This window comes from Caldicellulosiruptor kronotskyensis 2002 (genome assembly GCF_000166775.1).
GTDB classification, from domain to species: Bacteria; Bacillota; Thermoanaerobacteria; order Caldicellulosiruptorales; family Caldicellulosiruptoraceae; genus Caldicellulosiruptor; species Caldicellulosiruptor kronotskyensis.
The window spans coordinates 1806888-1864558 of sequence record NC_014720.1 but is presented as its reverse complement, the minus strand read 5'-3'; the positions used below and the strand labels follow the sequence as shown (position 1 = coordinate 1864558).

The following is a 57671-nucleotide window of genomic DNA, read 5'->3' as shown; positions in this document are numbered from 1 at the left end:
TTTCAGTTTTTCTATAAGAGGTTTATTGAAAAAAAAGAAACCTAAGGATACTCAGCAAGATGTGAAAAGGGAAGAAGAGATTACTGAAGAAGAGAATATAAAACTTGAAACTAATGGTTTTTACAATTTTAATTTTGATACTAAAACTGAAGAAAAAAAAAGTGAAGAAGTTCCTGTAAAATCGTCTAAAAAGGGAAGAAGAAATGACAAAACTGCAGATAAAAAAATTTTTTTACCTTCAAGCGAGCAGTATCTTTATCCTCCCGTTGATTATCTTAAAAAGCCAAATGATAACTTGCAGGTTTCAAGAAAAGATATAAATGAAAACATAAGAAAGCTTGAAGAGACATTAAAAAACTTTGGCATTGAAGCTCAGGTGACAGAAGTAAGTGTTGGACCCACAATTACAAGATATGAGCTGCAGCCTGGCCAGGGTGTAAAGGTCAGCAGAATTGTCAATCTTTCTGATGACATTGCGCTTGCACTTGCAGCACCATCTGTCAGAATTGAGGCACCAATTCCAAACAAGTCTGCAATAGGAATAGAAATTCCAAACAGAGAACCAAAACCTGTTTATATAAGAGAGCTGATTGAAAGTCCAGATTTTTACACACCGCAGTACAAGATACCATTTGCCATAGGAAAAGACGTTGCAGGAACTCCTGTAATAGCAGATATAACAAAAATGCCTCACCTTTTGATTGCAGGTGCAACAGGGTCAGGTAAGAGTGTTTGTATAAATTCGCTTATAATAAGTATTCTTTACAGGTGCATGCCTGATGAGGTAAAACTGATTTTAATTGACCCAAAGGTTGTTGAGCTGAGTCTTTACAATGGTATACCTCATCTTTTGATACCTGTTGTGACAGATGCCAAAAAAGCTGCAAACGCACTTGCCTGGGCAGTTCAAGAGATGACAAACAGGTACAAGCTCTTTGCTGCAGCAGGTGTAAGAGACATTGTGGGTTATAACAAGTGGTGTGAAGAAAATGGACAAGAAAAACTTCCATATATTGTAATTATCATAGATGAGCTTGCCGACCTTATGATGGTATCACCTGCCGAGGTTGAAGACAGCATATGCAGGCTTGCGCAGATGGCACGAGCAGCGGGTATGCATCTTGTTGTTGCAACACAAAGACCTTCTGTAGATGTCATCACTGGTCTTATAAAAGCGAATATTCCGTCGAGGATAGCCTTTGCAGTGTCATCCCAAGTTGACTCACGCACAATTTTAGACCAGGCGGGTGCTGAAAAGCTTTTGGGAAGAGGTGATATGCTATATCTTCCAATAGGTTTGGCAAAACCTATGAGAGTTCAAGGTGCGTATGTTTCTGAAAGTGAAGTTGAGAAGGTTGTGGAGTTTTTAAAACAGAACTTTAACATTGAGTATAATCAGGAAGTGATTGAAGAGATAAACAGCAAGGTTTTAGATGTTAAAGATGATAAGGCTGATGAGCTTTTAATCAAGGCTATCCAGCTTGTGGTGGAAGCACAGAATGTTTCAACCTCATTTTTGCAAAGAAAACTCAGAATAGGTTATTCAAGAGCGGCAAGGCTAATTGATCAGATGGAAGAAAGAGGAATAATTAGCAAGATGGATTCTACCGGCAAGCGCCAGGTTTTAATAACTAAGGAACAGTTTGATGAGATGCTTATGAATATGGAGTGAGAAAGTAGAATGGCTTTTTTACCTATTTGCAAAGAAGACATGAAAAAGCGTGGGTGGGACGAGCTTGACTTTGTATTTGTGTGCGGAGATGCGTATGTTGACCATCCTTCTTTTGGACATGCAATAATATCAAGAATAATTGAGGATTATGGTTTTAAGATTGGAATAATTCCTCAACCGGATTGGAGAGATTCAAAAAGCATAACAGTGCTGGGAAGACCACGAATTGCTTTTTTAGTGTCGGCAGGAAACCTTGACTCCATGGTTGCACATTACACTTCATTTAAAAAGCCACGGAGCGAGGATTATTATTCACCCGGTATGAAAAGAGGAAAAAGACCAAACAGAGCAACAATTGTTTATTGTAATTTGATAAGAAAAGAGTATGGTGACATTCCTATCATAATTGGTGGGATAGAGGCTTCTTTGAGAAGATTTGCTCATTATGATTACTGGTCGGATAAGGTGAGAGCTTCGATATTGATAGACAGCAGTGCTGATCTTTTGATATACGGAATGGGAGAAAAACCATTGTTTGAGATTCTACCAAGGCTCAAAAAGGGAGAGGACATAAAAGAGATAAGAGACGTGCAAGGGACGTGTTATGTTGCAAAGGATATTCAGCATCTTGAGGGAAAAGACTACATCGTCATTGACAGCTATGAAAAAGTAAAAGAAGACAAAGTGGCGTACGCCCGTGCTTTTGCTATCCAGTACAGGGAACAAAACCCGTACACTGGGAAGATAATTGTCCAGCCACATAAAAATTTATATGTGGTTCAAAATCCGCCAGCAAAGCCTTTAACAGTGGAAGAGATGGACTATGTTTATTCTCTGCCGTATGAGCGAAACTATCATCCCATTTATGAAAAAGAAGGCGGTATAAAAGCACTGGAAGAGGTCAAATTCAGCATTGTATCTCACAGAGGGTGCTTTGGAGGCTGTAATTTCTGTGCTCTTCACTTTCATCAGGGAAGAATTATTCAAAAAAGGAGCCAGAAGTCAATCTTAGAGGAAGTTAAAAAGCTAACAAAACTTCCCGATTTTAAGGGATATATTCACGATGTTGGTGGACCTACTGCAAATTTCAGAAATCCTGCGTGTCGTCTTCAGCTTGAAAGAGGTGCTTGCAAAAATAGGCAGTGTCTTTTTCCTCAGCCGTGCAAAAATTTGGAGGTTGACCACAGCGAATATTTTGAACTTTTAGAGAAGATAAGAAAGATAAAAGGTGTAAAGAAGGTATTTATAAGGTCGGGGATAAGGTATGACTACCTTTTACTTGACAAAAACTACAGAAAGTTTTTGGAAAAGCTCTGCATGTACCATATTTCTGGTCAGTTAAAAATAGCACCTGAACATGTCTCTAATAATGTGTTAAAATATATGGGTAAACCTCCGAAAGAGGTATATGAAAAATTTGTAAAAGAATATTTTGAGACAAATAAAAGACTGAATAAAAAACAGTTTATCATTCCTTATCTTATGTCGGGGCATCCTGGGACAAAGCTTGAAGATGCAATTGAACTTGCAGTATTTCTAAAGAGAAATGGATTTGTACCAGAGCAGGTTCAGGACTTTTATCCCACACCTGGAACTGTATCAACTACAATGTATTACACCGAATTGGACCCCTTTACCTTAGAAAAGGTCTATGTTCCAAAGACGTTAAAAGAAAAGATGATGCAAAGAGCCCTTTTGCACTTTAACAATCCCAAAAATTATGATTTGGTTTATGAGGCTTTGAAGATAGCAAAAAGAGAAGATTTGATAGGATATAGCAAAGACTGCTTAATTCCACCAAAACCAAAAGATGGAGGTAATAAAAATGTCAGCGAAGTTAATAGACGGAAAAAAGATAGCGCAAGAAATAAAAAATGAAGTAAAGACTGAGCTTGAAAAACTAAAACAAAGGGGAATAGAGCCAACCTTAGCTGTTGTGATTGTTGGAGATGACCCGGCATCCAGAAGTTATGTAAATTCCAAGAAAAAAGCATGTAGCGAGGTTGGAATAAATTCTGTGGAGTTTGCCCTTAGCAAAGACACAACTCAAGATGAACTTGAGAGCTTGATTGACAGACTGAACAGGGATGAGAAAATAAACGGTATATTGGTTCAACTTCCGCTGCCAAATGGACTTGATGAGAAAAGGATTTGCACAAAAATCCTTCCACACAAGGATGTTGATGGATTTCATCCGCTAAATGTTGGAATGGTTGCAACTGGCATAGAATTTGAAAGAGCAATCAAACCGTGCACGCCATTTGGGATTATTGAGCTTTTGAAAAGAGAAAATATAGAGATAAAAGGAAAACATGCTGTTGTGATAGGAAGAAGCAATATTGTTGGGAAGCCCTTGGCTTTGCTTCTTTTGAGAGAAAATGCAACAGTTACCATTTGTCATTCATATACAAAAGATTTAAAAGAGATTTGCAAACAGGCAGATATACTTGTTGCTGCAGTTGGAAAGCCAAGGTTTGTTACATCTGATATGGTAAAAGAAGGAGCAGTTGTTATTGACGTTGGAATAAATAGAGACGGTGCTACCCAGAAACTTGTTGGTGATGTTGACTTTGAAACTGTAGAAAAAGTGGCATCGTTTATTACACCTGTTCCCGGTGGTGTTGGGCCAATGACAGTTGCTATGCTTATGAAAAATACACTTTTTGCTACCATGCTTCAAAACAATCTGGTGTAAAAAAGGAGTGCCAAGAATTGATAAAGGTTGGATTTGTCTCACTGGGGTGCAACAAAAACCTTGTTGACAGTGAAATAATGATGGGCGCATGTGTCAAAGCTGGGTTTGAGATAACCTCAAATGCAGAAGATGCTGATGTGATTGTTGTAAATACGTGTGGTTTTATAAACGATGCAAAACAGGAATCCATAGATACCATATTAGATATGGCTGAATATAAGAACAAAAAATGCAAATTTTTGATAGTAACAGGCTGTTTGACACAAAGATACAAGGATGAGATATTAGAACAAATGCCAGAAATTGATGCAATACTTGGTGTGAAAGAAATGTTAAAACTGCCTGAGGTAATAAAAGATTTGTACGAAGGTAAGCAGAAGATAAAAGTGTTCGATGATACTTCTTCTTTTGTATACTTAAGTTCAATGCCAAGAATGATCGCTACACCCAGTTACTATGCCTACATAAAGATAGCAGAAGGGTGCAACAACAGATGCTCTTATTGCTCCATACCACTTATTAGAGGCAAATATACAAGCAGACCCATTGAGGATATAGTAAAGGAAGCAAAAGAATTAGCAGAAAAAGGATATAAAGAAATTGTCCTCACAGCTCAGGATACTACAAAGTATGGTTTGGATTTATATGGCAAAAAGATGTTACATGCTTTGCTTGAAGAGCTTGAAAAGATTGAAAAAATCAAGTGGATAAGATTTTTATACTCTTACCCTGAGGATGTGGATGAAAGTCTTATTGAGGTGGTAAAATCTTCTTCTAAAATAGTTAACTATTTTGACATTCCAATTCAGCATATAAATGATAGAATATTAAAACTCATGAACAGAAAAACAACAAAAGAAGGTATAAAAAGGCTGATAGAGAAGATAAGAAGAAGCTTTGATGAGGTTATTATAAGAACAACAGTTTTAGTTGGGTTCCCTACAGAAACTGATGAGGAATTTGAAGAGCTCTGCAGCTTTATAAAATGGGCTGAGTTTGACAGGCTTGGTGCTTTTATGTATTCCCAAGAGGAAGGGACACTTGCTTCGCAGCTTCCTCAGATTGACGATGAGGTAAAACAGAGAAGGTATGAAAATATTTTGAATATTCAGAGAAAAATTTCTAAAAGGCAGAACAAAAAGAGAGTTGGCAGAGAATACGAAGTTGTTATAGAGGCAAAAGATAAAAACAACTTTTATATTGGAAGGAGCCAGTTTGAAGCACCAGAAGTTGACGGAAAAGTTTTGGTGTTCTCTCAAAAGAAACTGACAGCTGGCCAGTTTGTCAATGTGAAGATACTCGATGCATTTGAGTATGATTTAGTAGGAGAGATAATTTGATGAATGTTGCCAATATTTTAACAAGTGTGAGAATATTGTTGATACCTGCATTTATGTTCTTCTTGCTTTACAGTAGTATTCCATATTCAAAGGTTATAGCAGCGGTAATATTTATAATTGCTGCAATTACTGATAGCTTAGATGGATATATTGCAAGGTCAAGAAAAATTGTAACAAATTTTGGTAAATTCTTGGACCCTCTTGCAGACAAGTTGTTGATAACCGCAGCACTTGTGGGTTTAGTGGAGCTGCGAAAAATTTCGTCTTGGGTTGCCATGATTATAATTGGAAGAGAATTTGTGGTAACTGGCCTTAGGATGGTTGCAGCTGCTGAAGGTGTAGTTATTTCTGCAAATTTATGGGGAAAACTGAAAACAATAAGCCAGATTGTGGCAGTTGTGCTTCTTTTGCTTGACAACTATCCTTTTATTCTTCTGGGGTTTCCTTTTGATAAGATAATGTTGTACGTGGCAGTAATACTTACAATTTATTCAGGTTTTGATTATATAAAAGCAAACTGGAAAGTGATAGATTTTACAAAAAAGTGAGGCGAAAATTTATGGTGGCTGAAATAATCTGTGTGGGTACAGAACTGTTGCTTGGTCAGATTTTGAACACAAATAGTCAATACCTTGCTCAAAAATTGGCCGAGCTTGGTATTGACCTTTATTTTCAGACAACTGTTGGGGATAATATGGAAAGGCTCAAAATGGCAATTGATATAGCCACAAAGAGGGCTGATATATTGATTTTTACAGGAGGGCTTGGTCCAACATCTGATGATATTACAAAAGAAGCAGTAGCAGATTATTTTGGTTTGAAGCTTGTGCTGGATGAAGATGTATTAAGAAGAATTGAAAAGTTTTTTGAACGCAGGCAGGTAATGATGCCTCAGATTAATAAAAAACAGGCATATGTTCCTGAAAACGCCAAAATTCTTCATAACAAAAATGGTACAGCACCTGGACTTATCATTGAAAAAGACGGCAAGATTGCAATTTTACTTCCTGGACCTCCTTTTGAGATGCAGCCGATGTTTGAAGAAGAAGTCTTACCTTATTTAGAGAAGTTTTCAAAACAAAAGATTTACTCAAGAGTTTTAAAGTTTGTTGGGATAGGAGAATCTTCTATTGAAGAGGCTCTGAAGGATTTAATTCTCTCTCAGACAGACCCAACGATGGCTCTTTATGCAAAACCGTTTGAAGTTGAGCTGAGAATTACAACAAAAAAAGAAAGTGTAGAGCTTGCAAAGTCACTTCTTCAATCGATGGAATATAGAATAAGAGAACGTTTAGGAGAGTATATTTATGGTGTTGACAGACAGCTTTTGGAAGAAGTTGTGATAGGCTTGCTAAAAGAAAAGAAATTAAAGGTTAGCGTTGCCGAGTCGTGCACGGGAGGGCTTATCTGTAACAAGCTTACCAATGTTCCGGGCGCATCTGAAGTATTTGACAGAGGGTTCATAGTATATTCGAATGAAGCTAAGATGAAACTGCTTGGTGTACCAGAGCAAGTGTTAAAAGAGCACGGGGCAGTAAGTTCTCAGACAGCAAGGTTTATGGCACAGGGAGCACTTTCAAATTCGCTAGCAGATATTGCACTGTCTGTGACAGGAATTGCAGGGCCAGGCGGTGGGAGTGAAACAAAACCTGTAGGGCTTGTATATATTGGTATTGCAACAAAAGAGAATGTTGAAAGTTTTGAATTCAGGTTTTCAGGTGACAGATTAAGGATAAAAGAGATGACTTCAAAGGCTGCCCTCAATATTTTGAGAAAAAAGATAATTGATTATTGAAAAATTAGAGGCAAAAGTATATAATAATTCTAAACATATGTTCGAAAAGATGGGGGTTAAAAATGGAAAACTTAGATAAGAAAAAAGCTTTAGACAAGGTTATTATGGAAATTGAGAAGGCTTACGGGAAAGGCGCTATAATGAAGCTTGGCGAGATGGCAAAAGAAAATATTGATGTTATACCCACAGGTGCGCTTTCTTTAGACATTGCGCTTGGCGTTGGAGGAGTTCCGAGAGGTAGGATTGTGGAGATATATGGTGCAGAGTCATCTGGTAAGACCACTATTGCGCTTCATATTATTGCAGAGGCACAGAAAATGGGTGGTGAGGCAGCATTTATTGACGCTGAGCATGCGCTTGACCCATTTTATGCTAAAAAACTTGGCGTTGACATAAACAATCTTATTGTATCTCAGCCAGACAGTGGCGAGCAGGCTTTGGAAATTGTTGAAGCACTTGTTAGAAGTAATGCAATAGATGTTATTGTAATTGACTCTGTTGCAGCGCTTGTACCTCAGGCAGAGATTGATGGTGAGATGGGAGAAGCGCATGTTGGGCTTCAGGCAAGGCTCATGTCACAGGCGCTCAGAAAGCTTGCCGGTATTACAAGCAAGACAAAGACCACAGTCATATTCATAAACCAGCTTCGCGAAAAGGTTGGGATAATGTTTGGCAATCCTGAGACAACACCAGGTGGTAGAGCGCTTAAGTTCTATGCATCTGTCAGATTAGAAGTTAGAAAAGGTGAGATTATCAAGTCTCAAGGTCAACCAATAGGCAGCAAGGTAAAGGTTAAGGTTGTGAAGAATAAAGTTGCGCCACCGTTTAAAGAGGCTGAGTTTGATTTGATTTATGGAGAAGGAATCTCAAAAGAAGGAAATGTTTTAGATGTTGCAGTTAACATTGATGTAATTCAAAAGAGTGGCGCGTGGTATACTTACAACGGTCAGAAGATTGGGCAGGGTAGAGAAAACGCAAAACAGTTTTTGAAAGAAAATCCTGACATAATGCAGGAGATAATTGAAAAGATAAGGCAGAATGCAAACCTTGCATTTGAGAAAATAAAGACAACAGCAGAGATTTCTGATGAAGATTTGTTGTTGAGTGGTGAAATTAATGAGGATATTGGATAAAAAGATAGTTGGGAACAGAGCTTTGCTTGTTTTTGACGATGGCAAAGAAGTTGAGATAGACAGAGAGGTCTATCTTGAAAAAAGATTGTATGCAAAAGATGAGATAAACCAAAAAGAATTGGAAGAGGTTTTATTTGAGAGCAGTCTCAAAAGTGCTAAAAAGATTCTTGTAGGGTACATTCAAAAATATCCTCTCAAATCTGAATATGGGTATTACAAGTATTTGCTTTCACGTGGATATGACTCAGCTACTGCTTTGAAAGCGGTAGCTTATTTTGTTAATAGCGGATACATTGATGAGCTGGAAGCTGCAAAAAGGCTTGTAAATAAGTATCAGAAGAAAAAGTCAAGCTTTGAGATATTACAGCTTTTACGGAAAAATGGGTTCAAATCATCCACAATTTCAAAGCTAAGTTTAAAATCTGAAAATGATAAAGAAATTCTTGTAAAGCTTTTACAAAAGAAGTTAAGAAGAGTAAATAATAAGGATAGCAAAGAGATTTTAAAGGTTATTAAGTGGTTTGTGGCAAGAGGATATGACTACAATACAGTGGTTGAAAAAATTAGAGAATTCTTAGATTATTGAGAAAACGCCATTGTTGACACTGTATGCAAAAAGTAATAAAATTTAATTGAAGCAGTTTTTATAATTTAATTTTAACTTATTCAACACAAAGGAGGTGCAAAAGATTAGTGAGACATTGAAGTTTGTAATTATTGGAGCAATTGTTTTGGTAGCATCAATGGTTGCCTTTTTCTTGGGCTATTTATATAGAAAGAAGATTGCAGAAAAGACCATAAAAAGTGCTGAACAAGAAGCCCAAAGAATTGTTGAGGAGGCCAAAAAACAGGCTGAGGCATACAAAAAGGAGGCAACACTCCTTGCCAAAGAAGAGATACACAGAGCAAGGAGCGAATTTGACAGAGAGGTAAGAGAACGAAGAGCAGAGCTCCAGAGGTTCGAAAGAAGACTTATCCAAAAAGAAGAGATGCTTGACAAAAAGATGGCTTCTGTAGAAGAAAAAGAAGAGCAGCTCAATCAGAAGCTGAAAGATATTCAAAAACTTCAAGAGGAGATTGAACTTTTAAAACAAAAAGAGCAGGAAGAGCTACAAAGAATTTCTGGGCTCACTCAGGAAGAAGCAAAACAAATTATACTCAAGAGTGTTGAGCAGGATGTCAAACATGATGTTGCACTCATGATAAAAGAGCTTGAACAGCAAGCAAAAGAAGAGGCTGACAAAAAAGCCAGAGAAATTATTGCTACTGCTATCCAGCGCTATTCGTCAGACTATGTTGCAGAAAACACTGTATCTGTTGTTACACTGCCAAATGATGAAATGAAAGGTAGAATCATAGGTAGAGAAGGAAGAAACATAAAGACATTTGAGACTGTTACAGGAATTGACCTTATAATTGACGACACCCCCGAGGCAGTAATATTATCAGGGTTTGACCCGATAAGGCGTGAGATAGCAAAATTGACGCTTGAAAAACTCATTTTAGATGGGCGAATACATCCTGCGCGAATTGAAGAAATGTACGAAAAAGCAAAACGAGAAGTTGAAAATAAGATTCGAGAAGAAGGAGAAAGGGTTGTATTTGAGCTTGGAATTCACAACTTGCATCCAGAACTCATTAAGCTCATAGGAAAACTTAAGTACAGAACAAGCTACGGTCAAAATGTTCTTGCACATTCTATTGAGGTAGCAAATATAGCAGGTATCATGGCAGCAGAGCTCGGTCTTGACCAGAGCATTGCAAAGCGTGCAGGTCTTTTGCATGACATTGGCAAAGCAGTTGACCATGAAATGGAAGGGTCACATGCCCTGATTGGTTATGAGCTTGCTAAAAAATACAAGGAGACAAACCCGGATGTCCTTGAAGCGATTGGTGGGCATCACGGTGAGATGGAAACAAGATCAATTTACAATGTGTTAATTCAGGCTGCTGACTCTGTTTCAGCGGCACGACCAGGAGCTCGAAGAGAATCTCTTGAATCTTATATCAAAAGGCTTCAGAAACTTGAAGAGATTGCGAATTCTTTTGATGGTGTTGAAAAGGCTTATGCAATTCAGGCAGGAAGAGAGATAAGAATAATGGTAAAGCCTGACCATGTAAGTGACGATGATATTGTTATAATGGCAAGAGAGATAGTAAAGAGAATTGAAAGTGAACTTGATTATCCAGGTCAGATAAAGGTAAACGTAATCAGAGAAGTTCGAGCAGTTGAATATGCAAAATGAGAAAAAAAGCGTGTTTTGTTCATGGCTTTTAAAAGCTTTGAACAAGACACGCTTTTTATAAATTTATTTTGGAAAATATCTGGAGGTATGGAATGAGATTTTTGGCTATAGGGGACGTTGTTGGAAGACCAGGAAGAAACATTCTAAAGAGCACCCTATCTAAACTTAAGGAAAACTACAAGATAGACGTTGTGATTGCTAACTGTGAGAATGCTGCTGGCGGCAATGGACTTACTAAAAAGGTTGCTGATGAGCTTTTTTCTATAGGAATTGATGTTATGACAATGGGAAATCATGTGTGGGCAAATAAAGAGATTTTTTCATTCATAGAAAATGAGACTAGGATAATAAGACCTGCAAATTATCCCGAGGGTACTACTCCGGGCAGAGGATATAATGTTTTTGAAAAAAATAATGTAAAATTTGCGGTTATTAACTTGTGTGGCAGAGTATTTATGGAAAATTTGGACTGTCCTTTTAGGAAAATTGATGAGATTTTGAAAAAAATAGAATGTCCAATAATTATTGTTGATTTTCATGCAGAGGCCACATCAGAAAAAATAGCCCTTGGATTTTATGTTGATGGTCGTGTGTCTTGCGTATATGGGACTCACACACATGTGCAAACAGCAGATGAAAAAATACTTCCAAACGGTACTGCTTATATAACAGATATTGGTATGACGGGACCTTATGACTCTGTTTTGGGTGTCGACAAGGATATTGTGATTCAAAAATTCACAACCCTTCTTCCTGTCAGATTTGAGGTTGCCAAAGGTAAAGCTCAATTCAACGGAATTGTGTTTGAAGTGGACAACAACAATGGAAAAGCAGTTTCTATTGAGAGGATAAACTTTACGCTGGAAGAGTAAATAAAGATTTGTACACACTTTTTAAGAGCTGCAAGTAATCAAAATTTGCAGCTCTTATTTTTTTCTCATAATCTTCTGGGTAACATAATAATAATTTAATATAGAACAAATGAGAAAAGAATGTGAGGTCTTAATGGCAGCTTTAAGTATAAATACAGAAGTTGAGAAACTTCTTGACAGACTTCCTGCCGAGATTGTTTACACAATCAAAACAACCTTTGAAGAAAATCTTCATGAAATTTGTGAGATAAAAATAAACTTAAACTGTCCACTAATTGTCATTGGTAAAAGGGAATATGTCTTTGACAGTTTGATAATTACAAAAGATATTTTAAACAAATGTATAAGCAGGCTGACAAACAACTCACTGTTTACATACGAAAAAAATATACTCCAGGGATATTTTACAGTTGACGGTGGGCACAGAATTGGAGTTGCTGGAAAATTCACGTTCGAAAATGGGAACAAACAGGGTTTTGTCAGTTCAATCAGTGGGCTTAATATTAGAGTGGCGAAAACAGTTAGAATAGAATCTGAAAAAATTTTGAAAAGTATAATGAAAGATAGTCTTGATAGTATCTATAACACTCTCATAATTTCCCCCCCTGGCTGTGGGAAAACTACACTTCTCAGGAACATTATAAGAATCTTAAGTTCTGGTGAAGGAATTTTAGCAGGAAAAGGATTTAGAGTGGTGGTAATTGATGAAAGGTCTGAGATTTGTCCAAAGAATAATGACAGAAGGGAGATTGGTATCAGAACCTTTGTATTGGACGGAGTGGATAAGCTGAGAGGGATTTTAATGGCTGTGAGAAGTTTAAATCCTCAGATAATTGCGATGGATGAGCTTGGGTCGCCTTCTGATTATTTGGCAGTTTGTGAAGCATCAAAAATGGGTGTTAGAATAATTGCAACAATGCACGCAGAGTCGATAAAAGACATCTATATGAGAGAGTTTTCAAGAAAGATAATCAATCAGGGCGTGTTTGAAAAGGTGATTGTCTTAAGTTCCAGAAACGGGCCAGGAACCATTGAAAAAATACTGTCGCTGGGTGAAGGGAAAAATGGTGGTTAAGATAATTGGTTCAGTTTTAATTATTTTTTCATCTTGCATGATTGGGTACTATCAAACCTTGAAGCTGTGGCAGCAGGTAAAGATTGTAAACCATATGATAGTATTTTTTACATATACAAAAGCAAATGTAATTGCAGCACGTCTGACGTTTGCCGAGATTTTGGAAAATTTTAAGCTCAAAGAGGAAAGTAAGTTTAATCAGGTAATTGAATACTACTTTTTGTCCATAGGGAAAAATCAAAGTGATGTTAAAAATGTTTATCAACTCGATAGAGAACTTCATAGCCTTCTTGTTAGCCTTTTTAATGTCATAGCTTTTTATTCTATAAGCGAGATAGAAAAGGTTTTGGATGAAGGAATCAGAGAACTTAGAGAATACTACGATGTTTACAAACTCAAGTACAAAAAAAATAGAAAGATGTTTGCACTGCTTGGAATTTTTTGTGGAGTGTCTATCTGTATATTACTTCTATAAATGGGTTGAGGTGTAAGAATTGATGAATGGAATAGATTTGATTTTCAAGATAGCAGTGATAGGTATCATCCTGTACCTTGTAAATCAGGTGCTTATAAAAGCTGAAAAGGAAGAACTTGCGATGATGACAACCCTTGTAGGAGTTATAATTGTACTTTTTCTCATAATTGACCTCATAAGAAGGTTTTTTGATACTGTTAAATCAGTTTTCAATCTCTACTGAGATGCTGAGGGACTTAAAAAATGGAAATATTGAATATCATTGCGCTGGGTATTATTTCAGTTTTTGTTGTAAGTTTATTGAAAAGAACTCAAAAAGAAGTTGGACTTGCTGTGGCGGTCATGGTTGGGATACTCATTTTTTTGATGGTGATTGATAAACTTGTGTATGTTGTGGAAAAGATTGTTGAGATGGGAAACAGAGTGTCATTTGCAAGCGGCTATGTAAAGACGCTGGTAAAAATGACTGGTATTGCACTAATCTCAGAGTATACAGCAAGTGTATGTAAAGACAGTGGTGAAAATGCAATTGCTGAAAAAGTAGAATTTGCAGCAAAAGTTATAATCTTGTTTTTATCACTTCCTTTAATAATGAGCCTATTTGATTTAATTACCAAATTTTTAAGATAAGAGGAATGAATAATGAGACAAAAGAGTTTAGTTTCAGTGTGTATACTTGTATTTTTCATAGTAGCACTTGAATGTTGCCAAGCATCCCAGATTTCACAAGAATACATCAAGAAAACGAAACAAATTATAAATGACTACACTGAAAAAGATATAAGTAGTTATCTGGAAAGCATTGTAAAACAAAAAAGAGCAACCTTAGATATGGTAAATGTTTTAAAAGAGAAAATAATGGGACAGATTTTTTCTACTTTTCGTCAAATAAGTTTGATACTTATTATAGCCCTATTATATATACTCATTGCAAGCGTTCAAACAGGTCTTAAGAATCAATCGGTTGCAAGTGTAACATTTTTAGCTTTTTTCTTTACAGAGGTTTTGATTGTACTTCAAAATTTAAAAGATGTTCTTTTAGATGCTCAGCAGACAGTTCAAAATGCGTGCAATTTTGCTGAAGTATTTTTCCCTCTTTTTGTTTCTCTGATAGCCTCTATGGGATATCCAACATATGCGGCTACAATAAGCCCCAAGATAATGTTTGCCATTGTATTCTCATCTGAATTTTTGAAAAACATCATCTCCCCCTTTGCATATACTTACATACTTATTAGTATTTTATCGAATATTGATAGTGGAAGATTAGGATTGAGAAGGGTTCTGGGGTTCTGTAAAACTGCGTTGATGTGGTGTACAGTAGTTGGGATTGTTGTGTTTGTGGCTATTGTTTCTGTCGAAGGTATTGCAAATGTTACAGTGGACAGCTTAATTACAAAATCAATAAAATACAGCGTTGGTAACTTTGTGCCATTTGTAGGAAAGATATTATCCGATGCGGCTGATACTCTTGCGACAAGCCTTGCGATAGTGAAAAATTCTCTTGGTGTAGTAGGCTTGATAGTTTTGCTGATAGGGATTGGAGTTTCCCTATTAAAAATTTTAGCAGTGTTTGTGGTATTCAGAGTGGCAGCTATTTTTGTAGGTTTAGTTGGGGATACAAAGCTTGCCCAGTTTTTGGATGACTATGCAGATGTGCTTATATTGATTTTTGCAATAGCATTTACAGCTTTGTGTATGTTTGTTGTTACGTTTTCCTCATCCCTCTTTTTGCTTCAGGTTGGAAGGTGAGAACATGCAGGAGGTTCTAAACGAAATTAGCCTCTCTCTGTTTTATATAGTAATAATTGCAATTTTAATTGAAAACTTAGTAAATGAAAGATACAGAAAATACATAAATGTTTTTCTGGGACTGATAGTAAGTATGGTATTAATAGCGCCCATTGTCCAAAAATCAGATTTTTTAAAGTTTGAGTTTCAGAAAAGTCTACAGAGGATAGAGAGCGAATTTAACCAGCAGGGAATTTACTCTCAAGACATCTACAGGGAAGCTCTTGTACAAGAGTATAAAAGTAAATTGCAAGATGAAATTAAAGATGATGTTAGTTCTACCTGTGGAAAAGAGATACAGATTGTTGAAATGAACATCTATGAAAACATGGATTCACCTGATTTTGGTAAGATAAATGAAATAAAAATTGAAGGTGAATATGATGGTAAGGTGGTTGAGATAATTTCAAACAAGTATCATGTGCGCAAAGACAAAATTTATTTTCAAAAGCTGAGGTGAAGAAAAATGGCCGATTTGAGAAAGATAAAAGATTTACTTGAAAATGTTATGAAAAACAAAGATTTGATTATTTTTTTGGGCGTATGTGGAATATTTCTTCTTGTAGTTTCAGCAAACTTTTCGACATCGTCAAAACAAACAAGTGCTACTATAAAACAACAAGAAATTCAAGAGGATGGGCAGCAGTATGAACAGCTAATTGAGAAAAAACTTGAGGGTATATTAAGGGAAATAGACCCAACAAGAGATGTTTCAGTGATGATAACTTTTGACGATTGCTATGAATACGTGCTTGCTACTGAAACAAGAGAGAATAGGCGAAGTGAAAAACAAAACCAAAATACAACCATCTCTGAAGAAGAGATAGATAGCAAAGTAGTAGTGTTGCAGCAGCAAGGTGAATCAAAACCTTTTGTGGTGAAAAAGATATACCCGAAAGTCAGAGGAGTGGCTATAGTCTCCAAAGGAGCAAGGGATAAGAGAGTATATATAGGTCTTGTTAAGGCTGCATCAACTGTGCTTGGTATAACTCCTGATAAAGTGGAGGTGTTTGTTAAGTGAACAAGAAGATATTTGTAAAAGTATACAGCAAAAGACAGCTGATGACAATCTCGCTTGTCATCTTACTAATAGTAGTAGGAATTATAAATTCAAGAGTGGAGCTTGGAAATAAAAAGAAGATTAACCCTTCTGTAATTGAAGTAAGTAATCCGACTGTACACAAAAGTGGAAGCGATGCTGAAGAAGGTACAATTGATGAAATGAAGCTAAAAAGAGAAATAGAACGCTCTAAAGAAATCAACCTTTTAAAGTCTCTTTTAAATGACCAAGCTGATGCAAATGTTCAGAAAAAGGTTGATGAGAAGATAGCTAAAATTATTGATATAAGCAACAAGGAAATGACATGCGAAAATGTTTTAAGTTCTAAAGGTTTGGGAGAGTGTGTAGTGTTTTATACAGATGATACAATATATATTGTGGTAAAAAAGAAGCTTGAAAAGAGAGAGTTAATTCAGGTTCAAAATGTGATAATGAACGTGTTCAAGGTAGATTTTAACAGGATAAGAGTATCTCAAAGTAAAAACATAAATTAGATTAACTGATGTTGTTAAAACAAAAAAGTATAGGGTATAATATATAACATAGAATGAAAATTCTTAAAAGATTGAGGAGGTATTTTAATATGTCAGAAAACACTATTGGCGAAACAATGGGTGGGGTTGTAAAGATTGCAGAAGAAGTTGTGGCTATAATAGCAGCTGTTGCAGCCTCTGAAGTAAAAGGCGTTGCATCAATGGTTGGATCTTGGACAGGCAATATTACAGAAGCTCTGGGTAAAAAGAACTTAGCAAAAGGTGTAAAAGTCCAAGTTGGAGAAAAAGAAGCGGCAATTGACATCTACATAACAGTAGAGTATGGTGTCAGAATTCCAGAGGTCGCATGGGAGATTCAGGAGAGAGTAAAGAGTGCTGTTGAGAGCATGACAGGTTTGAAAGTTGTTGAAGTCAATATACATGTTCAGGGAATAAAGTTTGAAAAAGAAGAGCAAAAAGAAGAGGTGGCAGAGTAAATCTCTGGTCAACAGAGATTTACTCTCATTTTTGTGAGGAGGAAAGGTGCAAATGAAAATCGGTGAGAGAATACTTTTGACCATATTTACGTTAATTGTAATATTTTTTTCGGTAATTGCTATTTTGCTTCCACTCAACATCTTTGACTTAGATACAGTTCAGGCTGCAGTATATAATTATATGAACACACCCATATATGCCATCATACCGCTACTTCTGATAGTAATGGGGTTTTCAGTAATGTTTATTGGTGTTAAGAAGAAAAAAGCAAGGCTTGGGATAATTCACACAAACGAGTTTGGGAATCTTTTAATCTCACCAAAAACATTTGAATCTGCAGGGTACAATGCAGTAAAGGATATAAAGGGAATAAAAGATGCCTCAATTGAGATAGAGTTTGACGAAACTGGCGTTATATATTACATTGATGCTATTGTCACAAATGATATCAATGTGCCTGAGTTGACAAAAGAGGTTCAAAATGCTATAAAGAGTCATGTGGAAGTGGCAATAGGTATCCCAGTTAAAGCTATTAACTTTCACGTGAAAGATATGGTTGCCCCGCAAATACCTATTACGCATTTGAGGTAGGGATGTTAAAATGGATTTGTTAAAGGAATTTTTAGTAAAACATTTAGGAGAAGTAATAGGCGGGCTGATTGGTCTTGTATTTGCAATATTTGTGCTTATTTTTGGTTTTTTTAAAACACTGTTTATCTTCATTTGTATAGCGGTGGGGATATTTATAGGTGGACGATATTTTGAAAAAAAGAGACTAATTGAGTTTTTAGACAAACACTTACCATGGTAAAAAAGGGGTTGAAAATGAAGAAAAATGCACAGAAGAAGGAAGACAAGAGAACTCTGCATGAAAATCTTGTATGCTTACAGATTTGAAGATGATACACAAGACATAATAGAGTTTTACAAAAGGTTTAGGGAATTAAATCAAGATGAAGATTTCAAGGACATAGATGAGAAGTATCTTGAAAAATTATTAAAAGGAGTTATTCAAAACCAGCAGAGAATAGATAACCTTATTGAAAAGTACTCAAAAGATTGGCCACTTAGCAGACTTCCAATGGTTGAGCTTGAACTTATGAGAATTGCTGTGTATGAGCTTTTATTTGAAGAGGAAGTGCCTGTTTCTGTTGCAATTGACGAGGCTGTTGACATGGCAAGTATATTTGGGATAGAAAAGGCGCCGAGCTTTGTGAACGGTATACTTGGCAGGATTGCTGCAAATGAGGTGAAAAGAGGCCAGAAATCATGATGATAAACAATATAGTTTCCAAGAAAGAATGGAGTGTTTATGAACTTACAAGCTATTTAAAAAAGAAAGTTGAAATGGATGTTCTTTTGAAGAACATATACCTAAAAGGTGAAGTTATAAGACCTTCAGTTTCAGGTGACCATCTTTATTTTGAACTGAAAGATTTAGAATATGATGCAAAAATAAAGTGTGTATTTTTTTGGTTTGACAAAAATGTTGAGATAAAGCATGGCTCAAAAGTGCTTGTAAAGGGGAATGTCATTTTTTATGAAAAAGAAGGGATAATTGAGCTAAAGGTAAGCGAAATTACTGATATAGGTCTTGGAGAGCTGTTTGTAAAATTAAAGCAATTAGAAGAAAAGCTAAGACAGGAAGGGCTCTTTGATTCAAAATACAAAAAAGAAATTCCACGTTATCCTAAAAAAGTGGGAATAGTTACTTCAAAAAATGGCGCAGCAATAAGAGACATTCTTAATACAATTTATACCCGATTTGAAAACATTCAGGTATATATTTACAGCTGTTCAGTTCAGGGACAGAACGCTCCATATGAGATTTGCGAAGGAATAGAATATTTTAACACCGAGGAGCCTGTGGAGGTTATTATTGTTGGACGTGGTGGTGGTGCATTTGAAGATTTAATGGCGTTCAACAGTGAGATGGTAGTAAGAAAGATATTTGAATCTAAAATTCCTATTATATCAGCGGTAGGGCATGAGAGGGACTATGTTTTAAGTGACTTTGTTGCAGATATGAGGGCTATAACTCCTACAAATGCCGGCGAAATGGTGGTGAGTTTTCAGAAACAAGCACTGGAGAAACTGATTGAATATCAAAAGAGAATTAAAAGTGCAATTGAAAAGAAATTTAATAATGTCAAAGAGAAAGTAGGAATACTTCAATACAAATTATACCAAAATTCGCCATCAAATACCATTGCAAAATGTGCACAAGATATTGATTTGTATAGCCACAAACTTTCTTTTGCAATCAGTAAAAAGCTTCATGAAGCTCATAAGAATTTGAAGAATTTTGAAAAAAGATTGGCTGATTTGAATCCTGAATCAAGGCTTTCGATTGCGAGAACAAATTTTGATATATGTAGGAAAAGGCTTGGGGAAGCTTTCAAGAAAATTTTTCAGCAAAAAGAGTTTGTATATAAGGTAAATCTGGAAAAATTAATTGCTCTAAATCCTCTTAATGTTTTAAAGAGGGGGTATTCTATAACATTACATAATTCTAAGATTTTGACTTCCATTTCGCAGGTAAGTAATGGAGATGAGATAGTTACTCAGCTTTCAGATGGTATAATAAAATCTAAGGTGTTTTTCAAGCAAAAAGGAGCTGAAAGTGATGTGTGAAGTGCAAAAAGATATAAAATTTGAAGATGCGATGAAAAGATTAGAGGAGATTGTAAAGAGTTTGGAAGATGGTAATCTTTCTCTTGAAGAGGCTATAGAGCTTTACGAAGAGGGGATTAGGCTTACAAAAATTTGTAATGATATACTTCGTAGCGTTGAAAAGAGAGTAGTGTTAATTGAAAAACTAAATGGAGAATACATTCAAGATGACATTACCAATGATATTTATGGAGGCTTAGGGCAGAAAGAATGATAAGCAGGGAATTAGAAGAATATATAAACCTTTCACAGAAGAAAATAGAAGAGCATTTAGAAAAAATTTTAAAAGAAAGGTCTCCAGAAATAATATATCAGGCTATGCGATACAGCGTTTTTGCAGGGGGAAAAAGGCTAAGACCTTTGCTGTGTTTGCTTTCATATCAAATGCTTTCAAAGGACCAGGAAATAAATCAAAAGGTTCTGGATATTGCATCTGCAATAGAACTTATTCACACTTATTCTCTTATTCACGACGACTTGCCGGCGATGGACAATGATATTTTGCGCAGAGGAAAACCGACAAATCATGTTGTGTTTGGAGAAGCAATAGCTATTTTAGCAGGAGATGCACTTTTAAATTTAGCAGCAGAAGTTTGCATGGACTGGATATTGCGTTATGGCTGTGATAAAAATTTAGTAAAAGCAGCTAAATACCTTTTCTGGGCATCTGGTGTGGAAGGTATGATAGGTGGTCAGGTTATTGATATAACAAACTCTGGACAGGATATTAAAAGTGAAGAACTTTTGTTTGAGATGCACTTGAAGAAAACCTCAAGATTGATTCAAGCCTCCTGTGTGTGCGGAGCTCTTGTAGCAGGCGCAGAAGATGATGTTGTATTTGATTTGGAGGAATACGGGAAAAATCTTGGTCTTGCCTTTCAAATAAGAGATGATGTTTTGGATGTTATTGGTGACAGTAAAAAAGTGGGCAAGAGCATAGGAAAGGATATAAAAGAAAAGAAGAATACCTTTGTAACCTTTTATGGTTTGGAAAAAGCACAACAGCTTGTTGAACATTATTCTCAGAAAGCCATAGATGTGATAAAAAAGTATGACAATTCAGAACTTCTTATAGAGCTTACCAATTATTTGATAAACAGAGAAAAGTAGCAGTTGACATAATTTAAATAAAATTTATAATAGAATATGCGAGCAGGTCGAACGGCTGCGCAAGGGTAGTTTCCCTTGTGAGGAAAGTCCGAGCTCCACAGGGCAGGGTGCTGGGTAACACCCAGTGGAGGCGACTCCAAGGAAAGTGCAACAGAAAAGAACCGCCATCCATTTTTTCATGGATGGTAAGGGTGAAAAGGTGAGGTAAGAGCTCACCAGCAGTCAGGCGACTGACTGGCTGTGCAAACCCCACCCGGAGCAAGACCAAATAGGGGAACAATGCAGTGGCCCGCTGCGTTCCCGGGTTGGTCGCAAGAGGTCTGATGGCAACATCAGACCCAAAGAGAAATAGCCGTTCTCGACAGAACTCGGCTTACAGACCTGGTCGCACATCAAAAATAGATAATTCAAAAAATGCCCAAAGCTTCATTTTGCTTTGGGCATTTATGCATTTTGTACGTTTTATGATTTTTTTATTTTACTCTTAATAACATTTTTGAGACTCTTTGCACCAGGTTCCTTTACGTTCTTTTTAAGATAAATCACAGATAAAAATCTCAAAAAGCCTGATACAAAGAATGCAACATGATATGTAGCTATATCCAAATGCATATAATTTTTAAAAAAGGTAACAACATAAGGTGCGATATCTTCTATAAGATAGCCTCCAAGTATAATTGGAATAGCCGATCCAAATATTGCATTGAACATGTTTATAACACCAACATACATAGATGTTTGGGTTTGATCAGATAGTTTTAGGATTAAATTATTGTTACTCATATCAATTATAGGCCACAACAGTCCTGCAAAAATACTTATTATAGCTACTAAATACTTGTAATTGTTTTCATTAGTAAAGCACCATACAATAGGCAAGAACGACAAAATACTTGCTGCAAAAAGGAGCATGGGTCTGTTACCTATTTTATCTACCACTTTTCCTATGTATGGTAATGTGAGTATGGTTACAATGTTGCTTACAATCTGGGTCAGGAGAATTATATCAAAATAACTCATTTTGAGGTTTTTTATCATATACATATTAAAGTACGGACCTGCAATGCTAAGTCCAAAATTCCAAATGATAAAAAAGACCATAAATTTTTTAAAATGATTATTTTTAAGTGTTGAAACAAACATATTTTTCAGATCGGTTTGTTGATTTTGGACCTTCATAGGAATATCTTTTACAAAGAAAAAACAAGCAATATCAAGCATTCCCATTATAGCAGCAAACACAAAAACTATAGAAAATCCTAAAAGGTTATTATAAATGTCCAGAAATTTACCAATAGCAAGTCCGCTGATCATTCCAACTATGGTAGAGATTGTTGCTCTTCTGGAAAAGAACCTACCTCTTATGTGCATTGGAACCAAGTCATTAATCCATGACCAGAAAGAAACATTTGTAAACGAATTAGATATTGAAGATATTGTCATCAATAGTACCAGAAAGAATAACAAAATATACGAGCCTTTTCCTAAAATCAGTGGCAAAATGGCAATTAATGCCCATGGTAGTCTGTGAATAAATCCGCTTATTAAAAATATAAACTTTCTTTTTTTTGACTTTTCAAGAAAATAAGATGCAAAAACTTGCGCTACACCACCAAGCACTGGCAGTGCAAGCATCACACCATACATCAGATCGCCAAATCCTATAGCCTTTGCAAATCCTGCAACTGGAGACCCTGTTGTTACATTGAAAAAAACTATGCCAAATGTGATGCCAAGTATTACAAAATTGAGACTTTTGCGCAGTGAATTGTCTGATGTCAAGTCTGCGTTTAATTTGAACATCTAATGACCCCCAACATGTTGCATTGTTTACGTTGTAGTAAATTAATTTTTTTTACACAGATTATTATACTTGAATATTTCATTAAAAAAAACTGTAGGTTTAAAAACCTACAGTTTAACCTTAAAATTTTGTTAAAAACAACTACTGTTCAAGCTGTTTTCCGAAAAAAGATGTTGCAGCTTGAACAAGCTTGTACTCTGAGTCACCCATAACAACATTGGATTGTGTTGAACACATAATCACGCTACCGATTACACTTCCTTCGGAAAGTATAGGACTTACTATCTGAGCAGTATATCTTGTTGTGTCACCTTCGACAATCGGTATGCTGCTCATGTCATTTTCAGATTTCACAACAACAATAGAATTTTCTTCCATAACCCTTTCCAGTTCTTGGCTCAAAGGCTTATCCATATAATCCTTTTTAGAAGCACCTGCAACAGCAATTACTCTATCTCTATCAGTGATAATTATGATATGTCCACTTACCTGATAAAGAGTTTCAGCATATTCTTTGGCAAATGCTCCCATTTCGCCTATCGGTGAATATTTCCTTAAGATTACCTCACCTTCGTTATCGGTATATATTTCAAGCGGGTCACCTTCTCTGATTTTAAGAGTCCTTCTTATTTCTTTCGGGATTACAACTCTTCCCAAATCATCAATTCTTCTTACAATCCCTGTTGCCTTCATTTTATTTCAGCTCCTTTTTTAAATATTTCTATAATTAGTTTTGATAATTTTTTGCAGCCTTATTCTTTACTTTTCATCATCAACCTTTTTTATTAAATTTTCCAGTTGAATTTTTCTAAATGTCTGCTTTCTAAGCATGTTATTCACAATTTGTTTTGGTAACTTATCTTTATAATGTTTCAAATATCCTTCTGTATAGAGATAGTTTTTAACTAAATTTCTGACTTCATCTTCCCTATCGTGTTCGTTTAATATGGCTTTCTGTATATTTTCTATTTGTTCTTCTCTTCGCCTTTGCTTTTGAATAACCTGTTGAATCTTTTCATATGGCAAAATCTCACCATACTCTTCAAGATGACGTTTTGTTCTGGTATAATTTTCAACAAGGTTTTTAAAATGATCAAATCTGCGTTTGTTTATATGAAGGTCATCTTTCATCGTTTTCACCTTTGAATAAAATATTCTACTTAGTATTTTTTACAAATGAATATAGTTTTAATCTTAAAAATGATTTTAAATCAAACAAAATTACTGTATAATAAACTACAAGTCAGCTTTATGTAGTAGAAAGGGTGAGGAGTAAAACTATGAAAAAAGTCTTAATGGGCAACGAAGCTGTAGCATATTCTCTTTTTATCAATGGCGTAAATGTTGCTGTTGGATATCCAGGTACGCCTTCAACAGAGGTCATAGAGACGTTGAAAGACTTTCAAGATGATGATTTTTATGTAGAATGGTCGACAAACGAAAAAGTAGCACTTGAGGTAGCAGCAGGTGCAAGCCTTGCAGGTGCAAGAACTGTGGCTGCGATGAAACAAGTTGGTTTGAACGTTGCAGCAGACCCTCTTTTATCACTTTCGGTTGTAGGTGTAGAAGGCGGACTTATAGTGTTTGTGGCGGATGACCCTGGACCTCATTCCTCTCAGACAGAGCAAGACACTCGAAACTTTGCAAGGTTTTGCAACCTGCCAGTTTTTGACCCTTCTTCTCCAAAAGAGGCATTTGAACTCATAAAACCTGCTTTTGAGATTTCAGAAAAATACAAGCTGCCTGTGCTTTTTCGAATGACAACAAGAGTTTGTCATTCCAATCAGTCAGTTGAGTTTGAATTAAAAAGAGAAAAGAGGAAGATTAAAGGATTCAGAAAAAAGCCGGAGTGGGTTATTTTACCAGCTCTTTCGTACAAAAAACATATGGAACTTGAACAAAAGCTTCAGGACATGAAAAAAGAACTTTCTGTTTACAACAAAGTTGAAGGTAAAGGGAAAATAGGAATTGTAACGGGTGGAGTATCATATTTTTACGTGAAAGAAGCTATAAAGGGTTTTGAGGATTTGTTTTCAATCTTAAAGATTACAGTTGCCCATCCTTTAGATGAAGAACTTATATTGGAATTTGTAAAGGATAAAGAAATACTAATATTCATCGAAGAGCTTGACCCTGTTTTGGAAGAAGAAGTTAAACTATTACTTTTTGAGAATGGTAGAATCATCTCAACATATGGAAAACGAAATGGTTATGTTCCATTTGCGGGTGAACTTGATGTTGACAAAGTAAAGGGCATTTTTTACAAGGTACTTTCTGACAAGCGATTCTTAATGAAAAATACATTTACGGATGTTCTGCAAATTCCAAAAAGACAAGCACAACTTTGTGCTGGATGTCCTCACAGAAATTCTTTTTTGATTGTCAAATATGCAACTAAAGGGCAGGATGTAATCTTTACAGGAGATATTGGTTGTTACACTCTTGGATTTGCTAAACCCATTTCAACAACAGACACTTGTCTTTGTATGGGTGCAAGTATTACTATGGCACAAGGTCTTAAAATTACAGATGGTTCAAAAAAGGTTATTGCCTTTATAGGGGATTCAACCTTTTTTCACAGCGGCATTACAGGACTTGTAAATAGCTACTACAATAGACACAACATAACCATATGCATTTTAGACAATCTGACAACTGGTATGACAGGATTTCAGCCTCATCCCGGAACAGGAAAGAAGATTTATGGGGAAGAAGGAAGAAAGGTGAGTATTGAAAGTATTGTAAAAGGAATAGGTGTTGAAAAAGTTTTAGTGATTGACCCTTATTCAGATTTTACACAAAATGTAGACAAAGTAAGAGAATTTTTAAATAACGACCAACTTGGGGTAATAGTTTTTCGAAGAGAATGTGCCAACTTAAAATCAAGAGAAGGCTACTTTAAAATAAATCAAAACTGTTTAAAATGTAAGGTATGCTTGAATGTGACAGGCTGCCCTGCAATAGATGAAGATGAAAATGGGAATATTTTCATAGATTCAGTTTTGTGTAAAGGCTGTGGGCTTTGCAAAAATTTTTGTCCTTATTATGCGATTGAAAAGGTGATGGAAAATGAATGATATTATAATAGCGGGAATAGGTGGACAGGGAAATATTCTTCTTTCAAGGGTGATCTGTCAACTTTTCATGAACAGAGGTTTTGATGTAAAGTCAGCTGAGAATATTGGAATGAGCCAAAGAGGCGGTTCTGTTGTAAGTTATATCAGAGTAGGAGATGAAGTTGGACCAATTGTGCCAGATGGTAAAGCTGACATTCTAATAGGACTTGAGATGTCTGAAGCAGCAAGAAATGTTAATAAAATTAATAAAGATTCTGTAGTTGTTCTAAATAATAAGTTTGTAAGACCTAAAAACTCAGATTTAAAAAAACAAGAAATACTCAACCTCATTGAGTCAAATATTTCAAAATTTTATATATTAAATGCATATGACATTGCTTTAGAATTGGATATGCCAAAAGCAGAAAATATTACAATGTTAACTTTGATATGTAAAAAAGAAATTTTCCCTTTTTCAAAAGAAGAAATTATGACAGCTTTAAAGCTGGTTTTGAGTCCCCAGATGTACGAAATGAATAAAATTCTTGTTGAAAAAATTTATGAGAAATATTAAAATTTCATATATTAGCAATCAAATTAAGAAGAGAAAAGAAGAGAGGAGAAGAGATTATGGAAAGTGTTGAGATGAGAGAAAATGTAAGTGAACTTTTTTTGAGCCAGCTCGAAAATGTCTTTAAAAACAGTCCTTTTTATCAAAAAAAATTCAAAGAAACAGGGGTAAAACTTAGTGAGATACAGGACTTAGATGATATCAAAAAACTTCCATTTACAACAAAAGAAGAGTTAAGAGATGCTTATCCCTTAGGGCTTATGGCTGTTGATGAGAAAAAGGTTGTGAGGATTCACTCTTCGTCAGGAACAACTGGAATGCCAGTAATTATTCCTTACACTCAAAAAGATGTTGATGACTGGAAAGAAATGATGAAAAGGAGTTATCAGTTAGCAGGTGTAACAGAGCTGGATAGAGTCCAGATAACTCCTGGATATGGCCTTTGGACAGCAGGTATTGGATTTCAGCTTGGTGCTGAGTTTTTGGGTGCGATGACAATTCCTATGGGGCCCGGAAATACAGAAAAACAGCTTCAGATGATGGTGGATTTAAAGTCAACAGTCATTATTGCGACTTCATCTTACGGGCTTTTGCTTGCTGAAGAGGTAGTTAAAAGAGGGTTAAAAGACAAGATACATTTAAGAATTGGGATATTTGGTTCAGAAAGATGGGGAGAAAAACAGCGAAAAACTATTGAGGCGTATCTGGGCATAGAAAGTTTTGATATTTATGGGTTAACAGAGATTTATGGACCGGGAATTGCAATAGATTGCAAAAAACATACAGGCCTTCATTATTTTGATGATTTTCTGTATTTTGAAATAATTGACCCTCAAACAGGAGAGAATGTGCCTGATGGAGAGTTTGGTGAACTTGTTATTACCACTTTGAGAAAAGAAGGTGCTCCTCTTATAAGATACAGAACAAGAGACATCACACGAAAAATTCCAGGTGAGTGCAGTTGTGGTTCTAAGTATCCACGTATTGATAGGATTGTTGGTAGAACTGACGACATGATAAAGGTCAAAGGTGTTAATATCTTTCCTGCTCAGATAGACACATTTTTGAATGATGTAGATGGTGTTGGAAGTGAATATCAAGTGATTATAGAGAGGATTGATTACAGGGATAAACTTACATTAAAGGTTGAGGTTAAAGATGAATATTTTACTTCTGAGATGAAAGAGTTAATCTCTCATGAGTTTAAAAATAAGATAGGAGTATCGCCTGAGGTCATTTTGTGCAGGGTAGGTGAACTTCCTCGAAGCGAAAAAAAGACAAAACGCATATTTGATTTGAGAGGCTGAAAGAAAAATGGTAAAAAAGATTAAGTCAGATAGAGGGAAGCAGATGCTTTCCTCTATTTTGCTTGTTGTAATAATTTACATCTTGTCTCCAACTTCAGTTTCTTACGACAAACTAAGTGCAAATAGAATACTTACGTGGCTTTTTGCGTTGCAACTATTTATATTCTTTAGTGTGGCAATTACTATTTCATTTATACTACGATTACTGAGAATAAAATATTCTCAAAAGGTTTGTTCATTTATCTTTTCTCTTTGTTTAAATGATATGCTTATTCTGACGATGCTATTAACAACTACACATATTATATTTATGCTAACAATTGTGAATGTCATAGGAAGCTCATACAGGTGGGTGGTAAAAGGTATAAACTTTGATATTATGCTTTCTGTAGCAAACATAGCTGTAGTTGTTGTTTATTTTTGGGGGTTATATAAAAATAGTTATCCTGTCAATTTTCTTAATGCCCTGTTAAAAGCTTTAAAAATGGCTGCCAAGGAGAATAATAAAGAAGAAATCAACGAAAAGCTTTTAATTTTGAAACAGTTTCTCCAAAGTTACTCTAATCGTTTTAATCAAGATTTTTTAGAACCTATTCTTGTAAGTAACGAAACCATAAAGATTTTAGCAGAGATGAAGAATGACAAAATCTTTTTAGGAGAAATTATTGATCTTCTTATTTATTTGTATTTTCATCTTTTGAATTTCCGTGAACTAAAAAGTGCGTATAAGGTATTTGAAATAATCCTTGAATATGGTAATATAAACCAGTTAAAAAGAAAGATAAAGTTTTTGACATATGAAGGAATAGAAAAAAGAAAATTATACTATCTTGTTCAGATAATAGAAAGAAGTAAAGAAAATTGTTTTTATTCTAAGCCCAAAGTTTTCAAGAAATATTTGATTACAATTAGATTTTGCAGGCCTAATAAAGAACAGTTTAAAAAAGTGAGGTATAAACAACGTACGAAAAAAGAATATTAAGAATAAAACCCCTTATCTTTGGAAAAGATAGCAAATAGAAATACCAAAGAAAGGGGTATTTTTATGGTTATAACCATTTTTATTAGAACGTTAATCTTGTATATATTGGTTGTGTTGGTTATGAGACTTATGGGGAAAAGACAGATGGGCGAACTTCAGCCGTTTGAACTTGTCATAACAATAATGATTTCTGAGCTTGCGGCTGTCCCAATGCAAAACACAGGGGTACCTCTCATAAACGGTATCATTCCTATTTTGACTCTTTTATTTCTACAAACATTAATCACATTTGGAAGCTTGAAATCTGATTTTATAAAAAGACTTGTGTGTGGAAGTCCCACAATCTTGATAGCAAAAGGTAGAATTTTAGAAGATGCACTGAGGAAAACGCAGTATAGCTTGAATGACCTTATGGAACAGCTGAGAATAAAAGGATTTTTCAATATTCATGATATAGAATACGCTATACTGGAGACTGATGGAGATATCTCTGTGATTCCGAAGTCTCAAAAGAGATATGTCACGCCTGCCGATTTAGGGATACCAACAAAGTATGAAGGAATTCCAGTAAGTGTAATTGTTGATGGCAAGATAAAAGAAGAGTCTTTAAAGTATGCTAATTTAACATTGGAGCAAGTGCTCGCAGAGATTAAAAAAAGAGGAATAGATAACGTACAGGATGTTTTTTTTGCCTGCATTGATCCTGAGGGCAACTGGTTTGTTCAAAAAAAGGAGGGAAAAAACAAGTGAAGGTATGGGCGACAGTTACAGGTTTTCTCATTTTAATAATTGTACTTGTAATGATTTCCATGCATATAATATTAGGTGCTACTGAGAAGATTGAAAATGATCTGTCTGACTTATATGAAAATGTTGTTAAAAACAACTACAATCTTGCAAAGTCAAACTACTTTGATATTGTGAAGAAATGGAGTGAATATAAAAAAAGCTGGGCTATGCTTATTGAGCATCAAGAAATAGACAAGATAGATGAAGAGCTCACAAAAATAAAGGAATATCTTTTTGAGCAAAACCGTGTTCTTTTAGTAAGTGAAATTGGTCTACTTAAATTTTATATTCGTCATGTTAGGGAAATGACTTTACTCAGGATTGAAAATATTTTTTAAAAATTTTTTAATACAAATGTGCGTTTGAGTGGTATATAATATATAAGAAATGTTTTTTAAATGGAGGGGAGAGCCATGAAAAGGTACGCTTTAGTTATGGGCTACTCCTTTGAGGAATACGACATTGAAAACGGCAACGCAGGTTTTGCTTACTTTTTCGTAGAAGACTTGAAAGAACTTGAAAAAGACAAATTCACTAATATTCCCTACAAAGATTATAATGAGTTTGCAGTAAAATTTAAAGAGGCAGCTTTAGCAGAAAAGTTGGATACTTATTTGATAGATAATATTATTGAAGCCTGCGTCGATATTTCCCGGATAATATATCCGTCGGATAGATTCTTCTCTGTCATTACCTATAATGTTTCAGAAGGATTTAAAGAATTGATGTACGAAACAAAAGCTAACGAGTTTAAGATTATATATGACAGAAAATCAAACTCTGTCGAAATAAGAGGAGAAGGAGTATTGCGTGACCCGGTGATTATAAAAGAATACGATATTGTTGATGCTGTTGATGAGTTTTTGTTTGAGTACAGAAAAGAAAATGTGAAACAGTTCATGCTTAGTCTAAAGAAAATGTATAAAGACAAATATGGTGAAGATTTGAGGATGAATGTTGTGGGGAACAAGCTTTTGATTTCGATTGGGAAAGACACGTTTGAATTTGATGATAGCAGGCTGGATGTGGTTTATAACTTTATTATGAGCAGAAAATGAGGTGGAAAGATGTGAATTCAGAAGTTATTGCGTCAGCGTTGAGTTTTAAAAACTGGGCTGTGGTAGGTGCAACACCAAACAAACAAAAATATGGATACATGGTCTACAAAAAGCTCAAAGAGAAAGGCTACAATGTGTTTGCTATAAATCCTTTGTATGATGAGATTGAGGATGACAAGGTATACAAGACATTGTTGGATTTAAATCAGAGAATAGATTGCGTGAGCATGGTTGTTTCACCAAAAAGAGGAAAATTATATATCGAACAGGCAACAAAAATAGGAGTAAAGTATGTTTGGTTTCAGCCAGGAGCCGAAAGCAGTGAGCTTGTTGAGCTATGTGAAAAGAATAGTATAGTTCCAATTTATAACGCATGTGTTTTGGTTGCATTAAACCACAAAAATAATTTTTAGAAGATTTACCGCCATCTGTATTGTAAATTCAACAAAGATGGCGGTTTTTGTTTTTAAAGTATTTTTAGCAGGTGAAGATAAAGACAGACTTTTTACAATATGATAGAATATCTTAAGTATGTAATTTCATTATGGAAAGTAGAGCTGATAAATGTAAATCTTATGAACAAAAATCTGAGAAAAAGGTGATTTAAATGGAAGCAAGGATATCTAAGGTTTATACTTATGCAGATTATCTTGAACTGCCACAAGACGCAAGAGTAGAGCTTATAGAAGGTGTCATCTATGATTTGAGCCCTGCACCGTCAAGGGTACACCAAGAGATTATTTTCGAACTTACACTAATCATTGGAAATTATATTAAGCAAAACAACAAGCCCTGCAAAGTTTACACAGCTCCATTTGATGTAGTCTTAATTGAGGAAGGGCAGGACGAAAAACAGGCAATCAACGTTGTACAGCCTGATATTTCAATTATTTGCGACAAGAAAAAGCTTACTGATAAAGGCTGTGTTGGATCTCCTGAAATGATAATTGAAGTTGTATCTGAGAGCAATTTTTCGCATGACTATATCCGAAAACTAAATCTTTATACACAATTTAAGATTAAAGAATATTGGATTGTCAATCCTAATAATCAAACAATCTTGGTGTACAGACTCAAAAACAATGAAGATTATCTGCCACCAGAAGTTTACACCTTCAATTACAAGGTCAAGGTTAGGATTTTTGAAGACCTTATAATTGACTTTACCCAAATCAAAGAGGTGTTATAATATGTCTGCAAAGCCCAAAAAGAGAGAGAATAATGAGGGTAGCATTTACCATAAGGAAAGCTGGGTTTTGGTGCGGATAAATCACAATGGGAAGAGATGAAAACGGCCCAGAAAAAAGCGACAGCATCTCTATGATAAGATTAAGAAAAAAGTTGCACAGAAGATAGCAAAGGCACTAAAATAGATAGAGTAGTTACCCCGAAATTTTACAGAGTCTCTGGTAGCTGTTCTCTGGTAGCTGTAAGGTAGCTGTAAAAAACGCACTTGTTATATTTTACCTATCCTCAAATCCCTTGATTTTCTTGGAGCTCCATGGGGGATTCGAACCCCCGACCGGTCGATTACGAATCGACTGCTCTGCCACTGAGCTAATGGAGCGCGTATGACATATATGTCATATACAATTATAATATTCTTCTTGACAACAAATCAAGAGTTATTAATACTTTATTTTGTATCTTGGCTAAAGAATTTAACTTCAAAGGGAGTGAGCTTTAAATTGAAGAGCCTTGTTGATTGCATTCACTGCTACCTAAAACAGGCAGTTTCGTGTATGGAGATGATAAAAGTTCCCGATGAAAAAAAGATAGAAGTGCTCTATAATCTCATGGATTTCATAAAAACTTTGGAGCCTTCTGACTCACCGGCGTATAACTCTTCACTTGTATTGCTAAAAACATATGAGTATATAAATAATCCAGACCCATATTATGAAGCGAAAAAATTCTCAAACAAATTGGCACTTGAACTGTATCCAAGAGTGAAAGAAAAGGTACAAACAGCTGATGATACTCTTTATGAAGCGTTGAAAGTTTCTGTTGCAGGCAATGTTATTGACTTAGGGATTCAGAGAGATTTTGATATTGATAAGGAATTAGAACACGCGTTTGATTTTGGATTTTGGATTGATGACTATCCTCTATTAAAGGAAAAGATTGAGAAGGCAAAAGATGTAGTGATTGTCGGTGATAATGCAGGTGAGATTGTGTTTGATAAGGTATTGGTGGAAATTTTAAATAAAATGGGGAAAAATGTTTATTACATTGTGAAGTCTAAGCCCGTACTTAACGATGCTACGTTAGAAGATGCAGAGGAAGTTTCTATGAGCAGAATAGCAAATGTTGTTGAGAGCGGAGCAGGGCTTTTGGGAGTTCCAAAAGACTTTATTTCTGAGCAACTCAAAAATCTTATATCTACTGCTGATGTGATTATTTCAAAAGGGCAGGCAAACTTTGAGACTGTGGATGACTTTGAAGATGTTCAACCCAATGTTTTTTATCTTTTGAAAATAAAATGCGAATACTTAGCCAAAAAACTAAAATTCAAGCAGGGCAGCTTGGTGCTCATAAATGGTGAGAAATTAAAAGAGAGAAAAGAGAAATATCTTTTAAAGTAAGACAAACAATATAAGTTTTATGAGGTTCTTCTAAAAAACTCAAAACTCTTTTTATCTTGCAAAAGTATATGAGAATAGTCTCCAACCTCAGTATTTTCAAAGAGCTTGTGACCTTCATTTTCGCAATCATTACATGCATCGTGTGGAATTATTATGGCTAAAACCCTATATCCCAAACAAAGGGAGTCTATTAATATTAGACCTGAGCATTTTTTGCAGATTTTTATTCTTTCAAGCTGATTTTCTCTAAATCCCATTGTGTCGTAATAAATGGATTTTTTTCTGACATAGTAATCTTGTTTTTCCATTTTTATTTTGTATTCTCTTTCTTCTTTTGATTTCCATATACTGTATACATGTTCACAAAGCCGTTTGATGTAATCAGTTGTTCTTTGAGACTGTTTAAGTCTTTCAGGATTATAATCAGGTTCTTTTATGTTTGAATAATCAATACCCGCAAGTGCAAATATTATACCTAAATTGACGTAAGGAAGAGCACTTTCAATAGAATACCCGCCTTCTAAAACAGAAATATTTGGACTTAACTTTTCTGTGAGTTTTGCGTATCCTTGTGCTGAAAAGTTCATGTTTGTTAGTGGGTCAGAATAATGGTTGTCCTGCCCTGCTGAGTTTATTATGATATCAGGCTTAAATTCTTCTAAAACAGGGATGATAAGATTGTCTAAGCAATATAAAAAGCCATCATCAGATGTATACGGTGGCAAGGGCAGATTCAAAGTATAACCAATTGCTGATGGTCCCCCCATTTCGTCAGTAAAACCAGTGCCGGGATATAGGGTTGTGCCATCTTGGTGCAGAGAAATAAACAAGACATCTTTGTCGTTCCAAAAGATATCCTGTGTTCCATCACCATGATGACAGTCAGTGTCTATTATTGCTATCTTTTTAATTTTATATTCTTTTCTTAAATATTCCACCATTATCGCCTCATTGTTTATAATACAAAATCCTCTGTCGCCATATGTTATTCTGTGTGCATGATGGCCGGGTGGTCGGATAAGAGCAAAGCCTTTCTCTACTTCCTTTGACAGAACCTTTTTAGCAATAGTTATTGCTGAGCCTGCAGCTATCTTGTGAGATACGGTAACAATTGAAGAAATAGTAGGAATGCAAAAATGGGTCATCTCTATATATTTTGAGTCAATCATTTCGGGATTGTAAATTTTTATATTTTCATAGTCAAAAAGTCCCTCTTCTTCTATCTGGTCAATTGTATACAAAAGTCTTTCTTCTCTTTCAGGATGCGTTGGAGAAATTCTCCAGTCAAAGGCAGGAAAAAGTATGAGCCCTAAACTATTTTTTGCTTTTAACATCTTGTCTCACTTCCTAAAAAATCAATCTCTCAAATTTAAAAGCTTGGGTTTTAACTGAGCTTTAATTCTAATCATTCTTCCACAGAATCTAAAATTTCTTATCATATTAAATGAACTTTCATCTACAATCTCTATATCGTCTTGATTTTTAGCTTCTCTGCACTCTAATACCTTTTCTATTAAAACATTCTTTGCCTGGTCAATAGTGAAGTCTGCAGGAATATTATGATATATATTTAGCTCTGGGATTACCATTTTACCTTGGATAGTGTCTGCAACTAAGTTGTACTCTTTTGAGATTGAGCCGATCGCACAACCAATTGCGTTTGCAACCATGTAATGTTTCGGAACTTCAACTTTTATTTTAAACTTGTTCTCTAAATAAGGTTTTAAAAGCTGAGCTGGTCCACCAATTAGAATTATCTTCTGAGGTGCGAATTTTTCTCCATACAATAGCTTATTTATGGTATAAACTGGAAGATTATTGATGTATTCAATTCCCTCTTTCAATTTTTCTTCTATCATTGCTACTGCCCTGCTTATCACAAATTTACAAAAGTCTTCTTGGCTCATATTCAGCTGAGAAGATAAAGACTTTAATCGAACATTTACAGGACTTTCAGAGTGTGAACTTGAAAATTGAAGAACATCATGCAAAGTAGCAAACTCATTTTTGTCCTGTTCATACCATCTTTTTGTTTCTGGTCCTATCTTAATTGTATTATCTACTATTTTAACAATACTTTCAGCCCCCAGCCCCACAGAACGTGAATATATTGATCTTACCAAAGTAGGATACTTTCCAATTTTTGCTCCATATGGTTCAAGAACAAGATTGCCGTTTGACAAGAACGCAATGTCAGTTGTTGTTCCACCAATGTCAATTATGACTGCATTTTTTGCAAAATTAGATAAGACAAATCCGCCTTGAGCAGATGCAGCTGGACCTGAGAGAATAGAGAATATCGGAAAGTTTTCAATATCTTGTAAATTTACAATTCCCCCATCTGGCTTTTGAATAAATATCTTCTCAAGAGGAATTTTTCTTTCTTGTGAAAATGTTAAAATACTTTTATAAAACATGTTAAATGTACTGTGGACTGCACAGTTCAAGTATGTGGAAAAAACTCTTCGGGGAAAGTTGAGTTTGCCAGAAAGTTTGTAGCCAACTGACATAAATTTAAAGTTGTATTCTTTAGCTGCCTCATACACAGCAAGTTCATGCTGCGGATTTCGAACAGAGAACTTGCCAACAATGCCCAAGTTTTCTATACCTTCTTGTTTAAAGCTATGCAAAGCGTTCTTTACGCTTTCAATATTTACTGGTTTTACCTCTATACCTCTGTTATTTATATATCCATCTGCCAAAAAATTCATATCGCCACACATCAAAAATTCAGGATTTGATCCAATACCGTTTTCTATTATCATTCCAACCTTATCTAAATTATTTTGAACTATTGCGTTTGTAGTAACGGTTGTACTGAGTGTTATTCTTTCAAGGTTTGAAATCATCTCTTTAGATATAAACTGATTTAAACTTTCTAATACAGAGTCTATTAAACTTCTACCACGTTCGAATTTTTTAAATGCAACAACTTTTCCATTTTCTATTGCTACTGTGTCGATGGTTGTACCACCAACATCAAGGCCTATTATCATTTTTAACTTCACCTTGCTTTTCAAAAGTATATATTATTTCAACTAATATTATAACCCTTTCTTGATTTTATGGGTAAAAATACTTTAAAATAGATAGTAGTCAAGTAGGAGTTTTTATTTTTCTTCTAATAAGGATTTTTTTACAATAACATTGAAAGGATTGATTATATTATCATGATTAAAAGTATGACGGGTTACGGTGGATGTAAAAGAATAATAAATGAGAGGGAATACAGCGTTGACATAAGAAGTGTAAACCACAGATACTTAGAAATAAACTTGAAGATGCCTAAAGAGTTTATCAAATTTGAAAATGAGATAAAAAATGTTGTTTCGCAATATATTTGCCGTGGAAAGGTTGATATATATATTAATTTTAAAAGCTTCAGCGAAAAAGACTACAGGATTATTCCTAACATAGGGATAATGAAGCAGTACTTGGAAGCAATAAATAGGGTTAGGGAAAACTTTTCGGAAATTCAGGACGATTTTAGCCTTTCGACTTTTATAAAACTTCCAGATGCCCTTGTGATTGAGACTGAAGAACTTGACATCAGTACTGTAAAGTCTGAGCTTTTGGATTGTATTGAAGAGGCACTTCAAAATTTAGATAAAATGAAAAAGATAGAAGGTGAAAATCTTAAAAAGGATATTCTGATGAGATTAGAAACCATTAAAGCTTTGGTGAGTAGAATAGAAGAGTATTCAAAGGATTTGGTTGAAAATTACAGAGAAAAACTTTACAAACGGGTAAGCGAATATTTCGATTTAAAAAACATTGATGAAAACAGACTTATGCTGGAGATAACTCTGTTTGCTGACAAAAGTGATATAACAGAAGAGCTTGTGAGGCTTAAAAGTCATATAAGTCAGTTTGCTGAGTGTTTAGAAGCTGGAGGAAGTATTGGCAAAAAACTTGACTTTATAGTTCAAGAGATGAACAGAGAAACAAACACAATTGGTGCTAAATCTACTATTTTTGAAATCTCCCAATGTGTTGTAAATCTTAAAGATGAGCTTGAAAAAATCCGTGAACAAGTTCAAAATATTGAATAGAGGTGAGTTTGTTTTGAGCAATAGCGGTAATATAAAACTGATAAACATTGGGTTTGGTAACATAGTTTCAGCGAATAGGCTGATAGCAATAGTCAGTCCTGATTCAGCACCTATAAAGAGAATAATCCAGGAAGCAAGAGAAAGAGGTATGTTAATTGATGCCACATATGGCAGAAGAACGAGAGCGGTAATAATAACTGACGCTGACTATGTAATACTTTCTTCTGTTCAGCCAGAGACTGTAGCACACAGAATTATAGAACCTGAAGAAGAGTTTGAAGAAGAAGACATTGAAGTTGAGGATGAGGATGACAAAAAATGAAAGAAGGACTTTTGATTGTGATTTCAGGGCCAGCAGGGACTGGAAAGGGTACAGTTGTTGGAAGGCTTCTTGAAAAAAATCCCAATATTAAACTTTCAATTTCCAAAACAACAAGAAAGCCAAGACCAGGAGAAAAAGAGGGTGTGAATTATTTTTTTGTCTCGCGCGAGCAATTTGAAGAAGAGATTAAAAATGAAAGATTTTTAGAATATGCTGAGTATAACAATAACTATTATGGTACGCCCAAAGACTTTGTCTTTGAAGCATTGGGAAAAGGCTATGATGTAATTTTGGAGATTGAGACAAAAGGAGCACTTCAGATTAAAAAAGTATTTTCGGATGCAGTACTGATATTTTTACTGCCACCATCCATAGAAGAGCTTTACAAAAGACTTATAAAAAGAGGCACTGAGTCGGAAGATGAAATAAGAGCAAGGCTTGAGATTGCGAAAAGTGAGATAAAACTTGTGCCAGAGTATGACTATTGTGTTATAAATGACAATGTGGATGATGCTGCTGAAAAGATACAAAAGATTATTGAAGTTGAAAAACTGAAGAGTAGGAGATTTGATATACAAAGTTTTTTGAAGGAGTGAATGAAGGATGCTTTTGCGACCAGGGCTTGACGAACTTTTAAAATTTGTAGACAATAAATACACACTTTCTGTACTTGTTGCAAAAAGAGCAAGACAACTTCTTCAGCAGGCACAAAAAAAAGTTGACATTACCAATTTTAACTCTGACAAGTATGTTACAATGGCGGTAAATGAAGTTGCTTCTGGGAAGATTTCTTACAAGTACGTAAAGCCGGTGAAAAAGTATGAGATTAAAAAATAAAAACGTATTAATAGGAATATGCGGTGGGATAGCAGCATACAAGGTATGCGAGCTTATAAGACTTTTAAAGAAGAGTGAAGCAAATGTAAAGGTAATAATGACAAAAAATGCTCAAAAATTTATAACTCCTTTGACGCTGCAGACTCTATCCCAAAACAGGGTCTATACAGATACTTTTGAAAGCGAATATTTCTACGATATAGAACATGTCTCTCTTACAACGTGGGCAGATATTCTTGTAGTGGCTCCTGCTACTGCAAACATAATTGGAAAGTTTGCAAGTGGTATTGCTGATGATTTGCTGACCACAACGTTTTTGGCATTTGACAAACCTGTGCTAATAGTGCCTGCAATGAATTCAAACATGCTCGAAAATGCTATTGTGAAGCAAAATATTCACAAGCTAAAATCGATTGGGATAAATTTTGTCGAGCCTGAATCAGGGTTTTTGGCTTGTGGTGTGTATGGAAAGGGAAGATATCCAGAAAATCAAAAGATATTGATTGAGATAGAAAAGCTTCTTTGCAGTCAAGACTTGGCAGGAAAGAAAGTTCTCATTACTGCAGGACCTACAAGGGAATATTTAGACCCCATCAGGTTTATTTCAAACAGATCATCTGGTAAAATGGGGTATGCTTTAGCTGAAGAGGCATACAAAAGAGGATCTCAAGTTACAGTTGTTTCAGGTCCAGTGAGTATAAACACCTATGCTGACATAGAAATTATACACGTGCAAACTGCTTCTCAGATGTATCATAAGGTGAAAGAGATTTACGATCAGTATGATATACTAATCTTTTCTGCAGCTGTGGCAGATTATAGACCTAAAACTACAAACCAAAACAAGATTAAAAAGGAAAACAAGAATGAACTTACTATTGAACTTATTAAAAATCCAGATATTTTAAAATTTGTGGGAGAGAATAAAAAACCGAGTCAAGTAATTGTGGGCTTTTCAGCAGAGACAGAGAATGTTTTAGTAAACTCCCAAAAGAAATTAGAAGAGAAAAATGCTGATTTGATTGTTGCAAACAATGTGCTTGAAGAAGGAGCAGGTTTTGATGTTGATACAAACATTGTAACACTCATATCAAAAGAAAAGATAGAAAATCTTCCCAAAATGAGCAAAAGTGAAGTTGCTAAAAGGATTTTTGATCATGTAGTGACATACCTCTGCAAAATGTAGCAGAGGTAATAATTTTTAATGGATGGAGTTTGGGTTTTAAGATGATAGCTCAGATTTGTATCAACTACCAGGACGCCAATGTTGATAAGGTATTTGATTATTTGGTACCAACACATCTTGAAAACAGCATTGAGATAGGTAAAAGAGTGTATGTTAGCTTTGGAGTTTCAAATAGAATTGTGGAGGGGCTTGTTGTTGGGATAAAGCAAACAACTGATATAGAGATAAATAAGTTAAAGTGTGTGCTTGCCGTAATTGATAAATTTTCTATTGTTTCAAAAGAACAGATAGAACTTGCTTTTTCAATGAAAAATTACTATGCGCTAAATCTGGGCGAGGCTTTGTCACTTGTTATACCTCCTTTTGTGAGCAGCAAACAGATATATAATATCTGTGCAAAAAAGCATGAAGAAAATAGAAACTTAGATGATGATTTAAAAAAGTTGTATGAAAGTATTTTGAAAAAACCGGTGAGCGTAAATTCAAAGCTTGTGAAAGAGAACAAAGAAAAAATAACTAAGCTCTTTTTGGAAGGGCTTTTAGAGTTTGATTTAAAGAATTTTGATACAAGAGAAAATGCTGAGAAAAATCTGCCGCGGGTAGAACCAGAGTTTAATTTAACTGACGAACAGCACAAAGCCCTAAATAGTATAATCTCTGCATTTGATGAAGGAGGTTACAAAAATATTCTCTTATTTGGAGTCACAGGGAGTGGGAAAACAGAGGTTTATATAAGATCAATACAATATGCAATTGTAAAAGGCAAGAGCGTAATTTTCATGGTACCAGAAATCTCACTCACACCACAGATGATAGAAAATGTTCAAAGTAGAATAGGTAATAAAGTTTTAGTATATCACAGCAAAATGAAAAGTATAGATAGGCTAAACAGTTGGCTTGCTGCTAGAAACAGAGAAGCAGTTGTGGTAATTGGTCCCCGTTCAGCAGTTTTTGCACCTGTCAAGAACCTTGGTCTTATAATTGTCGATGAAGAGCATGAACCAAGCTATAAATCTGAAAAATCGCCGCGGATAAATGCTGTTGAGGTTGCCCAGATGAGAGCTAAAATAAATAACATACCCATTATACTTGGCTCTGCAACTCCATCTATTGAGCATTATTATTATGCTAAAAAAGGAAAGTATTCTCTTTGTATATTGAAAAATAGAGTAAACAAGACCCTGCCAGAAGTTTTAATTGTTGATATGAAAAAAGAAATCTTAGAAGGTAACAAATCCATTTTCAGCAGGCTTTTACTTAGTGAGATAGAAAACAACTTGAAAAAAGGGGATCAGGTTCTCCTTTTTTTAAACAGGAGAGGTTATTCTCCAATTGTTATATGCCGTGAGTGTGGCTACGTTTATATGTGTAAAAACTGCAGTATTTCACTTACATACCACAAAGAGGGGTATTTGAAATGTCACTACTGCGGGTATAAAGAGGAATATAAAGGTGCGTGTGCTAAATGTAACAGCAGGTATGTCAGACAATATGGTAGTGGCACCCAGAAGATAGAGGAAGAGATAAAAGCGTACTTTAAAGATGCAAGGGTTTTGCGTATGGACAGTGATGCAACTTCAAAAAAAGATGCGACACAGCAGCTTCTAAAAAAATTCAGGGAAAAAGAGGCTGATATTCTTGTTGGTACGCAGATGATTGCAAAAGGTTTGCACTTTCCTGACTTGACCTTGGTGGGTGTGATAGATGCAGATATTCTTTTGAACATGCCAGATTTCAGAAGCAGAGAAAGAACGTTTCAACTACTTACACAGGTTGCAGGAAGGTCTGGCAGGGAAAAGCCAGGAAAAGTTATAATTCAAACTTTTAACCCTGAGGATTACAGCATTGTATTTGCTTCAAAGCACGACTATGAAAGCTTTTATGCCCAGGAAATGAAACTCAGAAAAATGATGGAATATCCACCGTATTCTTATGTAGTTAACTTTGTTACAGTAGCAAGGGAACAGAATATGGCAAAAAGAGGAATAGAGCATGTATATGCTTTGCTCAAGGAGTATGAAATGGAGAATGACATGAAAATTTATGGTCCAAGTGAAAATCCCATCTTTAAAATAGAAAACCAGTACAGGTATCACATACTGGTAAAGTTCAAAAGAGCTGGGCAGATGATTAGTATAGCAAATCTGATTAAAGAAAGATATAATTATAGTAACGCGTCGCTTATCATCGACGTAAATCCTTTAGATACACTTTAACAAAACAGGAGGGTTTAAACTTAGACAAATGGCACTGAGAAAAATAAGAACATATGAAGATGAGATACTGCGCAAAAAATCTAAGGTTGTTGAGAAATTTGACCAGCGACTTTGCCAGCTTCTTGACGATATGAAAGACACTATGTATGAAGCAAACGGCATTGGTCTTGCAGCGCCGCAGGTGGGAGTACTCAAAAGAGCGGTTGTAATTGATATAGGAGAAGGAGCAATTGAACTTGTCAATCCCGAAATAGAACAAGTAGAAGGAAATGCTGTAGATGTAGAAGGTTGTCTTTCTGTCCCAAACGTGTGGGGTGAGGTGGAAAGACCACAGAAAGTAATAGTAAAAGCTCAGGATAGGTTTGGAAATGAGTTTAGACTTGAAGCAGAGGGACTTTTAGCAAGGGCTGTGTGTCATGAGATAGACCATCTTGACGGGATTTTGTTTGTTGACAAGGTTATAAGATTTGTATCTGAAGAGGAGATTGAACAAAGGCGAGCAAGAGGCGATAAAATGGACTTAGAGTAAATTGTTGGGGTTTTAGAAAGGGGAAGATAAATTTGGATATTGTATTTATGGGAACACCGGATTTTGCAGTTGATATTTTGCAAAAACTGATACAAGAGCCTTTTGTAAATTTAAAACTTGTTGTTACACAACCTGATAAACCTGTTGGAAGAAAGCAAATATTGACAGCACCGGCTGTCAAAGAGTTTGCTCAAAAGGTTGGAATAGAAGTTGTTCAACCCGAAAAGTTAAAAAATAATGAGGATTTTTTAGACCTTTTAAAAAAGATAGAACCTGATACAATCGTAGTTGTTGCATATGGAAAAATTCTTCCCAAAGAAGTGCTTGAGATACCTAAGCATGGCTGTATAAATGTTCATGCTTCACTTTTACCAGAATACAGGGGAGCTGCACCAATTCAAAGGGTGCTTATGGATGGCAAGGAATATACAGGCATTACTATTATGAAAATGGACGAGGGGTTAGACACAGGAGATATTCTTCTTCAGAAAGAAGTTAAAATTGAAAATAATGATGACATTTTGACACTTTCAAAAAAGCTTGCAGAAGTGGGTAGCCAGCTTTTAATTGAAACTTTGAGGAATATCGAAAGTATAACTCCTGTAAAACAGGACCACAGCAGAGCAACATATGCACCGCCTATCAAAAAGGAAGAAGGAAAGATTGACTGGAATATGAGTGCGAAGGAAATTTATAATAGATTTAGAGCTCTTAAAATATGGCCAGGAATTTTCACAACTTTCAAAGGAAAACTTTTAAAAATTCACGATATTGAAATTGCTCAGGATAATAAAGACAATATTAATAGTAATGTACTAAATGGTACTGTGGTTGAGATAGATGACAGCAGCATTATAATAAAAGTTAGAGATGGTCTGATAAGACTTAGACTTCTTCAGCTTGAAGGTGGAAAAAAGATTAGTGCAAGAGACTTTGTCAATGGGTATAAAATAAAAAAAGGAGATGTTTTAGCCTAAAATCAGGGGAGAGGATGAAAAGTGTTTTACTATTTTGACCCTTTGTATCTTGTGTTTGCTATTCCTGCATTTTTGATATCCATCATAGCTCAAATGAGGGTCCAGATGGTATTTTCAAAGTATTCCAGAGTCAGAACATTTTCAGGACTGACAGGTGCCGAGGTTGCCAAAAATATACTATGGTCCAACGGTATTTATGATGTCAGAGTAGAATATGTACCGGGACTTTTGACAGACCATTACGACCCGCGATTTAGAGTGCTCAGACTATCACAGGGTGTTTTTGATTCAAATTCTGTTGCTGCAGTTGGAGTTGCTGCACATGAAGCAGGTCATGCAATTCAGCACTACCAAAAATATCCTTGGCTTGTCCTTAGAACTGCCATGGTACCTGTTGTGAATATAGGGTCGAATTTGGCTTTTCCGCTTATTTTGATAGGTCTTTTACTGAAGAATGGAGATATATTTATAAATCTTGGAATTTTGCTTTTCAGTTTAGCAGTTGTGTTTACCTTGATTACACTGCCTGTTGAATTAAATGCCAGCAAAAGAGCTGTAGAGGCGTTAAAAGTATCAGGTGTTATACTTCCTGATGAGGAGATAGCAGTAAAGAAAGTGCTTGGTGCGGCTGCTATGACATATGTTGCAGCGGTATCTGTTGCAATACTTCAGTTATTATATTATCTTAGTTTAGTTCAACGAAGAAGGGATGATTAAAGATTAATACGAGGCAAGCAGCTTTTTTCTTACTATTTGAGATTGAAAAGAAAAAGTTTTCTGGCGTGGACTCTTTGTTAGAGAAATTTCATCAAAAATTAAAAAATGAAAAGGATAGGGCTTTGTTTGTTGAGCTGGTTCATGGTGTGTTGAGATACAAAAACCTTATTGACTACTATATTAATTTTGTTGCAAAAAAAGGAGTAAAGGATAAAAGGATATTAAACATTTTAAGAGTTGCAACATATGAACTTCTTTTTCTTGAAAAGATTCCAGAGTATGCAACAGTTAACGAGGCATGTGAGATTGCAAGCAAAATAAATCCACATTTAAAGGCTTTTGTTAATGCAATTTTGAGAAATATAATAAGAAACAAAAATCAAATAGAAGAGTCATTGGAAAGAATTAAGGACGTGAACTATAAAAGTTATTTATCAATAAAGCTTTCTTATCCCAGATTTTTAATAGATTATTTAGAAGAGAGTTATGGACTTGAAAAAACTATAAAGATTTTAGAATTTTTAAATACAAAACCTCCTCAGAGTATAAAGATAAATACCAAAAAAACCAATGTAAATACATTAACACAAGAGCTTGAGAAAAACGGATTTAAGTATGAGATTAATTCTCGTAACAATGAAATAGTCCTTATTTTGAAGGGCAACATAAAGGAAACAGAACTTTATAAAAAAGGCTATTTTTATTTTCAGGATTTGGCATCTTCTCTTGTTGTAAAGTCAAATCAAGAAGATTTTGAAAGAGCAAAGAAAGTATTAGACCTGTGTGCCGCTCCAGGTGGAAAGACTTTTAACTGTGCAGAGGTTATAGATGGATTTGTTGTTGCATGTGATATAAACGAACATAAACTTGATATTTTGCGAGAAAACATTTTGCGTCTTGGTTTTGATAATATCATAGTTGCAAAGAATGACGCTGAGGTTTTTAACCCTGATTTTGCCGAAAAATTTGATATTGTGATTGCCGACCTTCCATGTACTGGCTTTGGCGCAATCAGGAAAAAGCCTGATATAAAATGGAATAAAAGTTATCAGGATATTGAGAATCTTCATGAATTGCAGGTAAGAATACTTGATAATTCAGCAGGTTACTTAAAAAGAGGAGGAATACTTTTTTATTCTACATGCACGCTTGGGAAAAAAGAAAATGAAGAAACAGTTATAGAGTTTTTAGACAAGCACAAAGATTTTTCGTTGGTATCCCAAACAACTATTTTTCCCGACGAGTTTGAATGTGATGGATTTTTTATAGCTAAACTTAGAAAAGAGGGCGAAAGATAAGGAATATGAAAAGGTTTATAAAGGACTTAACAATAGATGAGCTTAAGATATGGCTTGAAAGTGTTGGCGAAAAGCCTTTTAGGGCTACTCAGATTTTTGAGTGGCTTTACAAGAAAAATGCTACTGATGTAATGCAATTTACAAATCTTCCCCTTGAACTTCGCAAGAAGATTTATGATGAATTTTTGATGAACTCTTTACAAATTTTACAGCATCAAAGTGATGGAGAGAGTATAAAATTTCTGTTTGAACTTTGTGATAAAAATGGGATTGAAAGTGTGTTTTTGCCTTATCGATATGGAAATGCAGTATGTGTCTCAACACAAGTTGGATGCAAAATGAACTGTGGGTTTTGTGCTTCTGCCATAGGCGGATTTGTCAGAAACCTTACGCCAGGTGAGATGGTTGACCAGATTATCAGTGCAGAAAACTTTACAGGCAAAAGAATAACAAATGTTGTTCTGATGGGAAGTGGCGAGCCATTTGACAACATCGAAAATGTGTTTAAGTTTATAGAGATAATAAACTCAAAAGATGGAAAGAACATAGGGGCAAGGCATATCACAATTTCAACAGTTGGCATAGTTGAAGGGATTTATAGACTATGTGATTTTCCAAAACAAGTAAACCTTGCAATATCTTTGCATGCCCCAAATAATAGTTTGAGAGACAAACTTGTTCCGATAAACAAGAAATATCCTATTGAAGATATCATGAAAGCAGTTGACTACTATATTCAAAAGACCAACAGAAGAGTTACATTTGAGTACGCTCTGATAGATGGGGTAAATGATTCTATTGACTGTGCTCAAGAGCTTGGCAGGATATTAAAAGGTAAGCTTGTACATGTAAATTTGATACCTGTTAACCCAGTTGAAGAAAAAGGGTTTAGAAGACCTTCAAAAGAAAAAATAAAAGTATTTTTTGAAACCTTAAAATCATATCAAATTAATGTTACAATTAGAAGAGAGCTTGGCAGCAGTATATCTGCAGCGTGTGGACAGCTGAGAAAACGGTATTTTAACATATAAGGGAATTAGGGGATGAAGTATGTGAAATACGTTGCTCTCACAGAAAAAGGAAATATAAGGACAAACAATGAGGATTATTATATTGTTTACAAGGGAGAAGAAGGATTGAATGTTTTTTTGATAGCTGATGGGATGGGTGGACACAGTGCAGGTGAGGTGGCAAGCAGCCTTGCCTGTCAGTATGTAATTGACTATATATTACTAAATCAGAAAATGTTAAAATATTCTATGAAAGAAACCATAAAAGAAGCTTACAGGTATGCAAATCAAAAGATTATAAGCCATCAGATAAAAAATCCCCTTTTGTATGGAATGGGGACCACTTTAACGGGATTATTTTGCTACAAGGATAAGATACTTGTGAGCAACATTGGAGATTCAAGAGTCTACATTATAGATAACAATGAAATTAGACAAATTACAGAGGACCATTCTCTGGTTTATAAGATGTTTAAAGATGGAAAAATTACAAAAGAGGAAATTTATACTCATCCCAAGAAAAACATCATAACAAGAGCAATTGGAATAGAAGAAGAATTAGAAGTTGACCTTTACGAAATTGAACGTGAGCAAAATAAGGATTATTGCTTTTTGATGTGTACAGATGGACTGACCAACATGGTTTTTGATGCTCAAATTTACGAAATATTTAAGAAAAATGATTTTTATGATGTAGGTAAGAAATTAATTGAAAAAGCTCTTGAGGCAGGTGGTATTGACAATATAACAATTGTCTATCTCTTGGTATAAGAAAAAAGAGATTTTGTGAGGGTGATGATTGTTCATGGATGAGTTTATAATAGGAAACAGATACAAAGTTGAAGAGAAATTAGGAAGCGGTGGAATGTCGGTTGTGTATAAAGCCAAAGACGCAATTTTGAATAGATATGTTGCCATAAAAGTTTTAAGGTCGGAGTTTGCAACAGACGAGGAATTTTTGCAACGGTTCAGAACAGAAGCGCTGGCAGCAGCATCTCTTTCGCATCCTAACATTGTATCTATCTATGATGTTGGTGAGCAGGACGGGATGTACTACATAGTTATGGAATATGTAAATGGCAAAACTCTAAAAGAGTTTATGAAAGAAACTGGCAGGCTCAGTCCAAAAGATGCAACAACCATTGCTATACAGGTTTTAAGAGCTTTGGACCATGCCCATAAAAAAGGTATTGTGCACAGGGATATAAAACCTCAAAATATCTTGATTGATGAAAATGGGATTGTCAAAGTAACAGACTTTGGTATTGCACGAGCAGTTTCAACAGGCACTATTATAAATACAAATCTCACCATTGGCTCTGTTCACTATTTTTCTCCAGAACAGGCAAGAGGAGGATATATAGACAATAGGTCGGACTTGTATTCTCTTGGAGTTGTACTTTATGAGATGGTAACTGGAGTTTTGCCGTTTGATGGGGATACTCCAATTTCTATTGCTTTAAAACACCTGCAAGAACAGCCAATAAAACCTACACTTTATAATCCCAATATACCAAAAAGTTTAGAAGCAATAATTTTGAAGGCAATGCAAAAGGATATTTTGCTGAGGTATCAATCAGCCAGTGAGATGATTCAAGATTTGAAAAATTCGCTCATTGAACCAGAGGGTGATTTTGTCAAGATAGAGTCGCATGAAAATGCTGCTACCAAACAGTTTCAGCTTGAAAAGATAAAATCGGATAATACCTCAGTAGACCAAAAAAAGGAGTCAAAAGAAAAGAGAAAAGATTGGATTTATGTGGTGGCTGGAATACTAACTGCCCTTATTATTGTTGCAATAGGCTGGCTAATATTTTATAATGCTATTGGGAAAAGCTTGACTTATCAAGAAAATGACATTACAATGCCAGACCTTGTAGGTTTTTCAATTGATGATGCAAAGGCAAAACTTGATGAGCTGGGACTAAAATATTCGGTTGAAGAGCAAAACGACCCGGCTGAAAAAGGAATGGTTATCAATCAAGACCCTGCTGCAGGTATTAAAGTAAAAAAAGATACTACTGTCAAGCTAATAGTTAGCAAAGGACCGGAAATGGTCAAAGTTCCTGATGTGGTTGGGCTCAATATCAAAGATGCTCAGATAGAGCTTGATAACAATGGTTTGAGTGTTGAGATAAAGAAAGATTATTCTGACAAGCCGGTGGATACAGTTATTGATCAACAGCCTTCTGCAAACCAGCTCATAGAGAAAAATGGTACTGTAATTTTGACTGTAAGTTTGGGTCCCAAAATAGAAAAAGTATTAGTTCCAGATGTAACAGGAATGAATATAGTTGATGCCAAGGATGTTTTACTAAAAAACGGACTTAACGCCGGTAACGTTACTTATAAAGAGGTCACAGATAGAGAGTCTGATATTGTTATCAGTCAATCACCATCTTACGGGCAGCAGGTTGTAAAAGGAAGTACTGTTGATTTAATAGTGACCAAAAAGGTTGAGACAAAAACTACAACAAAGATTATTATAAAAACAGTAATTTTACCTTCTGATTTAAATGAAGCAAATGTTAAAATAGTGGTAAGTTCAAACGGAAATGAGAGCATTGTATTTGATAGAATAGTAAAAAAAGAAGAGACTCCTTTACAGGTTAAAATTCCTATCACTGGACAATCTACAATTAGGATGTATATAAACGACCAATTATCAACAGAGGAGACGGTGGAATAGCTATGCATATAAATGGAGTAATTGGAAAACTAATTGCTGGTTTTTATTATGTATATGACCATGATGGAAATATATATGAATGTAGGGCACGAGGAGTTTTTAGAAAGGATGATATCACTCCGCTTGTGGGCGACAACGTTGTTATCGTAGAGAAAAGCAAAGGTTCATATATTATTGATAAGATTCTACCAAGAAAAAATCAGCTAATCCGTCCACCAATTGCAAATGTGGATATTGCCATAGTAGTGGTAGCATCAGTGTCGCCAGAGGTATCTTTAATCGCACTGGATAAACTTTTAGTGAATGTATTAAAGGAAAAGGTAAAGCCTGTAATTTGCGTAAATAAAATTGATTTAGATGATGGAAAGACATTTGAGATGATAAAGCAACAGTACAGTGTATTTGATGTAATAGGTGTGTCTGCAAAGACTGGAGAAGGTATTGATAAACTCAAAAATTATATTCAAGGAAGGATTTCAGTTTTTGCTGGGCAGTCTGGTGTAGGGAAAAGTTCTATACTAAACTGTTTGATTCCGGGAGCAAACTTAAAAGTTGGCGAAATTTCTAAAAAGATTGAGAGAGGTAGACATACAACAAGGGTAGTAGAACTTTTACGTGCAGGGGAGGATACCTACATTGCAGACACACCAGGTTTTAGTTCAATTGAAATAATGGGACTTTTAAGAAATGATCTAAAATATTATTATCCGGAATTTTATGATTTTGAAGGGTGCAGATTTCCGGGGTGCAACCACATATTTGAACCTGACTGTATGGTAAAAGCTGCAGTGACTGAAAAAAAGATAAATTTTGAAAGGTATGAAAGGTACAAGCAGATATTTATGCAACTTCCTGCACAAAAAGAGTATGATTAAAGGAGAGGATTAAAAGTTGCAGATAAAGATTGCACCATCTATTTTATCTTCTAATTTTGCAGATTTGAAAAATGAACTTAAAAAACTTGAGTTAGCTAAAGCTGATTTGGTCCATATAGATGTTATGGATGGAAACTTTGTAGACAATATCACAATTGGTGCTCCCGTGGTAAGCAGTCTTAGAAAAAATTCAACACTTTTTTTTGATGTACATCTAATGGTTTTACATCCTGAAAAGCATATTGAAAAATTTGTCCAAAGCGGTGCTGATAATATTACAGTTCACGCAGAGGTAACCTACCACTTGGATGCCCTCATCAGTAAAATAAAAAGTTTTGGCAAAAAAGCAAGTGTTGCGCTAAATCCTGCAACGCCTGTATACATGATAGAAAATGTTCTTGAAATTGTTGATATGGTTTTAGTTATGACTGTAAATCCTGGATATGGAGGACAAAAATTTATACCATATACCCTAAAAAAGATTGAAATGTTGGCAAACCTCAGAGAAAAGGAAGGACTTTCGTTTGAGATAGAAGTTGACGGTGGTATTAATGAAGAGACCATTGTTGATTGTGTAAACGCAGGTGCAAACGTGATAGTTGCAGGTTCATATGTATTTGACAGTGGTGATGTTTCAAAATCTATTCAAGTTTTGAGAAGTAAGGTCCAGAGTTTGAGGTAATAATTTTTGCGCTTCTTGTTAAAATAAAATTAAGGTGGTATAATATTTATAATCAGAGGTGCTGACATAAAGTGAATTAGCATGAGAGTGGGTATCCCCCACTCTTTAATATTGTTTATGGAGTTTTAGGTAGTAAAAAGTTTTAATAGAAGGGAGAAGAGTATTTCTCATGTCAAAGATAACAAAGAAAGTGGAAGAGCTTGTAAAGCCTATATTAGAAAGGTATGGCTTTGACCTGGTGGATATTGAATTTAAAAAGGAAGGAAAAAGTCATTTTTTGAGAGTGTATATAGATAAACCCGGCGGGATTACAATAGATGACTGTCAGCTTGTCAGTGAAGAACTTTCTGAAAAGCTTGACATTGTTGACCCTATTCCATTTAGCTATTATTTAGAGGTTTCATCACCGGGTGTTGACAGGCCACTTGTCACTGACAGGGATTTTATAAGAAACAAGGGAAAAGTTGTTGATGTATTTTTGAATCAGCCTTTTTTGAACCGTACAAGGATTACAGGAGAGCTTGTGGAGAAGAATGAAAAATCTTTAATTTTGATTGTGGATAAAGAGAAGATAGTTATACCTGTTGAAAATATAAAAAAGGTAAAGCTTGCAATAAGATTCTAACTAAAGAATGAAAAGGGGGAATTTAGAAAGATGCCCAAAAAAGAGCAAACTCTTGATTTTCAGGAGCTGTTTTCGGCAATTGATGAGCTTGAAAGAGAGTATAAGATTGAAAAGGATTATGTATACTCAGTTTTAGAATCAGCTCTTTTGACAGCTTATAAGCAGGTAAAAGGAATAAAAGACAAAAATCTTTCTAACGTTAAAGTTTCCATTGATCCAGAAAAGGGAAGTGTAAAAATTTATGAATACAGAAAAGTTGTCGAAAATGTAAAAGATAGAAAAAATGAAATTTCACTTGAGGATGCACAAAAAATTGATAAGAGATATAAAATTGGTGATATTGTAGCAATAGAGGTTCCCATTTCCCAGTTTAGCAGAAAGGCGGCAATGACAGTCAGGCAGACAGTTATAGGGAAGATAAGAGAAAAAAAGAGGAGCATCATATTTGAAGATTATTCTTCAAAGATTGATAATATAGTTACAGGTATTATACAGAGGATTGATAAAAAGAATGTTATTGTAGAAATTGAAGGCGGGAAGGTTGAAGCAATACTTCCAATGGAGGAGCAAATACCCGGTGAAGAGTACAAACCAGGGACATTGATGAAATTTTATCTTGTTGATGTTAAAATTCCTCCCAAAGAAAAAGAACCTATTGTTTATCTTTCAAGAACTCATCCAAATTTAATAAAAAGGCTTATGGAGAATGAAGTGCCTGAGATACAAGAGGGTATAATTGAAATAAAAGCAATTGCAAGAGAGGCAGGGTCAAGGTCAAAGGTAGCAGTTTATTCTAACAGCTTAAAAGTTGATCCTGTTGGAGCTTGTATAGGTGAAAAGGGGATACGAATTCAGAATGTGCTAAAGCACTTGAATGGTGAGAAAATTGACATTGTAAAATGGAGTAGTGACATTGGGGAATTTATAAAGAATGCTCTCAGCCCTGCGGAGGTCGTCCATATTGATTTAAATTTAATTGAAAAAAAGGCATTTGTCCTTGTTCCAAACAGCCAATTGTCTCTTGCGATTGGCAAGGGTGGACAAAACGCTCGGCTTGCAGCAAAACTTACTGGTTGGAAAATAGATATAAAGGGTAAAGATTGATTGGGGTGAAAATGTGCAAGAGTTTATTCCTCATAGAAAATGTGTTGGCTGTATGAGTATAAAACCTAAAAAAGAGCTTTTGAGAATTGTCAGAACAGATAAAGGAATTTTTATTGACTCAAAACAGAAAATGCCAGGAAGAGGAGCATATATTTGTAAAGATTTAGAATGTTTAAAACTTGCTATGAAGAAAAAAGGATTAGAAAAATCGCTAAAAGTGAATATTTCAAAAGATTTTTATGAAAAGCTTGAAGAATTTTTAAAAAAATTGGCAGTAAAAAGCTTTGATGCGGAGGTGTGGGAATGACTAATAAGCTTAGGATATATGAATTTGCAAAGCTTCTTGACATGAAAAATAAAGATTTAATGGATGTACTTAATAAGTTAAACATTGAACACAAAAATCATATGAGTGCTCTTGAAGAGAATGATATAAATCTTGTACTTGAATATATTTTGCAAGAGAAGGACAAACAACAAGCTGAAAGAAGAGCAGAAAGAAGAAATGTTTCAAAGGATCAACAGGTTCAAGAAAAGAGGCAAAAAATAGAAGACAGAAAACTTCGAAAGTTTGATGAAAAGCCTCGTCATGAAAGAAAGGTAGAAGAAAAAGAAAAAAGTAGACAGCTACGAGATGAAAGACAGAAAGAAGAGAGATATAAAAAAGAAGATAAACCAGCAAAGTCTGGGGCAAGAGACAAAACAACAGTGCAAGAGAGTAGAAAAACTATAGAGATTGAACTCAAGCAGGAAGTAGAAAAAAAACAGGTTTCTAAACCAAAATACGAGGTCGCGAAGGAACAGAAAATAGAGAAGAAATTTCAGGATAAGGCTCAAGCAAAACAGAAGCAGGAAAAGGCTCCAAAACACAAAAAACAAACTTTTGCTATTGAGGAAGAACATCATGAAGAAGTGATATTAGGCAGAGAAGAACTTGAAAAGGTTGACAGAGAAGTTGAAGATACTCTTTTAGAAGAAGAATACTTGCAAGAAAAGCATGTCAGACGCGGTAGAAAAGAAAAACTTAAGAAGAAGTCGAAAGAGCAAAAAGAGGTTTTGAAATTACAGACAAAGCCAGCTCAGGAGGAGAAAAAAGAAGAGGTAATAAAGATACCAGAAAAGATTGTGGTTGGCGAGTTTGCAAACTTGATAGGAAAACCTGCGGCAGAGATTATCAAAAAGCTAATAATGCTTGGTGTGATGGCAAATATCAATCAAGAGATAGACTTTGATATTGCATCTTTAATAGCAGAAGACTATGGATTTAAAGTAGAAAAAGAGATTATAAAATCTGAAGAAGAGATTCTTTTAGAGGACCAGGAAGACCCGCCAGAAAGCCTTGTTCCACGGCCGCCTGTTGTGGTTGTAATGGGTCACGTTGACCATGGAAAGACATCATTACTTGATGCTATAAGAAAAACTAATGTGACAGAAAAAGAAGCTGGTGGAATTACACAGCACATTGGTGCATCTGTTGTAGAGGTAAATGGTAGAAAGATAACATTTTTAGACACGCCTGGACATGAAGCGTTTACTGCGATGAGAGCAAGAGGTGCACAAGTTACTGATATAGCAGTGCTTGTAGTTGCAGCTGATGATGGTGTTATGCCGCAGACAGTAGAAGCTATCAACCACGCGAAAGCAGCAAATGTTACTATCATAGTTGCAATAAACAAAATTGATAAGCCAGAAGCAAACCCTGAAAGAGTAAAGCAACAGTTATCTGAATATGGACTTATTCCAGAAGAGTGGGGTGGAGATACAGTCTTTGTAAATGTCTCTGCAAAGAAAAAAATAGGTATTGACCATCTGCTTGAAATGATTTTACTTGTTGCTGACCTTATGGAGCTCAAAGCAAATCCAAACAGACCTGCACGTGGTAGGGTAATTGAAGCAAAACTCGATAAAGGTAGAGGACCTGTTGCAACAGTCTTGATTCAGAAAGGAACATTAAAAGTAGGAGATTATGTTGTTGTTGGAAACACATGGGGAAGAATTCGTGCAATGATGGACGACAAAGGTCAGAGAATAAAGGAAGCAGGTCCTTCCATGCCTGTTGAGATTTTAGGGCTTGAAGATGTACCCATTGCAGGTGATGAGCTTGTATGTGTGAAGGATGAAAAGACAGCGAAGATGGTTGCACAGATAAGGCAAGAAAAACTCAAAGAAGAAAAAATGCAAAGCACAAAGATATCCCTTGATGAGCTTTTTGAAAGAATTCAAAAAGGCCAGTTGAAAGAGCTAAGGGTTATTATAAAAGCTGACGTTCAAGGGTCGGTGGAAGCACTAAAATCTGCTGTTGAAAGACTTTCAAACGACAAGGTTACTGTCAAGGTCATACATGCCGCGGTTGGTGCTATCACTGAATCGGATGTTACTTTGGCTTCTGCATCGGACGCTATTATAATAGGATTTAATGTCAGACCAGAGGTTGGTGCAATGTCACTTGCTGAAAAAGAAAAGGTTGATGTGAGGATGTATAGGATAATCTATGATGTAATAAATGACATTGAAGCTGCTATGAAAGGGCTGCTTGAGCCTGTCTACAAAGAAGTAGTAATAGGACATGCAGAAGTCAGACAGATATTCAAATCATCTGCAGTTGGCACAATTGCAGGATGTTATGTTCTGGACGGCAAGATAACAAGGACAGCAAACGCGCGAATTATTCGTGACGGTGTTGTTGTTTATGAAGGGAAACTTGCATCGCTCAAGCGTTTTAAAGATGATGTCAGAGAAGTTGCAGCTGGGTATGAATGTGGTATGACCTTTGAGAAGTTTAACGATATAAAAGAAGGGGATATTGTGGAAGCATATGAAATGCAGAAAGTGGAAAACTAAATTATAAAAAGGTGAGGGGAGCAGAATATGCAATTTGAAAGGTCAGATAGGGTCTCTGAAGAAATAAAAAAGGAACTGAGCGATATAATTCAACATGATCTCAAAGATCCTCGCCTTTGTGCAGAGCTTATAAGCATTGTAAAGGTGAATATGAGCAAGGATTTGAGGCATGCAAAGGTTTATGTTAGCATATTTGACAAGGACAAAGAAAAGGTTGAAAGTACAATGAAAGCGTTAGAAAATGCAAAACCATATATTAGAAGGGAAATATCAAAAAGGATAAGTTTAAGGTTTACCCCAGAGATAACATTTGAACTTGACAATTCCATTGAGTATGGAGCGCGAATTTCCCAGATTTTGAATCAACTAAATATTTCAAAAGAAGATGAAAACATTGAGGAAAGTGAAGGTGAAGAAGAAAATTGATAGAGAGTAAGATTATTCAGCAGCTTTTAGAATCAAATTCGATTGCTATTGTATCGCACGAGAATCCTGATGGGGATTGTATCGGCTCAATGCTTGCGCTTTATATGGCACTTAAAAGAAAAGGTAAAGATGCAAGAATGTTTCTAAAGAATAATGTTCCAAAAAATTTAAGGTTTTTACCTGCAGCAGAAAAAATAGAGGTGGTAGACAGAATTGACGAAAATTTTGATGTTCTTGTCCTGCTTGACACAGGTGAGCTTGAGAGGACGGGAATTGAAAACATTGAAAATTGTTATTCAAAGCTAATAAATATAGACCACCATGTGACAAGCGAAGGGATAGGAGATCTGTTTTATATAAATTCTTCCTCTGCTGCAACAGGTGAAATTATATACCAGATTGTCAAACTTATGGGGATTGATAATGATAAAGAAATTGCAACCTGTCTTTACACAAGTATTTTTACCGACACAGGAGGATTTAAATATTCAAACACTACTTCAATAACCCATCAGATTGCAGGTGATTTAATAAACACTGGGATTGACTTTGTGTATATTATCAACAAGGTATTTGATGAGATGAGCCTTTCAAAGTTTAATCTTTTGAAAGATGTTTTGCAAACATTAGAACTTTTTGAGGGAAACAAGATTGCTTTTTTGACAGTGACAAAAGAGATGCTGAAGAAAAATGGTGCCTCACGAGATGAGACAGAAAACATTATAAATTTTGCAAGAAACATTGAAGATGTTGAAATAGCTGCAATATTTATTGAAGAAGAAGACAAAATAAAGGTGAGTCTGAGGTCGAAATACTATATTGACTGTGCCCAGATTGCTAAGGAATTTGGTGGAGGAGGGCATTTGAGGGCAGCTGGTTTTTCAAGTAGAAACGCTTCTTTAGCTGCTGTAAAGGAAAACCTACTAAGGAGATTAAAAAGTGATCTAAGATGAATGGAGTTTTACTTGTTGACAAACCAGTAGGTATTACCTCACATGATGTTGTTGAATTTGTCAGGAAAGTTTTCAGTGTGAAAGCTGGGCATGCAGGAACACTTGACCCTTTTGCAACTGGGCTTTTGGTCATTTTGCTGGGGGAGGCTACAAAGCTTTCTTCTTACTTTACAAGTCAAGAAAAGACATATATAGCAACAATGCAATTTGGTATAAGGACCGATACACTTGATATAACTGGTAAAATCAAAGAAAAGAATAATATGATTGTTGAAGAAAAAGAGATAGAAGAATGTTTTAAAAATTTAAAAGGAGAAATTGAGCTTGATGTTCCAATTTTTTCTGCAAAAAAGTTGAGAGGTAAAAAACTCTATGAGTATGCACGAAAAGGAATAAATATTGAAATTCCAAAGGTGAAGAGTATCATATATAATATAGAGATAATCAACTTTTCATATCCGTATCTTGAATTTAAAGTTCAGTGCAGCCACGGAACGTATATTAGAAGTTTGGCAGAAAAGATTGCAGAAAGTCTTTCGACTGTAGGTCTGCTTTCTGAGCTAAGAAGGATAAAAAGCGGTTTTTTTGATTTGAAAGATGCAGTTGCTTTGACCGATATCAGGGAAAAAAGTATAATTCCTGTGTACAGGCTATTTAAAAATGAGATAAAAGTAGGCAGAAAAGCATATAAGAAGATTTTAAATGGAAATCTACTTGTGCCCCAGGACATAGAAGATATTATAGAGATTGACACTGCATTTGCAGACTTTTATAAAATTTGGGATGATAAGGTTGTCTTTATATACAAAAGAGAAAGGGATGTATTCAAATATATTTTAAAGGTGGAAACTGCAGATGAATGTTTATGAGATTGTAGAAAAAAGATACGATAACCCAGCTGTTGCGCTTGGATTTTTTGACGGCTTTCATATAGGTCATAAAAAGTTGTTTGAGGTTTTAAATGCAAATGCCAGCGGTATAAAAAAAGTTGTTTTTACTTTTAAAAATCATCCTGACAACCTTCTTGGTTTTGATACAAAGTATATACTTACAAATGAGGAAAGATTAGAATTTTTCAGAAATTATGGCATAGATGATGTGTATTTTATAGAATTTAATAAAAAGATAATGCAGATGGATAAAGATAGGTTTATTGAGGAAATTCTAATTGATAAGTTAAATGTATCAGTGGTAGTTGTAGGGTATGACTTTACGTTCGGATACATGGCAGAGGGAGATAGCAAGTATCTATGTGAAAAACTTTACCAGTTT

General features: G+C 35.2%; 63 protein-coding genes, 1 tRNA gene and 1 other RNA gene (2 of these 65 cut by a window edge). 59 read left to right on the top strand and 6 right to left on the bottom strand.

Annotated elements, in window-relative coordinates; genetic code table 11:
* The 26 genes from CALKRO_RS08595 to rnpB form a co-directional block, all read left to right on the top strand.
* Window positions 1-1672: the 3' portion of an FtsK/SpoIIIE family DNA translocase gene (locus CALKRO_RS08595; RefSeq protein ID WP_013430644.1), read on the top strand. 515 nt of this gene lie to the left of the window's left edge; the window shows 1672 of its 2187 coding nt (coding positions 516-2187); the start codon falls outside the window, past its left edge; its stop codon occupies window positions 1670-1672.
* Between the two features lie 9 nt (window positions 1673-1681).
* Window positions 1682-3550, top strand: a complete 1869-nt coding sequence (locus CALKRO_RS08590) for a YgiQ family radical SAM protein (RefSeq protein ID WP_013430643.1) — start codon at window positions 1682-1684, stop codon at window positions 3548-3550.
* Window positions 3498-4367, top strand: coding sequence for a bifunctional methylenetetrahydrofolate dehydrogenase/methenyltetrahydrofolate cyclohydrolase FolD (gene folD / locus CALKRO_RS08585; RefSeq protein WP_013430642.1), 870 nt, complete (start codon window positions 3498-3500; stop codon window positions 4365-4367). Before CALKRO_RS08590 ends, folD begins: the two co-directional genes overlap by 53 nt.
* Window positions 4368-4384: 17 nt before the next feature.
* Complete coding sequence (rimO, locus tag CALKRO_RS08580; protein ID WP_013430641.1) at window positions 4385-5707, top strand: 30S ribosomal protein S12 methylthiotransferase RimO; 1323 nt, start codon at window positions 4385-4387, stop codon at window positions 5705-5707.
* Window positions 5707-6255: a CDP-diacylglycerol--glycerol-3-phosphate 3-phosphatidyltransferase gene (pgsA, locus tag CALKRO_RS08575; RefSeq protein WP_013430640.1), complete on the top strand. Its 549-nt coding sequence runs from the start codon at window positions 5707-5709 to the stop codon at window positions 6253-6255. The genes rimO and pgsA overlap by 1 nt, the downstream gene beginning before the upstream one ends.
* 11 nt (window positions 6256-6266) lie before the next feature.
* A complete protein-coding gene (locus CALKRO_RS08570; protein WP_013430639.1) occupies window positions 6267-7502 on the top strand; it encodes a competence/damage-inducible protein A in 1236 nt (411 codons plus the stop codon).
* Window positions 7503-7564: 62 nt separating this feature from the next.
* Window positions 7565-8635 (top strand): recombinase RecA, encoded by a 1071-nt coding sequence (gene recA, locus CALKRO_RS08565; RefSeq protein WP_013430638.1) that lies wholly within the window; start codon window positions 7565-7567, stop codon window positions 8633-8635.
* A complete protein-coding gene (locus tag CALKRO_RS08560) occupies window positions 8619-9221 on the top strand; it encodes a regulatory protein RecX (protein WP_013430637.1) in 603 nt (200 codons plus the stop codon). The genes recA and CALKRO_RS08560 overlap by 17 nt, the downstream gene beginning before the upstream one ends.
* Window positions 9222-9315: 94 nt before the next feature.
* Entirely contained in the window at window positions 9316-10881 is a 1566-nt protein-coding gene (rny, locus tag CALKRO_RS08555) for a ribonuclease Y (protein WP_013430636.1), read from the top strand.
* Window positions 10882-10973: 92 nt separating this feature from the next.
* A complete protein-coding gene (locus CALKRO_RS08550) occupies window positions 10974-11753 on the top strand; it encodes a TIGR00282 family metallophosphoesterase (protein ID WP_013430635.1) in 780 nt (259 codons plus the stop codon).
* Window positions 11754-11886: 133 nt separating this feature from the next.
* The gene (locus CALKRO_RS08545; RefSeq protein ID WP_013430634.1) at window positions 11887-12828 is read left to right on the top strand and encodes an AAA family ATPase; all 942 of its coding nucleotides are present in this window, start codon (window positions 11887-11889) and stop codon (window positions 12826-12828) included.
* A complete protein-coding gene (locus tag CALKRO_RS08540; protein ID WP_014042003.1) occupies window positions 12821-13303 on the top strand; it encodes a stage III sporulation protein AB in 483 nt (160 codons plus the stop codon). Before CALKRO_RS08545 ends, CALKRO_RS08540 begins: the two co-directional genes overlap by 8 nt.
* Window positions 13304-13325: 22 nt before the next feature.
* Entirely contained in the window at window positions 13326-13526 is a 201-nt protein-coding gene (spoIIIAC, locus tag CALKRO_RS08535; protein WP_013403612.1) for a stage III sporulation protein AC, read from the top strand.
* A 20-nt stretch (window positions 13527-13546) separates the two neighbouring features.
* A complete protein-coding gene (gene spoIIIAD / locus CALKRO_RS08530; protein ID WP_013430632.1) occupies window positions 13547-13933 on the top strand; it encodes a stage III sporulation protein AD in 387 nt (128 codons plus the stop codon).
* A 12-nt stretch (window positions 13934-13945) separates the two neighbouring features.
* The gene (locus CALKRO_RS08525) at window positions 13946-15055 is read left to right on the top strand and encodes a stage III sporulation protein AE (RefSeq protein WP_013430631.1); all 1110 of its coding nucleotides are present in this window, start codon (window positions 13946-13948) and stop codon (window positions 15053-15055) included.
* Window positions 15056-15059: 4 nt separating this feature from the next.
* Entirely contained in the window at window positions 15060-15554 is a 495-nt protein-coding gene (locus CALKRO_RS08520) for a stage III sporulation protein AF (RefSeq protein ID WP_013430630.1), read from the top strand.
* A gap of 6 nt (window positions 15555-15560) precedes the next feature.
* On the top strand, window positions 15561-16115 hold the full coding sequence (locus CALKRO_RS08515) for a hypothetical protein (protein WP_013430629.1): 555 nt from the start codon (window positions 15561-15563) through the stop codon (window positions 16113-16115).
* Window positions 16112-16648, top strand: a complete 537-nt coding sequence (locus CALKRO_RS08510) for a SpoIIIAH-like family protein (protein WP_013430628.1) — start codon at window positions 16112-16114, stop codon at window positions 16646-16648. Before CALKRO_RS08515 ends, CALKRO_RS08510 begins: the two co-directional genes overlap by 4 nt.
* A gap of 89 nt (window positions 16649-16737) precedes the next feature.
* Complete coding sequence (locus CALKRO_RS08505; protein ID WP_013411746.1) at window positions 16738-17124, top strand: Asp23/Gls24 family envelope stress response protein; 387 nt, start codon at window positions 16738-16740, stop codon at window positions 17122-17124.
* 52 nt (window positions 17125-17176) lie between these two features.
* Window positions 17177-17716: an alkaline shock response membrane anchor protein AmaP gene (gene amaP / locus CALKRO_RS08500; protein ID WP_013430627.1), complete on the top strand. Its 540-nt coding sequence runs from the start codon at window positions 17177-17179 to the stop codon at window positions 17714-17716.
* 10 nt (window positions 17717-17726) lie between these two features.
* The gene (locus tag CALKRO_RS08495; protein WP_013430626.1) at window positions 17727-17936 is read left to right on the top strand and encodes a DUF2273 domain-containing protein; all 210 of its coding nucleotides are present in this window, start codon (window positions 17727-17729) and stop codon (window positions 17934-17936) included.
* Between the two features lie 24 nt (window positions 17937-17960).
* Window positions 17961-18398, top strand: a complete 438-nt coding sequence (nusB, locus tag CALKRO_RS08490; RefSeq protein WP_083789250.1) for a transcription antitermination factor NusB — start codon at window positions 17961-17963, stop codon at window positions 18396-18398.
* Window positions 18395-19759 (top strand): exodeoxyribonuclease VII large subunit, encoded by a 1365-nt coding sequence (gene xseA, locus CALKRO_RS08485; RefSeq protein ID WP_013430624.1) that lies wholly within the window; start codon window positions 18395-18397, stop codon window positions 19757-19759. The genes nusB and xseA overlap by 4 nt, the downstream gene beginning before the upstream one ends.
* Window positions 19752-20012 carry an exodeoxyribonuclease VII small subunit gene (locus CALKRO_RS08480; protein ID WP_013430623.1) on the top strand — a complete coding sequence of 87 codons (261 nt, stop codon included), beginning with the start codon at window positions 19752-19754 and terminating at the stop codon, window positions 20010-20012. The genes xseA and CALKRO_RS08480 overlap by 8 nt, the downstream gene beginning before the upstream one ends.
* The gene (locus CALKRO_RS08475) at window positions 20009-20908 is read left to right on the top strand and encodes a polyprenyl synthetase family protein (protein WP_013430622.1); all 900 of its coding nucleotides are present in this window, start codon (window positions 20009-20011) and stop codon (window positions 20906-20908) included. The genes CALKRO_RS08480 and CALKRO_RS08475 overlap by 4 nt, the downstream gene beginning before the upstream one ends.
* Before the next feature lie 39 nt (window positions 20909-20947).
* Window positions 20948-21300: RNase P RNA component class A (rnpB, locus tag CALKRO_RS13155), an RNA gene on the top strand.
* Window positions 21301-21370: 70 nt separating this feature from the next.
* Here the strand turns inward: rnpB and CALKRO_RS08470 are convergent.
* From CALKRO_RS08470 to CALKRO_RS08460, 3 genes are all read right to left on the bottom strand, one after another.
* The gene (locus tag CALKRO_RS08470; protein WP_013430621.1) at window positions 21371-22711 is read right to left on the bottom strand and encodes an MFS transporter; all 1341 of its coding nucleotides are present in this window, start codon (window positions 22709-22711) and stop codon (window positions 21371-21373) included.
* A gap of 142 nt (window positions 22712-22853) precedes the next feature.
* Complete coding sequence (spoVT, locus tag CALKRO_RS08465; protein WP_013430620.1) at window positions 22854-23405, bottom strand: stage V sporulation protein T; 552 nt, start codon at window positions 23403-23405, stop codon at window positions 22854-22856.
* 66 nt (window positions 23406-23471) lie between these two features.
* Entirely contained in the window at window positions 23472-23843 is a 372-nt protein-coding gene (locus CALKRO_RS08460; protein WP_013430619.1) for a hypothetical protein, read from the bottom strand.
* 149 nt (window positions 23844-23992) lie between these two features.
* On the opposite strand from CALKRO_RS08460, the gene iorA reads away from it, so the two are divergent.
* The 9 genes from iorA (at window position 23993) to CALKRO_RS08415 (ending at window position 31664) form a co-directional block, all read left to right on the top strand.
* Window positions 23993-25789, top strand: coding sequence for an indolepyruvate ferredoxin oxidoreductase subunit alpha (iorA, locus tag CALKRO_RS08455; RefSeq protein ID WP_013430618.1), 1797 nt, complete (start codon window positions 23993-23995; stop codon window positions 25787-25789).
* Window positions 25782-26342, top strand: coding sequence for a 2-oxoacid:acceptor oxidoreductase family protein (locus CALKRO_RS08450; protein WP_013430617.1), 561 nt, complete (start codon window positions 25782-25784; stop codon window positions 26340-26342). The genes iorA and CALKRO_RS08450 overlap by 8 nt, the downstream gene beginning before the upstream one ends.
* 56 nt (window positions 26343-26398) lie before the next feature.
* The gene (locus CALKRO_RS08445; protein ID WP_013430616.1) at window positions 26399-27646 is read left to right on the top strand and encodes a phenylacetate--CoA ligase family protein; all 1248 of its coding nucleotides are present in this window, start codon (window positions 26399-26401) and stop codon (window positions 27644-27646) included.
* Window positions 27647-27653: 7 nt separating this feature from the next.
* Complete coding sequence (locus CALKRO_RS08440) at window positions 27654-28628, top strand: hypothetical protein (protein WP_013430615.1); 975 nt, start codon at window positions 27654-27656, stop codon at window positions 28626-28628.
* Between the two features lie 63 nt (window positions 28629-28691).
* On the top strand, window positions 28692-29378 hold the full coding sequence (locus CALKRO_RS08435) for a YetF domain-containing protein (protein WP_013430614.1): 687 nt from the start codon (window positions 28692-28694) through the stop codon (window positions 29376-29378).
* The gene (locus tag CALKRO_RS08430; protein ID WP_013430613.1) at window positions 29375-29755 is read left to right on the top strand and encodes a DUF4363 family protein; all 381 of its coding nucleotides are present in this window, start codon (window positions 29375-29377) and stop codon (window positions 29753-29755) included. The genes CALKRO_RS08435 and CALKRO_RS08430 overlap by 4 nt, the downstream gene beginning before the upstream one ends.
* Before the next feature lie 75 nt (window positions 29756-29830).
* Complete coding sequence (locus tag CALKRO_RS08425) at window positions 29831-30475, top strand: hypothetical protein (RefSeq protein ID WP_013430612.1); 645 nt, start codon at window positions 29831-29833, stop codon at window positions 30473-30475.
* Between the two features lie 11 nt (window positions 30476-30486).
* A complete protein-coding gene (locus CALKRO_RS08420) occupies window positions 30487-30888 on the top strand; it encodes a CoA-binding protein (RefSeq protein ID WP_013430611.1) in 402 nt (133 codons plus the stop codon).
* Window positions 30889-31082: 194 nt separating this feature from the next.
* A complete protein-coding gene (locus CALKRO_RS08415; RefSeq protein ID WP_013430610.1) occupies window positions 31083-31664 on the top strand; it encodes a Uma2 family endonuclease in 582 nt (193 codons plus the stop codon).
* A 303-nt stretch (window positions 31665-31967) separates the two neighbouring features.
* Here the strand turns inward: CALKRO_RS08415 and CALKRO_RS08410 are convergent.
* A tRNA-Thr gene (locus CALKRO_RS08410) sits at window positions 31968-32042 on the bottom strand.
* Between the two features lie 121 nt (window positions 32043-32163).
* Here CALKRO_RS08410 and CALKRO_RS08405 point away from each other — a divergent pair.
* On the top strand, window positions 32164-33060 hold the full coding sequence (locus CALKRO_RS08405) for a damage-control phosphatase ARMT1 family protein (RefSeq protein WP_041741968.1): 897 nt from the start codon (window positions 32164-32166) through the stop codon (window positions 33058-33060).
* A gap of 17 nt (window positions 33061-33077) precedes the next feature.
* On the opposite strand, the gene CALKRO_RS08400 is transcribed toward CALKRO_RS08405, so the two are convergent.
* On the bottom strand, window positions 33078-34394 hold the full coding sequence (locus tag CALKRO_RS08400; RefSeq protein ID WP_013430608.1) for a histone deacetylase family protein: 1317 nt from the start codon (window positions 34392-34394) through the stop codon (window positions 33078-33080).
* A gap of 21 nt (window positions 34395-34415) precedes the next feature.
* Complete coding sequence (locus CALKRO_RS08395; protein WP_013430607.1) at window positions 34416-36056, bottom strand: hydantoinase/oxoprolinase family protein; 1641 nt, start codon at window positions 36054-36056, stop codon at window positions 34416-34418.
* Window positions 36057-36230: 174 nt separating this feature from the next.
* Between CALKRO_RS08395 and CALKRO_RS08390 the strand changes: the two genes are divergently transcribed.
* The 23 genes from CALKRO_RS08390 to CALKRO_RS08280 all read left to right on the top strand — a co-directional run.
* On the top strand, window positions 36231-37112 hold the full coding sequence (locus CALKRO_RS08390; RefSeq protein ID WP_013430606.1) for a YicC/YloC family endoribonuclease: 882 nt from the start codon (window positions 36231-36233) through the stop codon (window positions 37110-37112).
* A gap of 31 nt (window positions 37113-37143) precedes the next feature.
* Window positions 37144-37434 carry an extracellular matrix/biofilm regulator RemA gene (remA, locus tag CALKRO_RS08385; protein ID WP_041723413.1) on the top strand — a complete coding sequence of 97 codons (291 nt, stop codon included), beginning with the start codon at window positions 37144-37146 and terminating at the stop codon, window positions 37432-37434.
* A complete protein-coding gene (gmk, locus tag CALKRO_RS08380; protein ID WP_013430605.1) occupies window positions 37431-38030 on the top strand; it encodes a guanylate kinase in 600 nt (199 codons plus the stop codon). Before remA ends, gmk begins: the two co-directional genes overlap by 4 nt.
* A gap of 7 nt (window positions 38031-38037) precedes the next feature.
* Window positions 38038-38271, top strand: a complete 234-nt coding sequence (gene rpoZ / locus CALKRO_RS08375) for a DNA-directed RNA polymerase subunit omega (protein WP_013430604.1) — start codon at window positions 38038-38040, stop codon at window positions 38269-38271.
* Entirely contained in the window at window positions 38255-39457 is a 1203-nt protein-coding gene (coaBC, locus tag CALKRO_RS08370) for a bifunctional phosphopantothenoylcysteine decarboxylase/phosphopantothenate--cysteine ligase CoaBC (RefSeq protein ID WP_013430603.1), read from the top strand. The genes rpoZ and coaBC overlap by 17 nt, the downstream gene beginning before the upstream one ends.
* A gap of 41 nt (window positions 39458-39498) precedes the next feature.
* Window positions 39499-41673, top strand: a complete 2175-nt coding sequence (gene priA / locus CALKRO_RS08365) for a replication restart helicase PriA (protein ID WP_013430602.1) — start codon at window positions 39499-39501, stop codon at window positions 41671-41673.
* 28 nt (window positions 41674-41701) lie between these two features.
* Entirely contained in the window at window positions 41702-42202 is a 501-nt protein-coding gene (gene def, locus CALKRO_RS08360; protein WP_013430601.1) for a peptide deformylase, read from the top strand.
* A gap of 47 nt (window positions 42203-42249) precedes the next feature.
* Window positions 42250-43179: a methionyl-tRNA formyltransferase gene (gene fmt, locus CALKRO_RS08355; RefSeq protein WP_013430600.1), complete on the top strand. Its 930-nt coding sequence runs from the start codon at window positions 42250-42252 to the stop codon at window positions 43177-43179.
* A gap of 21 nt (window positions 43180-43200) precedes the next feature.
* The gene (locus tag CALKRO_RS08350) at window positions 43201-43896 is read left to right on the top strand and encodes a zinc metallopeptidase (protein ID WP_013430599.1); all 696 of its coding nucleotides are present in this window, start codon (window positions 43201-43203) and stop codon (window positions 43894-43896) included.
* 2 nt (window positions 43897-43898) lie between these two features.
* On the top strand, window positions 43899-45194 hold the full coding sequence (rsmB, locus tag CALKRO_RS08345; protein WP_013430598.1) for a 16S rRNA (cytosine(967)-C(5))-methyltransferase RsmB: 1296 nt from the start codon (window positions 43899-43901) through the stop codon (window positions 45192-45194).
* A 5-nt stretch (window positions 45195-45199) separates the two neighbouring features.
* The gene (gene rlmN, locus CALKRO_RS08340) at window positions 45200-46225 is read left to right on the top strand and encodes a 23S rRNA (adenine(2503)-C(2))-methyltransferase RlmN (RefSeq protein ID WP_013430597.1); all 1026 of its coding nucleotides are present in this window, start codon (window positions 45200-45202) and stop codon (window positions 46223-46225) included.
* Window positions 46226-46237: 12 nt separating this feature from the next.
* Entirely contained in the window at window positions 46238-46975 is a 738-nt protein-coding gene (locus CALKRO_RS08335; protein WP_013430596.1) for a Stp1/IreP family PP2C-type Ser/Thr phosphatase, read from the top strand.
* A 34-nt stretch (window positions 46976-47009) separates the two neighbouring features.
* Window positions 47010-48893 carry a Stk1 family PASTA domain-containing Ser/Thr kinase gene (pknB, locus tag CALKRO_RS08330; protein WP_013430595.1) on the top strand — a complete coding sequence of 628 codons (1884 nt, stop codon included), beginning with the start codon at window positions 47010-47012 and terminating at the stop codon, window positions 48891-48893.
* 2 nt (window positions 48894-48895) lie between these two features.
* The gene (rsgA, locus tag CALKRO_RS08325; protein WP_013430594.1) at window positions 48896-49768 is read left to right on the top strand and encodes a ribosome small subunit-dependent GTPase A; all 873 of its coding nucleotides are present in this window, start codon (window positions 48896-48898) and stop codon (window positions 49766-49768) included.
* A gap of 16 nt (window positions 49769-49784) precedes the next feature.
* A complete protein-coding gene (rpe, locus tag CALKRO_RS08320; RefSeq protein ID WP_013430593.1) occupies window positions 49785-50450 on the top strand; it encodes a ribulose-phosphate 3-epimerase in 666 nt (221 codons plus the stop codon).
* Between the two features lie 169 nt (window positions 50451-50619).
* Entirely contained in the window at window positions 50620-51075 is a 456-nt protein-coding gene (locus CALKRO_RS08315) for a ribosome maturation factor RimP (RefSeq protein WP_013430592.1), read from the top strand.
* A 30-nt stretch (window positions 51076-51105) separates the two neighbouring features.
* A complete protein-coding gene (gene nusA, locus CALKRO_RS08310; protein ID WP_013430591.1) occupies window positions 51106-52179 on the top strand; it encodes a transcription termination factor NusA in 1074 nt (357 codons plus the stop codon).
* A gap of 13 nt (window positions 52180-52192) precedes the next feature.
* Complete coding sequence (gene rnpM, locus CALKRO_RS08305) at window positions 52193-52486, top strand: RNase P modulator RnpM (RefSeq protein ID WP_013430590.1); 294 nt, start codon at window positions 52193-52195, stop codon at window positions 52484-52486.
* Complete coding sequence (gene infB / locus CALKRO_RS08300; RefSeq protein WP_013430589.1) at window positions 52483-55020, top strand: translation initiation factor IF-2; 2538 nt, start codon at window positions 52483-52485, stop codon at window positions 55018-55020. The genes rnpM and infB overlap by 4 nt, the downstream gene beginning before the upstream one ends.
* Before the next feature lie 27 nt (window positions 55021-55047).
* Entirely contained in the window at window positions 55048-55446 is a 399-nt protein-coding gene (gene rbfA / locus CALKRO_RS08295; RefSeq protein WP_013430588.1) for a 30S ribosome-binding factor RbfA, read from the top strand.
* Window positions 55443-56399 carry a DHH family phosphoesterase gene (locus CALKRO_RS08290; RefSeq protein WP_013430587.1) on the top strand — a complete coding sequence of 319 codons (957 nt, stop codon included), beginning with the start codon at window positions 55443-55445 and terminating at the stop codon, window positions 56397-56399. The genes rbfA and CALKRO_RS08290 overlap by 4 nt, the downstream gene beginning before the upstream one ends.
* A complete protein-coding gene (gene truB / locus CALKRO_RS08285; protein WP_013430586.1) occupies window positions 56396-57268 on the top strand; it encodes a tRNA pseudouridine(55) synthase TruB in 873 nt (290 codons plus the stop codon). Before CALKRO_RS08290 ends, truB begins: the two co-directional genes overlap by 4 nt.
* Window positions 57255-57671 carry the 5' portion of a bifunctional riboflavin kinase/FAD synthetase gene (locus CALKRO_RS08280; protein ID WP_013430585.1) on the top strand. Its footprint extends 501 nt past the window's final position, so 417 of the gene's 918 nt are visible here — the first part of the coding sequence; the start codon lies at window positions 57255-57257; its stop codon lies off the right edge, out of view. Before truB ends, CALKRO_RS08280 begins: the two co-directional genes overlap by 14 nt.

What these genes read in the sequence shown, in the direction of transcription:
- CALKRO_RS08590 (WP_013430643.1), top strand. Translation starts at nt 1,682, where the DNA reads ATGGCTTTTTTACCTATTTGCAAAGAAGACATGAAAAAGCGTGGGTGG.
- folD (WP_013430642.1), top strand. Translation starts at nt 3,498, where the DNA reads ATGTCAGCGAAGTTAATAGACGGAAAAAAGATAGCGCAAGAAATAAAA.
- pgsA (WP_013430640.1), top strand. Translation starts at nt 5,707, where the DNA reads ATGAATGTTGCCAATATTTTAACAAGTGTGAGAATATTGTTGATACCT.
- CALKRO_RS08570 (WP_013430639.1), top strand. Translation starts at nt 6,267, where the DNA reads ATGGTGGCTGAAATAATCTGTGTGGGTACAGAACTGTTGCTTGGTCAG.
- recA (WP_013430638.1), top strand. Translation starts at nt 7,565, where the DNA reads ATGGAAAACTTAGATAAGAAAAAAGCTTTAGACAAGGTTATTATGGAA.
- CALKRO_RS08560 (WP_013430637.1), top strand. Translation starts at nt 8,619, where the DNA reads ATGAGGATATTGGATAAAAAGATAGTTGGGAACAGAGCTTTGCTTGTT.
- CALKRO_RS08550 (WP_013430635.1), top strand. Translation starts at nt 10,974, where the DNA reads ATGAGATTTTTGGCTATAGGGGACGTTGTTGGAAGACCAGGAAGAAAC.
- CALKRO_RS08545 (WP_013430634.1), top strand. Translation starts at nt 11,887, where the DNA reads ATGGCAGCTTTAAGTATAAATACAGAAGTTGAGAAACTTCTTGACAGA.
- spoIIIAC (WP_013403612.1), top strand. Translation starts at nt 13,326, where the DNA reads ATGAATGGAATAGATTTGATTTTCAAGATAGCAGTGATAGGTATCATC.
- spoIIIAD (WP_013430632.1), top strand. Translation starts at nt 13,547, where the DNA reads ATGGAAATATTGAATATCATTGCGCTGGGTATTATTTCAGTTTTTGTT.
- CALKRO_RS08525 (WP_013430631.1), top strand. Translation starts at nt 13,946, where the DNA reads ATGAGACAAAAGAGTTTAGTTTCAGTGTGTATACTTGTATTTTTCATA.
- CALKRO_RS08520 (WP_013430630.1), top strand. Translation starts at nt 15,060, where the DNA reads ATGCAGGAGGTTCTAAACGAAATTAGCCTCTCTCTGTTTTATATAGTA.
- CALKRO_RS08515 (WP_013430629.1), top strand. Translation starts at nt 15,561, where the DNA reads ATGGCCGATTTGAGAAAGATAAAAGATTTACTTGAAAATGTTATGAAA.
- CALKRO_RS08505 (WP_013411746.1), top strand. Translation starts at nt 16,738, where the DNA reads ATGTCAGAAAACACTATTGGCGAAACAATGGGTGGGGTTGTAAAGATT.
- amaP (WP_013430627.1), top strand. Translation starts at nt 17,177, where the DNA reads ATGAAAATCGGTGAGAGAATACTTTTGACCATATTTACGTTAATTGTA.
- CALKRO_RS08495 (WP_013430626.1), top strand. Translation starts at nt 17,727, where the DNA reads ATGGATTTGTTAAAGGAATTTTTAGTAAAACATTTAGGAGAAGTAATA.
- nusB (WP_083789250.1), top strand. Translation starts at nt 17,961, where the DNA reads ATGCACAGAAGAAGGAAGACAAGAGAACTCTGCATGAAAATCTTGTAT.
- xseA (WP_013430624.1), top strand. Translation starts at nt 18,395, where the DNA reads ATGATGATAAACAATATAGTTTCCAAGAAAGAATGGAGTGTTTATGAA.
- CALKRO_RS08480 (WP_013430623.1), top strand. Translation starts at nt 19,752, where the DNA reads ATGTGTGAAGTGCAAAAAGATATAAAATTTGAAGATGCGATGAAAAGA.
- CALKRO_RS08475 (WP_013430622.1), top strand. Translation starts at nt 20,009, where the DNA reads ATGATAAGCAGGGAATTAGAAGAATATATAAACCTTTCACAGAAGAAA.
- CALKRO_RS08470 (WP_013430621.1), bottom strand. Translation starts at nt 22,711, where the DNA reads ATGTTCAAATTAAACGCAGACTTGACATCAGACAATTCACTGCGCAAA.
- spoVT (WP_013430620.1), bottom strand. Translation starts at nt 23,405, where the DNA reads ATGAAGGCAACAGGGATTGTAAGAAGAATTGATGATTTGGGAAGAGTT.
- CALKRO_RS08460 (WP_013430619.1), bottom strand. Translation starts at nt 23,843, where the DNA reads ATGAAAGATGACCTTCATATAAACAAACGCAGATTTGATCATTTTAAA.
- iorA (WP_013430618.1), top strand. Translation starts at nt 23,993, where the DNA reads ATGAAAAAAGTCTTAATGGGCAACGAAGCTGTAGCATATTCTCTTTTT.
- CALKRO_RS08450 (WP_013430617.1), top strand. Translation starts at nt 25,782, where the DNA reads ATGAATGATATTATAATAGCGGGAATAGGTGGACAGGGAAATATTCTT.
- CALKRO_RS08445 (WP_013430616.1), top strand. Translation starts at nt 26,399, where the DNA reads ATGGAAAGTGTTGAGATGAGAGAAAATGTAAGTGAACTTTTTTTGAGC.
- CALKRO_RS08440 (WP_013430615.1), top strand. Translation starts at nt 27,654, where the DNA reads ATGGTAAAAAAGATTAAGTCAGATAGAGGGAAGCAGATGCTTTCCTCT.
- CALKRO_RS08435 (WP_013430614.1), top strand. Translation starts at nt 28,692, where the DNA reads ATGGTTATAACCATTTTTATTAGAACGTTAATCTTGTATATATTGGTT.
- CALKRO_RS08425 (WP_013430612.1), top strand. Translation starts at nt 29,831, where the DNA reads ATGAAAAGGTACGCTTTAGTTATGGGCTACTCCTTTGAGGAATACGAC.
- CALKRO_RS08415 (WP_013430610.1), top strand. Translation starts at nt 31,083, where the DNA reads ATGGAAGCAAGGATATCTAAGGTTTATACTTATGCAGATTATCTTGAA.
- CALKRO_RS08400 (WP_013430608.1), bottom strand. Translation starts at nt 34,394, where the DNA reads ATGTTAAAAGCAAAAAATAGTTTAGGGCTCATACTTTTTCCTGCCTTT.
- CALKRO_RS08395 (WP_013430607.1), bottom strand. Translation starts at nt 36,056, where the DNA reads ATGATAATAGGCCTTGATGTTGGTGGTACAACCATCGACACAGTAGCA.
- CALKRO_RS08390 (WP_013430606.1), top strand. Translation starts at nt 36,231, where the DNA reads ATGATTAAAAGTATGACGGGTTACGGTGGATGTAAAAGAATAATAAAT.
- gmk (WP_013430605.1), top strand. Translation starts at nt 37,431, where the DNA reads ATGAAAGAAGGACTTTTGATTGTGATTTCAGGGCCAGCAGGGACTGGA.
- rpoZ (WP_013430604.1), top strand. Translation starts at nt 38,038, where the DNA reads ATGCTTTTGCGACCAGGGCTTGACGAACTTTTAAAATTTGTAGACAAT.
- coaBC (WP_013430603.1), top strand. Translation starts at nt 38,255, where the DNA reads ATGAGATTAAAAAATAAAAACGTATTAATAGGAATATGCGGTGGGATA.
- priA (WP_013430602.1), top strand. Translation starts at nt 39,499, where the DNA reads ATGATAGCTCAGATTTGTATCAACTACCAGGACGCCAATGTTGATAAG.
- def (WP_013430601.1), top strand. Translation starts at nt 41,702, where the DNA reads ATGGCACTGAGAAAAATAAGAACATATGAAGATGAGATACTGCGCAAA.
- fmt (WP_013430600.1), top strand. Translation starts at nt 42,250, where the DNA reads ATGGGAACACCGGATTTTGCAGTTGATATTTTGCAAAAACTGATACAA.
- rlmN (WP_013430597.1), top strand. Translation starts at nt 45,200, where the DNA reads ATGAAAAGGTTTATAAAGGACTTAACAATAGATGAGCTTAAGATATGG.
- CALKRO_RS08335 (WP_013430596.1), top strand. Translation starts at nt 46,238, where the DNA reads ATGAAGTATGTGAAATACGTTGCTCTCACAGAAAAAGGAAATATAAGG.
- pknB (WP_013430595.1), top strand. Translation starts at nt 47,010, where the DNA reads ATGGATGAGTTTATAATAGGAAACAGATACAAAGTTGAAGAGAAATTA.
- rsgA (WP_013430594.1), top strand. Translation starts at nt 48,896, where the DNA reads ATGCATATAAATGGAGTAATTGGAAAACTAATTGCTGGTTTTTATTAT.
- CALKRO_RS08315 (WP_013430592.1), top strand. Translation starts at nt 50,620, where the DNA reads ATGTCAAAGATAACAAAGAAAGTGGAAGAGCTTGTAAAGCCTATATTA.
- nusA (WP_013430591.1), top strand. Translation starts at nt 51,106, where the DNA reads ATGCCCAAAAAAGAGCAAACTCTTGATTTTCAGGAGCTGTTTTCGGCA.
- infB (WP_013430589.1), top strand. Translation starts at nt 52,483, where the DNA reads ATGACTAATAAGCTTAGGATATATGAATTTGCAAAGCTTCTTGACATG.
- rbfA (WP_013430588.1), top strand. Translation starts at nt 55,048, where the DNA reads ATGCAATTTGAAAGGTCAGATAGGGTCTCTGAAGAAATAAAAAAGGAA.
- truB (WP_013430586.1), top strand. Translation starts at nt 56,396, where the DNA reads ATGAATGGAGTTTTACTTGTTGACAAACCAGTAGGTATTACCTCACAT.